General features: G+C 65.6%; 45 protein-coding genes (1 of these 45 only partly in view). 24 read left to right on the top strand and 21 right to left on the bottom strand.

The features are described from left to right. Window positions 1-282: 282 nt before the first annotated feature. A complete protein-coding gene (locus tag A0J57_RS09170; RefSeq protein WP_061935215.1) occupies window positions 283-1,095 on the bottom strand; it encodes an alpha/beta fold hydrolase in 813 nt (270 codons plus the stop codon). A 113-nt stretch (window positions 1,096-1,208) separates the two neighbouring features. Here A0J57_RS09170 and A0J57_RS09165 point away from each other — a divergent pair, with 113 nt between their 5' ends. Then, complete coding sequence (locus tag A0J57_RS09165; protein ID WP_235600828.1) at window positions 1,209-1,826, top strand: flavin reductase family protein; 618 nt, start codon at window positions 1,209-1,211, stop codon at window positions 1,824-1,826. A gap of 85 nt (window positions 1,827-1,911) precedes the next feature. Here A0J57_RS09165 and A0J57_RS09160 read toward each other — a convergent pair whose 3' ends face one another. The 7 genes from A0J57_RS09160 to A0J57_RS09130 all read right to left on the bottom strand — a co-directional run bounded on the left by A0J57_RS09160 (window position 1,912) and on the right by A0J57_RS09130 (window position 12,433). After that, entirely contained in the window at window positions 1,912-2,895 is a 984-nt protein-coding gene (locus tag A0J57_RS09160) for a GlxA family transcriptional regulator (RefSeq protein ID WP_061935213.1), read from the bottom strand. Between the two features lie 170 nt (window positions 2,896-3,065). Then, complete coding sequence (locus A0J57_RS09155; RefSeq protein WP_061935211.1) at window positions 3,066-4,139, bottom strand: acyl-CoA dehydrogenase family protein; 1,074 nt, start codon at window positions 4,137-4,139, stop codon at window positions 3,066-3,068. 10 nt (window positions 4,140-4,149) lie between these two features. Then, complete coding sequence (locus A0J57_RS09150) at window positions 4,150-5,346, bottom strand: acyl-CoA dehydrogenase family protein (RefSeq protein WP_061935209.1); 1,197 nt, start codon at window positions 5,344-5,346, stop codon at window positions 4,150-4,152. Window positions 5,347-5,356: 10 nt separating this feature from the next. Then, window positions 5,357-5,788, bottom strand: coding sequence for a thioesterase family protein (locus A0J57_RS25935; RefSeq protein WP_061935207.1), 432 nt, complete (start codon window positions 5,786-5,788; stop codon window positions 5,357-5,359). After that, the gene (locus A0J57_RS09140) at window positions 5,785-7,425 is read right to left on the bottom strand and encodes a long-chain-fatty-acid--CoA ligase (protein ID WP_061935205.1); all 1,641 of its coding nucleotides are present in this window, start codon (window positions 7,423-7,425) and stop codon (window positions 5,785-5,787) included. Before A0J57_RS09140 ends, A0J57_RS25935 begins: the two co-directional genes overlap by 4 nt. Window positions 7,426-7,479: 54 nt before the next feature. Beyond that, window positions 7,480-10,263 (bottom strand): TonB-dependent receptor, encoded by a 2,784-nt coding sequence (locus tag A0J57_RS09135; RefSeq protein WP_061935203.1) that lies wholly within the window; start codon window positions 10,261-10,263, stop codon window positions 7,480-7,482. A gap of 109 nt (window positions 10,264-10,372) precedes the next feature. Continuing rightward, the gene (locus tag A0J57_RS09130) at window positions 10,373-12,433 is read right to left on the bottom strand and encodes a 3-hydroxyacyl-CoA dehydrogenase NAD-binding domain-containing protein (protein WP_235600827.1); all 2,061 of its coding nucleotides are present in this window, start codon (window positions 12,431-12,433) and stop codon (window positions 10,373-10,375) included. Between the two features lie 264 nt (window positions 12,434-12,697). Here A0J57_RS09130 and A0J57_RS26335 point away from each other — a divergent pair, with 264 nt between their 5' ends. From A0J57_RS26335 to A0J57_RS09115, 4 genes are all read left to right on the top strand, one after another. Beyond that, window positions 12,698-12,835 (top strand): hypothetical protein, encoded by a 138-nt coding sequence (locus A0J57_RS26335; RefSeq protein WP_158298517.1) that lies wholly within the window; start codon window positions 12,698-12,700, stop codon window positions 12,833-12,835. 218 nt (window positions 12,836-13,053) lie between these two features. After that, window positions 13,054-14,289 (top strand): TetR/AcrR family transcriptional regulator, encoded by a 1,236-nt coding sequence (locus tag A0J57_RS09125; RefSeq protein ID WP_061935201.1) that lies wholly within the window; start codon window positions 13,054-13,056, stop codon window positions 14,287-14,289. A 340-nt stretch (window positions 14,290-14,629) separates the two neighbouring features. Beyond that, a complete protein-coding gene (locus tag A0J57_RS09120) occupies window positions 14,630-15,409 on the top strand; it encodes an enoyl-CoA hydratase/isomerase family protein (RefSeq protein WP_061935199.1) in 780 nt (259 codons plus the stop codon). A gap of 3 nt (window positions 15,410-15,412) precedes the next feature. Then, on the top strand, window positions 15,413-16,651 hold the full coding sequence (locus A0J57_RS09115; protein ID WP_061935197.1) for a CaiB/BaiF CoA-transferase family protein: 1,239 nt from the start codon (window positions 15,413-15,415) through the stop codon (window positions 16,649-16,651). 48 nt (window positions 16,652-16,699) lie between these two features. Here the strand turns inward: A0J57_RS09115 and A0J57_RS09110 are convergent, their stop codons facing one another. From A0J57_RS09110 to A0J57_RS09100, 3 genes are all read right to left on the bottom strand, one after another. Next, window positions 16,700-17,278, bottom strand: a complete 579-nt coding sequence (locus tag A0J57_RS09110; RefSeq protein ID WP_201030930.1) for a gamma carbonic anhydrase family protein — start codon at window positions 17,276-17,278, stop codon at window positions 16,700-16,702. A 102-nt stretch (window positions 17,279-17,380) separates the two neighbouring features. Then, complete coding sequence (locus A0J57_RS09105) at window positions 17,381-18,367, bottom strand: alpha/beta fold hydrolase (RefSeq protein ID WP_201030929.1); 987 nt, start codon at window positions 18,365-18,367, stop codon at window positions 17,381-17,383. Between the two features lie 87 nt (window positions 18,368-18,454). Next, complete coding sequence (locus A0J57_RS09100) at window positions 18,455-19,498, bottom strand: aldo/keto reductase (RefSeq protein ID WP_061935193.1); 1,044 nt, start codon at window positions 19,496-19,498, stop codon at window positions 18,455-18,457. Between the two features lie 300 nt (window positions 19,499-19,798). On the opposite strand from A0J57_RS09100, the gene A0J57_RS09095 reads away from it, so the two are divergent. Further along, window positions 19,799-21,124 (top strand): 4Fe-4S binding protein, encoded by a 1,326-nt coding sequence (locus A0J57_RS09095; protein WP_076605748.1) that lies wholly within the window; start codon window positions 19,799-19,801, stop codon window positions 21,122-21,124. A gap of 223 nt (window positions 21,125-21,347) precedes the next feature. On the opposite strand, the gene A0J57_RS09090 is transcribed toward A0J57_RS09095, so the two are convergent. After that, complete coding sequence (locus A0J57_RS09090; RefSeq protein WP_101756468.1) at window positions 21,348-22,517, bottom strand: HlyD family secretion protein; 1,170 nt, start codon at window positions 22,515-22,517, stop codon at window positions 21,348-21,350. Window positions 22,518-22,618: 101 nt separating this feature from the next. Here A0J57_RS09090 and A0J57_RS09085 point away from each other — a divergent pair, with 101 nt between their 5' ends. The 3 genes from A0J57_RS09085 to A0J57_RS09075 are packed head-to-tail and all read left to right on the top strand — an operon-like array spanning window position 22,619 to window position 26,231. After that, window positions 22,619-24,229, top strand: coding sequence for a DHA2 family efflux MFS transporter permease subunit (locus A0J57_RS09085; protein ID WP_061935189.1), 1,611 nt, complete (start codon window positions 22,619-22,621; stop codon window positions 24,227-24,229). 13 nt (window positions 24,230-24,242) lie between these two features. After that, the gene (locus A0J57_RS09080; RefSeq protein WP_064232660.1) at window positions 24,243-25,646 is read left to right on the top strand and encodes an efflux transporter outer membrane subunit; all 1,404 of its coding nucleotides are present in this window, start codon (window positions 24,243-24,245) and stop codon (window positions 25,644-25,646) included. Beyond that, the gene (locus tag A0J57_RS09075) at window positions 25,647-26,231 is read left to right on the top strand and encodes a TetR/AcrR family transcriptional regulator (protein ID WP_061935187.1); all 585 of its coding nucleotides are present in this window, start codon (window positions 25,647-25,649) and stop codon (window positions 26,229-26,231) included. Between the two features lie 21 nt (window positions 26,232-26,252). On the opposite strand, the gene A0J57_RS09070 is transcribed toward A0J57_RS09075, so the two are convergent. Together A0J57_RS09070 and A0J57_RS09065 are read right to left on the bottom strand one after the other, a co-directional pair. Continuing rightward, complete coding sequence (locus tag A0J57_RS09070; RefSeq protein ID WP_061935246.1) at window positions 26,253-27,209, bottom strand: alpha/beta fold hydrolase; 957 nt, start codon at window positions 27,207-27,209, stop codon at window positions 26,253-26,255. Window positions 27,210-27,375: 166 nt separating this feature from the next. Continuing rightward, entirely contained in the window at window positions 27,376-28,536 is a 1,161-nt protein-coding gene (locus A0J57_RS09065) for a thiolase family protein (protein WP_061935184.1), read from the bottom strand. A gap of 234 nt (window positions 28,537-28,770) precedes the next feature. Between A0J57_RS09065 and A0J57_RS09060 the strand changes: the two genes are divergently transcribed. Next, window positions 28,771-30,117 (top strand): LLM class flavin-dependent oxidoreductase, encoded by a 1,347-nt coding sequence (locus tag A0J57_RS09060; RefSeq protein ID WP_061935182.1) that lies wholly within the window; start codon window positions 28,771-28,773, stop codon window positions 30,115-30,117. Window positions 30,118-30,332: 215 nt separating this feature from the next. Here A0J57_RS09060 and A0J57_RS09055 read toward each other — a convergent pair whose 3' ends face one another. Continuing rightward, window positions 30,333-31,199: a LysR substrate-binding domain-containing protein gene (locus A0J57_RS09055; RefSeq protein ID WP_235600826.1), complete on the bottom strand. Its 867-nt coding sequence runs from the start codon at window positions 31,197-31,199 to the stop codon at window positions 30,333-30,335. A gap of 39 nt (window positions 31,200-31,238) precedes the next feature. Then, on the bottom strand, window positions 31,239-32,141 hold the full coding sequence (locus A0J57_RS09050) for an ABC transporter substrate-binding protein (protein WP_158298516.1): 903 nt from the start codon (window positions 32,139-32,141) through the stop codon (window positions 31,239-31,241). Window positions 32,142-32,672: 531 nt separating this feature from the next. On the opposite strand from A0J57_RS09050, the gene A0J57_RS09045 reads away from it, so the two are divergent. Then, entirely contained in the window at window positions 32,673-35,093 is a 2,421-nt protein-coding gene (locus A0J57_RS09045) for a TonB-dependent siderophore receptor (protein WP_235600825.1), read from the top strand. 102 nt (window positions 35,094-35,195) lie between these two features. Here A0J57_RS09045 and A0J57_RS09040 read toward each other — a convergent pair whose 3' ends face one another. From A0J57_RS09040 to A0J57_RS09030, 3 genes are read right to left on the bottom strand one after another with little or no spacing between them, the layout of a single operon-like run. Beyond that, entirely contained in the window at window positions 35,196-36,032 is an 837-nt protein-coding gene (locus A0J57_RS09040) for a class II aldolase/adducin family protein (RefSeq protein ID WP_061935180.1), read from the bottom strand. Further along, window positions 36,029-36,976 (bottom strand): NAD(P)-dependent oxidoreductase, encoded by a 948-nt coding sequence (locus A0J57_RS09035; RefSeq protein ID WP_061935178.1) that lies wholly within the window; start codon window positions 36,974-36,976, stop codon window positions 36,029-36,031. Before A0J57_RS09035 ends, A0J57_RS09040 begins: the two co-directional genes overlap by 4 nt. Continuing rightward, window positions 36,973-38,148 (bottom strand): acyl-CoA dehydrogenase family protein, encoded by a 1,176-nt coding sequence (locus tag A0J57_RS09030; protein ID WP_082718642.1) that lies wholly within the window; start codon window positions 38,146-38,148, stop codon window positions 36,973-36,975. Before A0J57_RS09030 ends, A0J57_RS09035 begins: the two co-directional genes overlap by 4 nt. 239 nt (window positions 38,149-38,387) lie before the next feature. Here A0J57_RS09030 and A0J57_RS09025 point away from each other — a divergent pair, with 239 nt between their 5' ends. The 11 genes from A0J57_RS09025 to A0J57_RS08980 all read left to right on the top strand — a co-directional run bounded on the left by A0J57_RS09025 (window position 38,388) and on the right by A0J57_RS08980 (window position 51,378). Next, window positions 38,388-39,200 (top strand): SDR family oxidoreductase, encoded by an 813-nt coding sequence (locus A0J57_RS09025; RefSeq protein WP_061935176.1) that lies wholly within the window; start codon window positions 38,388-38,390, stop codon window positions 39,198-39,200. A gap of 126 nt (window positions 39,201-39,326) precedes the next feature. After that, window positions 39,327-40,322 (top strand): LysR substrate-binding domain-containing protein, encoded by a 996-nt coding sequence (locus A0J57_RS09020; RefSeq protein ID WP_061935174.1) that lies wholly within the window; start codon window positions 39,327-39,329, stop codon window positions 40,320-40,322. A 246-nt stretch (window positions 40,323-40,568) separates the two neighbouring features. Further along, window positions 40,569-40,907 carry a hypothetical protein gene (locus A0J57_RS09015; RefSeq protein ID WP_061935172.1) on the top strand — a complete coding sequence of 113 codons (339 nt, stop codon included), beginning with the start codon at window positions 40,569-40,571 and terminating at the stop codon, window positions 40,905-40,907. A 60-nt stretch (window positions 40,908-40,967) separates the two neighbouring features. Continuing rightward, window positions 40,968-42,233, top strand: coding sequence for a TolC family protein (locus A0J57_RS09010; protein WP_061935169.1), 1,266 nt, complete (start codon window positions 40,968-40,970; stop codon window positions 42,231-42,233). Next, window positions 42,230-43,357, top strand: coding sequence for an efflux RND transporter periplasmic adaptor subunit (locus A0J57_RS09005; RefSeq protein WP_061935167.1), 1,128 nt, complete (start codon window positions 42,230-42,232; stop codon window positions 43,355-43,357). Before A0J57_RS09010 ends, A0J57_RS09005 begins: the two co-directional genes overlap by 4 nt. 3 nt (window positions 43,358-43,360) lie before the next feature. Further along, a complete protein-coding gene (locus tag A0J57_RS09000; RefSeq protein WP_061935165.1) occupies window positions 43,361-46,573 on the top strand; it encodes an efflux RND transporter permease subunit in 3,213 nt (1,070 codons plus the stop codon). A 55-nt stretch (window positions 46,574-46,628) separates the two neighbouring features. Beyond that, window positions 46,629-46,868 (top strand): hypothetical protein, encoded by a 240-nt coding sequence (locus tag A0J57_RS08995; protein ID WP_025549459.1) that lies wholly within the window; start codon window positions 46,629-46,631, stop codon window positions 46,866-46,868. After that, window positions 46,865-47,041 (top strand): hypothetical protein, encoded by a 177-nt coding sequence (locus A0J57_RS26575; RefSeq protein ID WP_173664356.1) that lies wholly within the window; start codon window positions 46,865-46,867, stop codon window positions 47,039-47,041. The genes A0J57_RS08995 and A0J57_RS26575 overlap by 4 nt, the downstream gene beginning before the upstream one ends. A 58-nt stretch (window positions 47,042-47,099) precedes the next feature. After that, window positions 47,100-47,573, top strand: coding sequence for a YaiI/YqxD family protein (locus A0J57_RS08990; RefSeq protein WP_061935163.1), 474 nt, complete (start codon window positions 47,100-47,102; stop codon window positions 47,571-47,573). A gap of 155 nt (window positions 47,574-47,728) precedes the next feature. Further along, the gene (locus tag A0J57_RS08985) at window positions 47,729-47,953 is read left to right on the top strand and encodes a hypothetical protein (RefSeq protein ID WP_235600824.1); all 225 of its coding nucleotides are present in this window, start codon (window positions 47,729-47,731) and stop codon (window positions 47,951-47,953) included. Window positions 47,954-48,048: 95 nt separating this feature from the next. Continuing rightward, window positions 48,049-51,378, top strand: coding sequence for a PAS-domain containing protein (locus A0J57_RS08980; protein WP_061935159.1), 3,330 nt, complete (start codon window positions 48,049-48,051; stop codon window positions 51,376-51,378). On the opposite strand, the gene A0J57_RS08975 is transcribed toward A0J57_RS08980, so the two are convergent. After that, entirely contained in the window at window positions 51,368-51,988 is a 621-nt protein-coding gene (locus A0J57_RS08975; protein WP_025549456.1) for a response regulator transcription factor, read from the bottom strand. The genes A0J57_RS08980 and A0J57_RS08975 overlap by 11 nt on opposite strands. After that, a complete protein-coding gene (gene acs, locus A0J57_RS08970; RefSeq protein ID WP_061935157.1) occupies window positions 51,985-53,937 on the bottom strand; it encodes an acetate--CoA ligase in 1,953 nt (650 codons plus the stop codon). The genes A0J57_RS08975 and acs overlap by 4 nt, the downstream gene beginning before the upstream one ends. Window positions 53,938-54,116: 179 nt before the next feature. Here acs and A0J57_RS08965 point away from each other — a divergent pair, with 179 nt between their 5' ends. Continuing rightward, window positions 54,117-55,559, top strand: coding sequence for a DcaP family trimeric outer membrane transporter (locus A0J57_RS08965; protein WP_061935237.1), 1,443 nt, complete (start codon window positions 54,117-54,119; stop codon window positions 55,557-55,559). A gap of 14 nt (window positions 55,560-55,573) precedes the next feature. Continuing rightward, window positions 55,574-57,254, top strand: the 5' portion of a protein-coding gene (locus tag A0J57_RS08960; RefSeq protein ID WP_061935156.1) for an MFS transporter. The gene runs 68 nt beyond the window's last position; only the first 1,681 of its 1,749 coding nucleotides appear in the window; its start codon is at window positions 55,574-55,576; its stop codon lies beyond the right edge, outside the window.

The following is a 57,254-nucleotide window of genomic DNA, read 5'->3' as shown; positions in this document are numbered from 1 at the left end:
GCTATGCGTGCCTGCAAAACCGACCAGAGCTTCTCTGCAATGATCTATCTCGCCGCAGCCATCATCAACTCACGATGAATCCCCACAAACCCTAGAGCGTTTTCCAAGCAGATGGAATCATCTTCTGACTCGGAAAATGCGACAAAACAAAAACTTAGAGCAGTCGAGCCGATGCAATCGGATCGGAATCTGCTCTAGGCGATTACGGAGGGGCCAACCGCCCCGGACTGCCACATGTGTCGTGCTTCCACGGGTGGAAGCCCGTGCAGCCGCTCCATCCGCCTAGGCCAGGAAGCGATCGATTTCAGCAACGAAATCCTCGATTTCCTGGAACAGGAAGCCATGGCCGGCATCAGGGTAAAGGACCAGCTTGGCGTTCGGCGCCTGTTGCGAGAGGACATAGGAGCGATAGGCGGGCAGCATCACGTCATGAGCGCCATTGGCCACCAATATCGGAAGCTTGAGCTCGCCCGCGCGCCCAAGCGCCCCGGGCCAGCCCATCAGCGCCTTGAGCTGCGCCATGAAGGCGCCGCCCGTCACTGGCGGACCGCGGTCGGGCTGGTTGGCGATCCTCGCAAGGGAAGCGCGGCCGGACGCAACGGCCGTCTCCGTCTCGGGATAGAAGAGGAAGAGGAGGTCGTCCTCGCCATTTTCGGGCTTTGTCATGACCTGCGGCACCTTCGGATGCTGCTGCGGGCCGCCATCGACATTGCCGGGGCTGGAGCCCGCCACGACCAGCCGCCGAACCAGAGCGGGATGGTCGAGCGCAAGCTGCTGTCCCACGATCCCGCCCAGGGACCAGCCAAGCACATCGGCCTGCTCTAGGCCCAGGCCCGCGATCACCTCCGCAGCGACGGAGGCGAAGCCTGTGACAGAATCCGGCACGTCGCCCCCGGATCGGCCGATACCCAGGCTGTCGAACCGGATCACGCGCCGGGTCTTTGCGAGGGCCGCGATGAAATCCGGGTCCCAATCGTCGGTGGTGCCGCGAAAACGTTGCAGCAGGAGGAGCGGCACGCCACCCGACGGGCCGTCTTCCCGCCATGCGATGCGACCCTGGGAGGATTCCAACCATTGGATGACCGACTGCGACATCAAGCTTTCTCCTTCGCGGCACCAAGGGGTGGCGATATGGAGGAAAGGTAGCGCAGCCAGTTCATGTCTCAAATGCCATATAAGCGTCAATTTGAGACATAGGAGACAATCGATTGAGTAACTTCCACTTCTACGAACCGTGCAACGGCCACGGCCTTGCCCATGACCCGATGAACGCCATCGTCGCGCCGCGTCCGATCGGCTGGATCAGCACCGTCAGCGGATTGGGCGTGGCGAATCTGGCGCCCTACAGCTTCTTCAACCTCTTCAACTACAGGCCGCCGATCATCGGCTTCTCCTCGCAAGGATGGAAGGACAGCGTCGCCAATGCGGAGGCGACCGGCGAATTCGTCTGGAACCTTGCCACGCGGGCGCAGGCGCAGGCGATGAACGCCTCCTCCGCCATCGTCGCCGCCGAAGTGGACGAGTTCGAACTTGCCGGGCTGGAAAAGCAACCCTCCCGCCTCGTCTCCCCGCCGGGCGTCCATGGCAGCCCCGTCCGGTTCGAGTGCAAGGTCACGCAAATCATCCAGTTGACGACGAAGGAAGGCGGGCAACTGCCCCAATGGCTCGTCATGGGCGAGGCCGTGGGCATCCACATCGACCGATCCCTGATCGAGGACGGGGTCTACCAGACCGCAAAAGCCGGGCCGATCCTGCGCGGCGGCGGACCGGCCGATTATTTCGAGGTCACGCAAGATCGGCTGTTCAGAATGCGGCGGCCCGGCTAGGGCCCTGATGCCCCGTGGGACCTTGCGTCGATCCTATCATTGGGCTCCACCATCCGGATGGCGCAAGGTCGGTCCGCACCCGTGGTCAGATCCCCGGCAGCGCTTCGCGCCGCCCACCCGGCGCAACTCCGCTGCCGGTCATCAGCCGCTGCGTGCGCCGAAGATTTTGCGGAGGCTGGCCATATGCGCGCAGAAAGGCGCGCCGCATCCGGTTGCGGTCCGAAAAGCCGGTTTCACGGGCGACCAGGTCCATCGAATAGGTGCCGCTGCCCAGCATCGCCCGTGCGGCTTCGACCCGCAATCGCTCCACCGCCTTGGCAGGGGATTGGCCCGTCTCTTCCCGGAACAGGCGGCTGAACTGGCGCGGCGAAAGGTTCGCGCTCTCCGCCAATTCCTCGACCGTCAGCGGATTGCGCAGATTTTCCTTGGCGTGGGCCAGCGCCCTTCGAACCCGGTCTGATCTCGGTTCCAGTTCCAGCATCGCGGAGAATTGCGATTGTCCGCTCGGCCGGCGGTGATAGACGACCAGCCTGCGCGCGACGCTGCGGGAGACGTCCGCGCCATGATCCTCCTCTATCAACGCCAATGTGAGGTCGATGGCGGAGCTCATCCCGGCCGACGTCCAAATCCCATTGTCCGCGATGAAGATGCGATCCTCGTCGACGGTGATGTCGGGAAAGCGGTGCCGCATCTCCCACGCATGGGCCCAATGGGTCGTGGCGGTCCTGCCGCTGAGCAGGCCGGCATCGGCAAGTGCGAACGCACCGGTGCAGACGCCCGCGACCCGGCATCCTCTTTGTCCCGCCTCGGCTATATAGTCCCGCAGCCCAGCGGAGGTGGGTTGCGGGAAGAAGCCGCCCACGACCATCAGCGTGTCGGGAAAAGCCGTCAGCTTCTCCGTCTCGATCCGCAGGCCGCAGGACGTCGGTATCGCCCCGCCCCGCTCCGACATCACAGTAATGCCGTAGGACGTGCGGCCAAGGTCGAGATTGGCGAACTCGAACGCCGGAATCGGGGCCAGCCCCATCATCTGGAAACCCTCCGCAAGGAGGAAGCCGATCTGTCTCATATCCTGACCCTAATTGCCGTTTCGATATGAATTAGGTCATGGCCTTCCATCGGGCAAGCATGAGCGTGGACAAGCGGCGCACGCGGAATAGGGCTTCGACAGCCTGTTCGCACCAAACATGGCCGGCGGGGACGGGGCGGCGGCGCGCCCCATCCCCGCCGGTCGCGCGATCAGGCCGCCCGTGCCGTCGCCACGCGCCCGATATGGAAATCGGCGCTGCCCAATTGATGGTCGATCATCGTCAACCGCTTCGCATAATGCGAAACGGGAAGTTCCCAGGTCATGCCGATGCCGCCATGCATCTGGATCGCCTCCTCGGCCACCAGGGTTCCGACACGCCCGATGGTGAATTTGGCGGCGGCTATGGCGCGGTCGCGTTCGGCGGCCGGTGCCGCGAGCGCCGCGGCGGCATTGATGGCGGCAGAGCGCGCCTGCTCGATTTCCAGCGCCACCGTCGCGATCCGATGCCGAAGCGCCTGGAACGACCCGATCGCCACGCCGAATTGCTTGCGGACGCGCAGATAATCCAGCGTCGCCTCTTTCAGCCTGTCCATGATGCCCACCGCTTCCCAGCAGAGCGCCAGCACGCCCGCCGCGGCGACATCGCGGATCAGTTCCGCGCCGCCGATCCGCGTCGCCGGTGCCGCCGCGAGCGTCAGGTCGCCGCCCCGCCCGCCGTCGATCAACGGATAGTCGCGGACGGCAACGCCCGAAGCGGCGGCATCGACAAGGTACAGCGCCACCTCCTCGCCATCGCTGGCGGGCAGGACGATATGCTGCGCCGCTGCAAGTTGCGGCACGACGCGCTTCGCGCCGGTGAGCTTGCCCCCCTCCGCCCGTACGCCCGCCGATTGCGGATCGGGGTACAAATCTTCTTCGTCGATCGCTGCGGCCAGATGCGTTCCGCCTCCGATCGCTTCGGCCAGCACCCCCTCAAATCCCTTTGCGCGCTCCAGTGCCCGCCCCGCGATCAGCGTCCCCAGCAGCGGCTCCACGACCAGGTGCCGGCCGATCTGTTCGAAGATGACGGCAATGTCGAAGGCGTCGCCGCCATAGCCGCCCGCCTCTTCCCCGAAGAGCATGCCGACGACGCCCAGATCCACCAATTGCTTCCAGATGGCGGCACTCCAGCCTGCGTCCGATCCGCTGATGCGGTTGCGGGCCTCTATCCCGTAATGATCGGCGAGATAGCGGTCGAGCGTGTCGGCCAGCATCTGCCGTTCCTGGCTGTGCGTGAAATTCATGTCCGTCCCCTCAAAGCGCCAGCGAACGGGCGATGATGTCCCGCTGCACCTCATTCGATCCGGCGAAGATCGAAAGCTTGCGATTGTTGAAATAATTGGCCGCCACGGCCGCCGCATGATCGGGAACGACCGGTTCCCCGTTCCAGTTTTCGTCCAGCGCCTCGTGGACGAACGGGCGGGCCGCGCTGCCCAGCGCCTTGCGCGTCAGGCTGGTAAGCTGCTGCCTTATTTCGGTCCCGCGAATCTTGAGCATGGCGCTCTGTTCGGCGGGCGCCGCGCCGGACTGCGCCGCCGCCAGCATGCGCAGGTTCGTCGTCTTCAGATTCTCCAGATCGATTTCCACGCGCGCTACGTCCGCCGCGAAGAAGGGATCCTCCGCCAGCGGACGGCCATTTTTCCGTTCGGTGGCGGCGATGCGCTTCAACTGCTCCAGCGCGGCCATGGACCCGCCTATGCCGGCGGTGGTGGTCCGCTCATGCAGGAGCAGATATTTGGCGATCGTCCATCCCTGATTTTCTTCCCCGACGAGATTGGCGACCGGCACGCGCACGTCGGTGAAGAATATCTCGTTCACCTCATGCTCGCCGTCCAGCAGGATGATGGGACGGACCTCCACGCCCGGACTGGTCATGTCGATCAGCAGGAAGGATATGCCCTCCTGCGGCTTTGCCGCCTGCGGGTCGGTGCGCACCAGGCAGAATATCCAGTCCGCATATTGGCCAAGCGTGGTCCAGGTCTTCTGCCCGTTCACCACATAATGGTCGCCATCCCGTATCGCGCGCGTCTTCAGCGAGGCGAGGTCGGAACCCGCGCCCGGCTCCGAATAGCCCTGGCACCACCAGTCCGTGCCGTCGAGAATGCGGGGGAGCAGGTGACGCTTCTGTTCCGGCGTGCCGAAGCGGATCAGCACGGGGCCGAGCATATGGACGCCGAAGGGCAGGATCGGCGGCGCGCCGGCCAGCGCCGTCTCGACATCGAAGATATGCCGCTGCACCGGCGACCAGCCCTGCCCGCCATGCTCGACCGGCCAATTGCCCGCCAGCCAGCCCCGGCGATGCAGGATCGCGTGCCATTCCTCCACATCGGCCTTGGTCAGCCGCTTGCCCGTCCGGACCTTGCCGGACAGGCGGGCGGGCAAATGCTGTTGCAGGAAGTCGCGGACTTCGCTGCGGAAGTCCTCCTCTTGCGGAGAATAGTTCAGGTCCATGGCATGATCCTCATGAAAGAGTGGAAAAACGGTCGCGCCATTCGGGCGACAGGGGCCGGGGGCGGCGGCTGTCGCGGTCGACATAGACATGCACGAAGCGGCCCTGCGCGGCGGCGATGTCGCTGCCCGTCGCGAAAATCCCCAGTTGATAGGTGACGCTGGACATGCCCAGCGCGGCAGCCTTGAGCCCGACCTGGACCGGTTGCGGATAGCTGAGCGGGGCGGCGTAGATGCAGCCGCTCTCCACCACCAGGCCGATCGGCCCCGGTCCCTTGAGGTCGAGCATGCCCTGCGAGATCAGCCAGTCGTTCACCACCGTATCGAACCATTGATAGTGGATGGTATTGTTGACATGGCCGTACAGGTCATTGTCGGCCCAGCGGGTGGACAGGTCCGCCCAATGCCGATAGGCGGATCGCGGGCTGAGCGGCGGCCGGCTCACAGCGCTGCCGCCAGCGTCGCGCGCAGCAGCTTCTTGTCGACCTTGCCGACGCTGGTGCGCGGCAGTTCGGCGACGATTTCCAACCGGTCGAGCCGCGCATAACGGCTGATGACGCCGCTTGCGACCGCCGCCTCGATCCTGATGTTCACACTTTCCAGCGTCGGCTGCTCGCCGGGGCGCGGCACCACCAGGGCCACCGGGCGTTCGCCCCAGCGCGCATCGGGCAGTCCGATCACCGCCACTTCGGCCACGCCCTGCACGTCGGCCACAATGTCTTCCAGGTCCAGCGACGAGACCCATTCGCCGCCGGTCTTGATGACGTCCTTGAGCCGGTCGACGATCGCCACCCGGCCTTCCGCATCGATGGTCGCGACATCCTGCGTGTGCAGCCAGCCGCCGCGCCACAATGCTGCCGAGGCCGCCTCATTCCCCATATAGCAGGGCGTCAGCCAGGGCGCCCGCACGACCAGTTCGCCACGGCTGACGCCGTCATGGGGCAGTTGGCGCATATCCTCATCGACGATCCGCACAGTGACGAGGGGAAGCGGCACGCCCGCCAGCGTGAGCGATTCGGCCGCCGCCTCCTCGCTTTCCACGATGCGGGGGCGGCGCCGGGCGACAGTGATGGATGGCCCGGTTTCGGACATGCCATAGCCCGCATGGACTAGCATGCCCATCTGCTGCGCCTGGAGCAGCAGCGCCCGGGTGAGCGCCGATCCGCCGATCGTCATGGTCCAGCCCGACAGATCGGTGCCCGTCGCCTCTGCCGCCGTCAGCACCATCTGCAGGATGGTGGGGACGCCGTGCGAATAGGAAACCCCTTCCGTTTCCCGCAGGCGGCAGATGAGCGTCGGATCGTAGCGGCCGGGATAGACCTGCTTCAGGCCCAGCAGAGTCGCCTGATAAGGCATGGACCAGGCATGGACATGGAACATGGGCGTCAGCGGCATATAGACATCGTCGCAGCCCAGGCCGATCGCCCCCGTCGTCCCGAACCCGCCCTTGGCGGTGAGCGTCAGCAGGACGAGCTGCCGGTGGGTGAAGCACACGCCCTTGGGATCGCCGGTCGTCCCGGTGGTGTGGAATGTGGTGGCGAGCGCATTCTCGTCGAAATCGACGAAGGGGAAGTCGGGATCGGCCTTTTCCAGCAGCGCTTCATATTCGCCCGCGGCATAGGGGGGCAGCGGATCTCCCACGCCGTCGTCTATGGCGATGACGGCCCTGATGCCCGGCAAGGACGGCAGGACCGCCGCGGCCAGCGGATAGAAGTCGCGATGGCACAGCAGGATTTCCGCACCCGACTGGCGCATCGAATATTCAAGCTGCGCCGTGGACATGCGGACATTCACCGTCTGCAATACCGCGCCCATCATCGGGATCGCGTAATAGCATTCAAGATAACGGTGGCTGTCCCAATCCATCACCGCGACGGTCGTACCCTGATCCGCGCCCAGGGCAGTGAGCGCGGAGGCGAGCCGGCCGATCCGGACGCGCAGGTCGCGATAGGTCATCCGCACCTGGTCGCGATAGACGATCTCCTGATCGGACGCGATCACCAGCGCGGCGTCGAGCATGCGGCCGATCGTCAGCGGATAATGATCGGTTTCCGGCGTCGGTTCGGGAAAGCGCAGCGGCATTATTCTCTCCTCTTCGATGCCGGGGCGCACCGCGACGCGCCCCGGCCCATGACATCAAAACCGCTTGCGCGCCGTCACGCCGAAGGTCCGGGGCTCGGCAAGGAAGGTTGCGAACAACTGGGTGGTGCGTTGCCCCGCCGCGAGCTGCGCTATGGAGTTGTTGGAACCCTGAAGCGTCGCGTTGAAGATGGACTGGACATATTTCTCGTTGAAGGCATTGCGCGCCCAGGCCTCCAGGCTCCAGTTTCCATCGTCCGCGCCGATGCCGACGCGGGCATTGACCACCAGGAAGCCCGGCTGTTCCTTTTCGACGAACAGGTCGGACCCGGACCTGAACTCCGACATGTAGCGGAAATCGGCGTAGAGCAGGCCCCGCAACTTGCCGACCGGCGGCGTCCATTGGGCCGATCCGGTGATCGTGTACTGGCTGGAGAGCGACAGGCGCGACCCGGGCAACAGCGAAAGCAGCGGCGGTAGGGAATTGTTTCCGCTGCGGTCGGCGCTTCCGACCAGATCCTTGGCGTAACGGGTATCCGTCAGCGTAAGTCCCGCCGAAGCGGTGAAGTCCTGAACGGGATGGATAGAAGCCTCGATCTCTATCCCCTTGGATGTCACGCCGGGCTTGGTATCCGCGCAGGCCGAATTGCCGGCGATCGCATCGCTGTCCGTCGTGCCGAGATCGTCCTTGCAACCCCGGACATTGGACACCACGAAGGCGACGCCATTGAAGGTGTTCAACTGGAAACTGTCGAAACGCTGGTAGAAGGCGGCGACATTCAGGTCGAAACCGATTCCGCGATATTTGCCGCCCAGTTCGAACGCATCCACCTTTTCCGGCTCGAACTGCAGGTTGTTGAGATTGTCGGTCGGCACCAGCGTCCGCGTCGGCGAGTCATAGAAGGGCGAACGGTCGAGGTTGAAGCCCCCCGCCTTGTACCCGCGCGAAGCGCTGGCATAGACCATCAGCCGGTCGGTCGGCTTGTAGCTGAGCACGACCGTGCCGGTCCATTCCCGCTCCCGCCGCTTGCCCGAAAATTCGCCGTTCACCGGATTGACGACGCAGGTAAGCGCGGACAGCGGAGCCAGCACCGAGTTGGCGAGCGCGGATGCGACAGGGGACGCCGCCCCCAGGGAGCCGGACGCCGCCAACGCCCGCAGGCGGGTTATGTTGTCATTATAGGTGGGACAGGGCGAATTGCTCGACAGCGCGGCATCGAGCTTCTTGTTGTCCCAGGTGTGGCGCGCGCCGAGCGTCAGCGAAAGCCTGTCGGTCACGCGGATGATGTTGTGGGTGAAGATCGCGAAATTGTCGTCGGTCTGGTCATAGCGGTCGCGCTGGCCCTTTCCTGCCAGAGCGAGGTTCTGGACCTGCCCCGCCACCGTCGCGGCGATGGCGTCGCGCTGTGCCGGCGGAAGCGCGGCAAGCTGCGCCGCGGCGAAGCCTTGCGCGAAACCGCTCAGATTGCTGAAGCCGGTCGAGGCGAACAGCGATCCCAGCGCCGGGTTGACCGCGCCAAGCCCGGCCGCGCCCACGAGCGTGCCATAGCGGTCATAGTCGGCGCCATAGGTGATGTTGTCGCCGACGCTGAGTTCCTCATGCGCGAAATAGCCGCCGACGAGCCAGTCGAGCCTGTCGTTGAAGGCCGAACCCTGAAGGCGCAGTTCCTGGGAAAAGGTCTTGAACCTGTTGAAGCGGCTGCCGTCGTCGGGCCGGTAGATGATGTCGAGATTATTGACGTCGGAGTCCTGGCCGCCAATATATTTATTGTAGCGATAGGCGGTGATGGAAGTCAGCTTCGCGCCCCCCAGATCCCAGTCGATCTGGCCTGACAGGCCCCAGTCGCGCACATCCGAACGGAAGGTGCGGCCCGGCGTCACGGCGACCTTGCGGGAAAAGGTGTCGTCGATGATGATCCCGTTTCCAGCGCCCGGAACGGCCGACACTATGCTGCGCTGGATGGCGGCGAGGGACGATGGCGTCGCGATATAGCTGCCGTCCGCCTGCTTGGTGCGGTCGACCGCCAGGCGATAATTGCCGGAACAGCATTCCTCGTTCTGCCGCGAATAGTCGCCGATCAGCATGACGGTGAGATCGTCGTTCGGCTCGTAACGCAGCTTGCCGCGCAGCAGGTAGCGGTCGCGGTCGTTGATCCGCCGTCCGGATATGACATCCTTCAGAAAGCCGTCCCGCTTCGTGTAGGCTGCGTCCAGGCGGGCATCCAGCCCTTCCGCGATGGGACCGGTGATGCCGGCGGCCAGACGGTAATAATCGTAATTGCCGTAGCTTCCCTCGACATAGCCGCCCAGGCGGCTTTCCGGTGCGGCCGTGGTGATGTTGATGAGCCCGGCCGAAGCATTGCGGCCGAACAATGTGCCCTGCGGACCGCGCAGAACCTCGATCTGCGCGATCTGCCCGAATTCATTGAGCGCGACGCCGGCGCGGCTGCGGTAAACGCCGTCGACGAACGTCGCCACCGAGGCTTCGAGGCCGGCATTGTCCCCGACCGTGCCCACGCCGCGGATGCGCGCGCCGCCGGCGCCCGCCTCCGACGCGTTGGAGGAAACCAGCAGGGAAGGCGCGACCTGGGTCAACTGGCGGATGTCCGACACGCCGCTGTTCTGAAGGGTTTGTGGCGAGATGGCCGATACCGCCACCGGAACGTCGGCCAGCCGGCTCGCTCTGCGCGTCGCGGTGACGATGATGTCGCTCGCGCCGTTGGGGGTTGCGCTGTCCTGCGCCTCCGTCGAAGCCGCAGCCTCCTGCGCCTGAGAACCGGGTGCCGCGATAAACGCTGCGCTGAGCGCAACAACGGCCGTCATCGTTCGTGTCTTGATCATATTCCTCTCCCTCGATTACGCAGCCGGCCTCTCACTTGTCCGGTCAGGCGATCCTTCAGATGATGTGGACAATCCTGCCGCCACCGGGCGCGGCAGGGGGTTGAGAATGCTATTCGGAAAGCGGCCTCCCCTCGGCGGCGCGCGCCGCGAGCAGGGGGGAAAGCACGAAGTCCGGGTCCTGCGCCATATAGCTGCGCAGGCCTTGCACGATCCGGTCCAGCCCGATCCGGTCGGCCCAATAGACCGGACCGCCTCTGGTGGGGGGCCAGCCATAGCCATGGACCCAGACCAGATCGATGTCCGACGCGCGCTGGGCTATGCCCTCCTCCAATATGCGCGCGGCTTCGTTGACCATGACATAGAGGGTGCGCGCCACAATCTCCTCCTCGCCGACGGCCCGTTGCTGGACGCCCGCTTCGCGGCGGAACCGGTCGACGATGTCGGCCGTGACGGCGGAAGGGGTCGGCCGGCGCTTCTCGTCATAGTCGTAGAAGCCCGCCAGCTTCTTCTGCCCCCACCGGTCCGCCGCGCACAGCGCATCGCGGATCGATTCGATCCGGGACGGATCGCGGTGCCAGCCAATGTCCAGACCCGCCAGGTCCCCCATCTGGAACGGCCCCATGGGCATGCCGAAACCGGTATGCACCCGGTCGATCTGCTCGGGCGAGGCGCCCTCCAGCAGCAGCGCCTCGGCCTGCAGCTGGCGCGGCATCAGCATGCGGTTGCCGATGAAGCCGTAGCAGACGCCCGCGACCACCGGCACCTTGCCGATCTTCCGGGCCAGGCCCATGGCGGTGGCAAGCGCATCGGGCGCGGTCAGCCGGCCGCGAACCACCTCCACCAGCCGCATGACGTTGGCGGGCGAAAAGAAGTGCAGACCCAGCACGTCCTGCGGCCGCGACGTCGCCGCCGCGATCTCGTCGATGGACAGATAGGATGTGTTGGACGCCAATATCGCGCCCGGTTTGGCAATGCTGTCGAGCCGGGCGAATATCCCGGTCTTGATCGCCATGTCCTCATAGACCGCCTCGATCAGCAGGTCGCATTCCCACAGGGCCGCGAAATCGAGCGTGGGCGACAGGCGGCCCATCGCCGCCTGCGCATCGGCGGCAGAAATCCTGCCTTTCCGGACGCTCGCCTCGTAATTTCCGCGGATGATCGCCGTGCCGCGCTCCAGCGCCTCCTGAGTCATGTCGACCATGATCACGGGAATGCCGGTGGACAGGAAGTTCATGGCGATCCCGCCGCCCATGGTCCCCGCACCGATGACGCCGACGCTGCGAATGGGGCGGTGGGCCAGATCGGCGGGCACTCCCTCGATCTTCGCGGCCAGCCGTTCAGCGAAGAAGACATGGCGCAGGGCCCTGGACTGGTCGCCTTCCACCAGACGGGCGAACAGGGCCTGCTCCTGCGCCAGCCCTTCGGCCAGCGGCAATCGCGTCGCGGCCTCGACCGCTTCGATGCAGGCGCGGGGCGCATCCCTTCCTGCCAGCGCGCGCTTCCGTTCCTCCGCGAAGCGCTCGAACAGGCCGGGTTCCGCGGCAACCGTCCGCTCGCCGGTGCGACAGGGCGCATCCAGCGTCCGGGCCCAGTCCAGCGCCTCCTGCGCCAGCCGATCGTCATCGGTCAGGCGATCCACCAGCCCGATCCCGGCAGCCCGCGCGGCATCGACCGGCGTGCCCGAAACGATCATCTCAAGCGCCGCCTCCGCCCCGGTCAGCCGCGGCAGACGCTGGGTGCCGCCCGCGCCGGGAAGCAGGCCCAGCTTGACCTCCGGCAGGCCCAGCCGGACCGACCGCGCGGCGATCCGGTAATGGCAGGCCAGCGCAACCTCCAGCCCGCCGCCCAGGCACGTCCCCGCAATCGCGGCCACGACCGGTTTGCCTGCCCGTTCGATGCGCTCCACCAGCGCCGGCAGCATCGGTTCCACCGGCGCCTGACCGAACTCCCTGATGTCGGCGCCGCCCGAAAACAGGCTGCCCGCGCCACGGATCACCACCGCGCGGATCGTCGGATCGGCGTCTGCCTGTTCTATCGCCGACAGCAATTCCCGGCGGACCTGCGCGCCCAGCGCATTCACCGGCGGATTGTCGATCGCCAGTTCCAGAACGCCGTCATGATCGCGGACTTCTATCATCATCTCTCCAGCATCCAGAAGATCGGCGCCCATCAGGCAGCCGTCGAAAAGGAGCGCCGTCCCCCGACATGGCAGGCCCCGTCATCTTCAGGCCGACACCCGTGCATGCCACCGCTCCCCACCATACTTAACCCTCAGAAAATGCGACCGAAGGCTGCTTCATCCTTACCCGAACCTTGCCATGTCGACCGGCGGCCATGTTCCGCATCAGGCCGATCAGCAACCGAATGTCCCCAAGCTTTCCTGAACACATCCCATCTCTCCAGCGCATGACATTTGGCGGAAACTGGAACCGCATTGGACGGCAAGGACGAAGCCATCCGGGTCGCAGCGATTGCCGCAATCAGCCGGATCAGCCGCCCCGAACCATTTTCCACGCTTCACCGGCAGGCCAGAACCCGCCGCTTCCCGCTGCTTCCGATTTTCCTGTCATGACCCGGTGGACAGCGACAAAGCTGCGCCGCCATCATGGAGCGCACCCCGCCGGCATGGTCCGCCTGTCGATCGCTGAATGCGAACTCCATATCCCCATCCCGTCATAATATTATGGTCAGAATATTACATACCGTAGTTTCGAATTCAAGAGGCTTTGCCGAGGGAGCTTCATTTTTCTCCGGATGACGGGGCGGGCAGTTTCACCTAGGGTGCGCCGCATGACAGCCGCCCTGAACGATTCTCCGGCATCGACCGAGCGCTTCGCCGCCCGGCGCAACCATATTCTGGAAGTCGGCGCGCGCATGATCAACGAACGCGGGTTGAAGGGGCTTTCGCTGGGCGCGGTGGCGGAGGAGATCGGAATCGGCGGCACCGGCGTCACCTATTATTTCAAGCGGAAGGAGATGCTGGCGGAGGCCTGCTACGACCGGTCGCTGGACGCGCTGGAAGACCAGTTGCTCGAAGCCGCGAAGCAGCCCGATCTGGCATCGCGCATTTCCCGGCTGATCCGGTCGGCCTTCGCGGAATTGCGGAGAGACGGCCACGAACGCCCCCGCACCCTTGCCCTGCTCAACGAGATGCGGGCGATGGACGATCTTTCGCGTGCGCGGCTCATCCGCCGCTATCTTGCCGTCTTCCGGGTGGCGCGTGGCTTTTTCGACATGCCGGACACGGTACCCGGCAAATTGGCGGAGATCATGCGCAGCCATATCCTGCTGGAAACCGTGCATGATCTGCCGCGATGGCTCGAACGCTATGCGGTCGAGGAATATGACCGCGTGGCCGACAGCCTCATCGACCTGCTGCTGTACGGCATTTCGCCGGATGCGGCCGCGCCCGATCCGGGCGTTTTCTCCGGCTTCGATGAAGACGCATCCCAGCGGGACCGCTTCCTGGGCGCGGCCACCATGCTCATGAACGAACGCGGCTATCGCGGCGCGTCGGTGGACCGGATCGCCGCGGCGCTGAAGGTCACGAAGGGCAGTTTCTATCACCATATCGATGCGAAGGACGATCTGGTCCTTGCCTGTTACCGGCGCAGCCTGGACGTGATCGGCCATGCGCAGAATGGCGCGCTGCTGCGGCCCGCACCCTTTCTGGGGCGACTCGCCAACGCCTTCGGCAGCCTGATCTCGCTTCAGCTTGGCGACGGCACCCCCCTGTTGCGCTCGACCGCGCTTGCGGCATTGCCCCCGGAACTGATGCAGGAGGCCGTGGACCGTTCCAGCAAGGTCGCCCGCCGCTTCGCCGGCATGGTGATCGACGGCATGGCGGACGGCAGCATCAGGCCCGTCGATCCGCTGATTGCCGGACAATATATCATGTGTTTCCTCAACGCCGCCTTCGAATTGAGGAAGGTCAGCCGGCGCGTCCGAATCGAGGAAGCCGTCAATCTCTACTCGTCGATCCTTTATTGCGGCATGGCTGGACCGACGCCACTGGCCGACAACTGAACGCCAGTCGGCTCTTGCCCTGTCGTGGAGGCCTTTAATCTTCCACAGGATCGCTTCTCCCGAGCAGGAGACTATTTCCGCGCGGGAGGCCAGCCGCCGCATCCGCTGCCTGGGCCGATAAGGCCTGGCATATTCCCGCAAGGCGCGCCCTGCCGCCGGAATGCCGTGCCCATGTCCTCCCCGTGCGATGACGACGCCTCCCTGGCTGAAGCGATAAGTGAAGCCTCGCCATAATAGTTCACTTTCTACCTCATGATCAATGTTTTTATAAAAAGTGCACTTTATGTTGACTCATCGATGGTCTTGCTACACGCTCCATCCCCACAAGAGGAGAGGGTGTATGAGTTCCGAGTGCGTAGCGATCGAGCAGATTGGCCGCGTGGCCCTGCTGACCATGCAGTTCAAGCCGCATAATCTGATCGGGTTCGAACTGATCGCGGGACTGTCGCAAGCGCTCGACTCGATCGACCGGGAAAGGACGGGCGCGCTCATCCTGCGCAGTTCGCTGCGCCATTTCTCCGCGGGCGCGGATCTGGGCATGTTCGAGGAACGCCTTGCAAGCGGCAATGCCGACGCCATACCGGACCTCACGGGCTTCATGGCGAAATGGGAGGCCTTTCCCTTGCCGATCGTGGCGGCGGTCCATGGCGTCTGCGTCGGCGGCGGCTTCGAACTGGCGCTCATGTGCGACTATATCGTGGCCGGGGCTTCGGCCAAGATCGGCGCGGTGGAAGCGTCGCTGGGGCTGCATCCGCTGATGGGCGGCGTCCAGCGCCAGGTGCAGCGCGTCGGCGCGCTCAGGGCCAAGGAAATATCGATGCTCGCCCGCCGCTACGACGCGGCGACGCTGGAGCGGTGGAACCTCATCAACCTCGTCGTCGCGGACGACCGGCTGGACCGCACGGCGTTCATGGTGGCGGAGGAGCTGGCGCACGGCCCGACAAAGGCCCATGCCGCGACCAAGAAGCTGGTCCAGCTGACGGTGGACGAGGGCGTCGCCGCCGCCGACGCCGCGATGGCGGACCTGCAGAAGGACATATGGGAATCGGAGGATCTGAAGACCGGCATTGCAGCCTTTCGCGCCTCCGGCCCCGGCGCCGCCAAGTTCGCGGGGCGCTGATCGATGAGCGGTCCCTTGCAAGGCATCAAGGTGGTGGACTTCGCGCGGGTGCTTGCAGGCCCCCTTTGCGGCCGCACCCTGCTCGACCTCGGCGCCACGGTGATCAAGATCGAACCGCCCCGGCCCGACGTGTCCCGCCTCGCTTATCCGCAGGCGCCGGGCATGTCCGGCTATTATGCCCAGCAAAATGCCGGCAAGCGCAACATCAGCATCGACCTCAACGTGCCGGGGGCGACCGAACTCGTACTCCGGCTGTGCGACGATGCCGACATCGTCGTGGAGAATTTCAGGGCCGGCACGCTGGGCTTCTTCGGCCTCGATTATGAGCGGCTCGCGGCGCGCAACCCCAAATTGATCTACGCCTCGATCACCGGCTACGGCCAGGAAGGGCCGTGGCGCGGACGAATGGCCTATGCGCCGGCGGTGCATGCCGAAGCCGGACTGACCTCGCACAGCGTCGGCCATTATGGCAGCCGCCTCTCTGAACCCCGAAGCGACAGCCTGAGCCATGCCGACGTCTATGCCGGAATGCAGGCGGTGATCGCGATCCTCGCCGCGCTCCATCGCCGGTCGGAGACGGGCGAGGGCCAACATATCGACGTCTCCATGGCGGCGACCCTGCTTTCGATCAATGAAAAGGCCCATGTCGACCTCAACGGCTTCGACCTGGGCGCCGAACCCGCGATCCTGGGGGCGACCGATACGCCCTTTTTCGTCGGTCCCGATGGAGAGACGTTCACCGTCGCCGCGAGCCTGGTGGGATCAGCGACCTTCCCCTGGTATGTGCACGCGATGCGCCGGCCCGATCTGGAGGACGATCCCCGGTTTTCGACGGCCGCCGCCAGACAGGCGAACCTCAAGGAACTATACGACATCGTTCAGGACTGGATCTTCACTTTCCCGGACATGGCGGCGCTCGACGCGCAGCTTGACGAAGGGAAGGTCGCGCTGGGCGAACTGCGCTCCATGCGCGAGCTGATCGAGACCGAATGGGCGGATTATTGGGGCGCCACCCAGGAAGTGCCGGACCGCCATGGCGGCACTTACCGCCTGCCGGGGCGGCCGTGGCGCTTTTCCCGCCACGAACTGGCTCCGTTGGGCCGCCCGGCCTTCCAGGGCGAGGACAATCGGGAGATATGCCGGGAAGCCGGTCTTAACGAGGCGGAGATCCTGGCGCTGGAAGCGAGCGGTGCGCTGGTCGCATCCCCGCAGGCAAAAGCGGCGAACGGGCAGGCGGCCTGAGCCGCCGCCTCCTTCCGTCCCGCAGGAGCCGATGGCGCCGGCGGCCGCTCAGCCGGCGATGAGGCCGAGCGTGCGGGCCAGCGCCATCGCCTCCCCTTTCATCGCTTCGGGCGTGATCCCCACCCAGGCGCGATGGTTTCCCTGCGCGAACGCAACCGCGTTCCGGTGATAGAGAAGCGCGTTCACCAGATTCTGGACCGATGCGTCGCGCTGCTTCACGACCTGGGCTGGCGATCCCATGACGATGGAATGGGGCGGGATTTCCGTTCCTTCCGGCAGAAAGCTGTGGCCCGCCACAATGGACCCCCGACCGATCACGCAACCGTCCATGATCGTGGCGCCGATGCCGATAAGACAATAGTCCTGCACTTCGCAGCCGTGGAGCGTGACGCGATGCGTGATCGAGCAATAATCGCCCACGATCGTCGGCTGGCGCGACCCGACATGGATCATCGTGAAATCCTGAATATTGCTGAACCGCCCTATCCGGATCTGCTGATGTTCCGAACGGGCCACGACATTATGCCAAATGCTGCTGCCCTCGCCCACGAACACCTGTCCATAGAGCTGCGCCGACGGCGCCACATAGGCTGCCGCCGTCACATCGATCCTTGAGTCTGCGTCCACTTCCCTCTCCCGCGACATTGCTGCGATCTCGCGGAATATTATCGATATAATTTCATAAAGTCGATATTATTTGAGTCCGCCACGACCTTGGCCCGGCGTCGGTCAGCCGGGCTTTCCCGGCTTATGCGCCGACAGGAATTCGATCAGCACCTCATTCGTTTCCTGCGGACGTTCCTGTTGCGCCCAGTGGCCGGCGCCGGGAATCAGATGCTTTCTCCACAGGTTCGGCACATTATGGGCAAGGGCCTCCAACTCTTCGGCGGCCATTTGAAGCACGCCATCACGTTCTCCTGCCAGGAAAAGCGTCGGCTGCCCGATCTTCGCGCCATCGAGAAAGGGCGTGATCTGCCAATTATGGTCGAGATTGCGGTACCAGTTCGTTGGGCCATGAAAGCCCGAATGCCTGAACTGCTCCACGAAGACATCGAGATCGGCTTCGGTCAGCCAGTCCGGCAGCGTGTCGGGTATGGCGAGATTGTCGACCATCCTCATGGATTTGTCGAATGTGACGAAGCTGGCATCCGGCCGCTTCTCGACGCCTTCGGCAGAGGCTGTATAGTAGATGCCGAGCAGGGCGCGCCTTATGTCTTCTTCCAACTCCCGCTCGACACGGCCGGGCTGCTGGAAATAATCCTGATAGAAATGCTTTTCCTGCGTCGCCAGGTGGAAGCGCGCCGCCGGGCGAACCTTGCGCCGGGGACGGTAGGGCACGCTCAGAAGTCCGATCAGGCGGAACAGGTCAGGCCGCAGCAAGGCCGCAACGGCGGTCAGCGTCGCGCCCCAGTCATGGCCGATCAGACAGGCTTCCTTCTCCCCAAGCGCATCGACCAGACCGACAAGGTCGCCGGTGAGATTGAGGATGTTGTAGCTTCCCACCTCGGTCGGCGCATCGCTATGGCCATAGCCCCGCTGATCCGGCGCGACGACGCGATAGCCCGCCGCCGCCAGCGCCGGCATCTGATGGCGCCATGAATGGCAGCTTTCCGGCCAACCGTGGAGAAGAAGGACCAGGGGCCCCTCGCCCTGCTCGACATAGTGCATCCGGATGCCGTTCGTATGAACGAAGCCATGCTTCAATCCCTGACTCAACTTCTCTCTCCTGGACAATCCGGATCGCGGCCGGGGCCGGCCTTCACCCTCCCGTGATCGGCCGGCGATATTGTGTTTCAGGCCAGCCTATCGCACCGCGCCCGCCGGGAAGTCGATGCTGGCGAGCCTTCCGCTGGTGAGCGATCCGCGCACGCCCTCGCCCGCATTCATATCGTGCGGGAAACCGAGCGGAATGGCGCTGGCCTCATCCAGACGCGCGCGCTGCTCATGCGACAGGGAGACGTCGAGCGCCCCCAGATGGTCGGCCAGTTGCTGACTGGTGCGGGGACCGATGATCGGGATGAGCGGATCGCGGCCGAGCACCCAGGAGAGCGCGACTTGTGCAGCGGGCGCAGAGAGATCGCGCGCCATGTCCAGCAGGCTGTCGAGGATCGCGGTCTTCCTGGCATCGTCCTCGCGCTGGATGACGGCGCCCAGCTTTTGCAGGCGCCCCTCTTCCCCGGCGCGATATTTGCCGGTCAGAAGGCCGCCGCCGAGCGGCGACCAGCCGAAAGCGCCCCAGCCGAAGGCGCGGGCGGCGGGCAGCAGTTCCCGCTCGGAGGTCCGCTCCACCAGGCTATATTCGAACTGGACCGCCGCGACCGGCGCCCAGCCGCGCAATTCCGCGAGCATGGCCGCGGCGGAGACCCGCCAGGCCGGAAAGTTGGAGAAACCGACATACAGCACCTTGCCCGAGCGCACGAGATCGTCCAGGCCGCGGACCAGTTCCTCGATCGGCGTCACCCCGTCCGGATAGTGGACCCAGAGGATGTCGAGACGATCCGTGGCCAGAGCGCGAAGGCTCCTCTCCACCGACTGGAACAGCGCCCGGCGGCTGTTTCCGCTGTCCTGAAGCCCGGCGGTGCGGGAATGAGGCAGGGAGAATTTCGTCGCCAGGACGACGTCGTCGCGATCCTCGCGGATGAGCCTGCCGACGATCTGTTCCGACTGGCCGCCCTGATAGCTGTTCGCCGTGTCCACCAGATTGCCGCCCGCCTCGCGATAGGCGCGGTAGATGGCCGCCGAGGTCGCTTCGTCGGCGCCATGCCCCCAGCCGGTCCCGAAATTGCCGGTGCCGAGCGCCAGTTGAGAGACGCGGAGGCCCGTCCGGCCGAGTATCCTGTATCGCATCGGTAGCTGTTCCTTTCACGCAGAAACGAGAATCGCGGGCACTGCCGCAAGGCCCGGTGCGGTTCGCGCTCCGCCATGCTCCAGCCGCCGGCCTATGCGCGACACGCGCAAGCCGTCGCCTCCAAGGCCGGCCTTTATATTGCACTTGAAATCTTATGCCAGCGCAATTCGCGCGCCATTCAAGCTTTTTAAGGCAGGGAAAGCCGATAACCGGCATGCAAATGCGGTTGCGCTCTTGCAATCATCGAGGAACGGAGATAGCCATTAGATTATATCTGTAATATTATGAGAGGTGGAGCCATGGCGTTCGAGGATCATCCTACCGTGCGTGCCCTGCGCGAGCAGGAGGGAGTCGAGACCGTCGAAAAGGTGTCCGCGGCCCTTCTGAAAGAGATCGCGCTGGAATGCGGCGCCGCGGATGTCGGCCTTGTGGAACTCAGCCGCCCGTCGCTGGCCCCGCAAATCCCCTATATCCAGAAGGTCTATGCCAAGACGAAGACGCTTCTGGCGATCGTCTGCCGGATGAACGAGTGGCCGGTGCGTTCGCAGACGCGATCGGTCGCGAACGAAGAATTCCATGCCACCTACGACCATGTGAACGAAGCATGCCGCGAGATCGTGCGCGAACTCACGCGCCGCGGCATTCCGGCCTGCAACGCCATCGCCGCCTTCCCGATGGAGCTGGACCAGCCGAAGATCATGATGGTGCAGCACAAGCCCGTGGCCGTCGAGGCGGGACTGGGGCATATGGGCGTGCATCGCAGCGTGATCCATCCGAAGTTCGGCAGCTTCGTCCTGCTGGGGACGGTCCTTCTGGGCGTGGAGGTCGACGAATATGACCAGCCGGTCGACTATAATCCTTGCCTGGGCTGCAAGCTGTGCGTCGCCGCCTGCCCGGTGGGCGCCATCAAGGCGGACGGCGCGTTCGACGCCATGACCTGCTACACCCATAATTATCACGACTTTACCGGCAATTTCCTGAACTGGGTCGAAAATGTCGTCGAGGCCAAGGACAAGGCCGACTATCGCAAGCGCATTCCGCCGAGCGAGAACCAGTTGCTCTGGCAGTCGCTGTCCTTCAAGCCGCAATATAAGGCCGCCTATTGCATTTCGGTCTGTCCGGCCGGGGAGGAAGTCATTTCCCCCTTCCTTCGGGATCGCAAGACCTATGTCGAAGACGTGGTGAAGCCTCTTCTGGACAAGGAAGAGGTGCTCTATGTCGTCAAGGGCACGGATGCCGACGAAAGCGCGCCGCGCAAATTCCCGCACAAGACGATCAAGCATGTCCGGGCCGGCCGCATCACGACCAGCCTGATGGGCCATCTCTTCGCGCTGCGGCTCAGCTTCCAGCGCGGGGCGGCGCGGAAACTCAACCTCACCAGCCATTGGACCTTCGAGGATGCAAAACCGCATCTCGTCACGGTCCGCATCGCCGGCAAGCAGCTCGACATCAGCGATCGCGGCCATATCGAGGAGGCCGACTTCAAGGTCTGGGTCAAGCTGGAACGGTGGTACGACTATCTCAACATGCTGTGCGAGCTGGACGACCTTTTCGAGGAAGGCTCCATCCGCCTGGAGGGAGAGCGCAGCCAGCTGGACGCCTATCTCGCCTGCTTCCCCTTCTAGGGCCAACCGACATTCAGAAGATGACGAGCTGCAAATGGCGGCTTTCCGCCTGAACGATGCGACGACAGAAGTGGGAGCGTGCGGCCTGCATCCGATCAAGGCAGCGCGCTCGAGGCGGCACGTGGGAAGCCGGTTCATGCTCTCATGGAGCATGAACCGGCTTCCCACGTGCCTGCTACCTGCTCAATCGGACAATGAAACCCATTATCCGGCGAATGATGCGCTACCTGTCTGCATCGAAGCGCACCGTGGCGGTCACGGAGAGGCCGGGCCGCAGATCCGCAAGGCCCTTTTGCCCCGGATCGAGGCTGATGCGGACGGGTATGCGCTGGACGATCTTGGTGAAGTTGCCAGTGCCGGGTTCGAAGGGCAACAATGAGAAGGTGGACCCGGAGCCCGGTGCCAGGCTCTCCACACGGCCCGCCAGCGTCTGGCCCAGCGCATCGACATGGACCTTCGCCCGCTGGCCGACGCGCATGTAGCGCACCTGCGTTTCCTTGAAGTTCGCGGTGACATAGATGGCTTGCAACGGCACGACGTTCAGGAGCCGCGTTCCCGCTTCCACATAGTCTCCCACGCGCACGCGGCGGTTCCCCACCACACCCTCTATGGGCGCGACGATGAGAGCGTGCCTTTGATCCTGAAGGGCAAGGTCGAGACCCGCCCGCGCCTGAAGCCTTTTCGCTTCGGCCTTCTGCAACGCCGCCAGAAGCACGGGTCGCCGTGCCGAGGTCACACTGGCTTCACTGCCCGACACCGCCAGCAGGGCCTGGGCGCGTGCGGCCCCCTGTTCGGCCGTCACCGCCGCGGTCCGATAGACTTCCGCATCATGCCGGGATACCGACCCGCTGTCGGCAAGCGCTTCATAGCGGCGCCGGTCCGCCGCGGCCTGCTGGGCCTGGGCCGATGCCGAACGAATATCCGTCCGGGCGGCGGCCATGCTGGCCCGCGCCAGCGCTTCATCGGCATCCAGGCTGCGAAGCGCGGCGCGGGCCGAGGCGACGTCCGCCTCCGCATCGGCAAGATTGGCCCGCGCGCTCGCCACCTTGGCGTCGAATTCCTCCGCATCGATGCGCACCAGGGGCGCGCCGGCACGAACCGCCTGATTGTCATGGACCAGCACCTGCGCAACCAGCCCGCGGACTCGCGGCGCGACGCTCGTCGCGTCGGCCGCCGTATAGGCATTGTCGGTGCTTTCCTTGGTGGGAGGAGACGCAATCCAATAGGCTCCGCCGGCCGCCAGCACGACCGCCGCCACCGCACCGGCGCGCGCGCTGCGCCCGAATTGACGCTTCGGCGCGGGTTCGGGCGCGGACGGCGCGGCCGCGGAAGGCGACAGCCCTATATCCTCACTCCTGTCGCGCGGCCGCTCAGCCAGATCCTGTGCGTCCATATATGTCCCTTTGTTGGCGGCCGAACGTGACCGGCGCTTGATCATATTATGATCATAATATATATGGCGGCCATCATCCGTCAAGCGGGACAGCAGCGATCATGCCCTTGATCAGGGATTTGCAGGCATTCGGGCAGGACTGGTCGGACAATCCGGCCGAAATGCCGACATCGAGAAAGTTCATGATCTTCTGGGTCATGGCCACCGGCCTGTTCATGGCGCTGTTCGACATTCAGATCGTCGCCGCGTCCCTGAACGATGTGCAGGCAGGGCTTGCCGCCGGTCCGGATGAGATCAGCTGGGTCCAGACATCCTATCTGATGGCTGAAATCGTGATGATCCCCCTGTCAGGCTATCTGACGCGCGCGATCTCCACCCGGTGGCTCTTCACCTGCTCCGCAGGCCTGTTCACGCTGTCGAGCCTGTTGTGCGGGCTGTCCTGGAACATCGAATCGATGGTGGCGTTCAGGGCGCTTCAGGGATTTACCGGCGGCGCGATGGTGCCGCTCGCCTTCGCAACCGGCTTCACGATCTTCACGGGCAAGCAGCTCACGCTGATCCCCGCGATCCTCGGCGGCGTCGGTGTCATCGCGCCCACCCTGGGACCGACGGCGGGCGGCCTGGTGACGCAGGCGCTCGACTGGCGGTGGCTTTTCTTCATCAACATCCTGCCGGGCACCGTCGTCACGATCCTGGCCGCCGCGATCATCCGGGTGGATCGCGCCGACGTCGCCATGCTCAAGCGGATCGACTGGAGCCATTTCGCGGCGATGGCGATCATGCTCGGCGGCCTGCAATTCGTGCTCGAAGAAGGGCCGCGGAAGGATTGGTTCGGTGACAGCGGGGTCAGGCTGGCGGGCTGGTTCGCGCTCGTCGCCGCGATGCTGTTTTTCCACCGGTCGGCCTTCTCCGCCAATCCCATCGTCCGCCTCTCTCCTTTCCGCCGGCCGATCTTCGCCTTCTCCTGCATCTTCAGCTTCGTCATCGGCTTCGGTTCCTATTCCTCCATCTATCTGATGCCGGTCTATCTCGGCCGGGTGCGCGGCTATGACAGTCTTCAGATCGGAACGACGGTCTTCGTGGTGGGTCTGGCGCAAATATTGGGGACGATGGTGGCGGCCCGCCTGTCCCAGAAAATCGATCCGAGGCTGATGATCGCCGCGGGAATTCTGTTGTTCGCGACGAGCCTTCGCATGACATCGGAGATGACGAGCCAGTGGGGATTCTGGGATCTGGCCTTGCCCCAGGGGCTGCGCGGCCTGTCCATGCTGCTATGCCTGGTCCCGGCGATGAACATGGCGCTGGGCGGGGTCACGCCGGAAGAACTTCCCTTCGCCTCCGGTCTCGTCAATCTGTTGCGGAATCTGGGCGGGGCGGTCGGCATTGCCGTCGTCAACACGCAGTTGCAGGACCATGCCCGCATCGCCACGCTCCGCCTGGGCGAGGCGATGGGAGGAAATCCGGCCGCGAGTACCGACGCGATCCTGCAACTGACGGCGCGGATGCGGGCGTTCACGACTGACCCGCTGGAGGCGGTGATGCTGGCGCAGGGCTATTTCGGCAGGATCGTCGGTCGGGAGGCGCTGACGATCGCCTTTGACGATGTCTTTCGGCTGATGTCCTGGGTTTTCCTGATCGCCCTGCTGCTCGTCCCGTTCTGCCGACCGCCGCGAAACGCCTCCCGCCCGCCTGCAAACGCCGCCGCCCATTAGAGGAGAGTATTTTTTGAGGACCATATCGATACTCGTCGCGGCCGGCATTCTGGGCGGCTGCACCGTTGGCCCGGACTATCGGCGCCCGGAAGTCGCGCTGACGCCATCGTTCAAAATGGGTCCGGTCGCCCCGGCGGCGGACGACAGATGGTGGATGCGCTTCAACGACCCGCTTCTGAACCGGTTGGTCGAAACGGCGCTGTCGCAGAATCTGGAGATCGCGGCGGCCGCCGCGCGCCTTGATCAGGCGCGGGCCGTCGCCAGCCGGGAGGGGGCCGCCCTGCTCCCCTCGGCGGGGCTGGACGGAAGCTTCGACCGCAACCGGCAATCGCTGCTCTCCCCGATCGGCACGATAAGGGAGAGGTTCGGCCAGCCGCGCGACTATTCGCTTTATCAACTGGGCGCACGGGCATATTGGGAGATCGACCTTTTCGGCGGCCTGCGGAGGGGACGGGAAGCCGCAAGGGCCGATTTCCATGGCGCCGCGGCAGACGCCGGAGCCGTGCGCCTCAGCATCGCGGCCGAAGTGGTGGACGCCTATCTGCAATTGCGGGGCTTGCAGGCGAGGCTCGCCATCGCGCAGCAGCAGGTGGAGACCGAGAGTCAGCTTTTCGGGCTGGTGCGGCAGCGGCTGGCCCAGGACCTGGTGTCCGATCGCGAAGTCAATCGTGTCGCGGGCGAACTGGAAGGGCTTCGGGCGGCGCTCGCACCCCTGCGCGCCGGCATCGCCGGGCAGCTCAACCGGATCGACGTGCTGACGGGGTACCAGGCCGGTACCGATCCGGCCGGCCTGTCGACGGCTGCCGCCATTCCCATCGCCCCCGATCCGGCAGGCAGTTCGGAACCGGCGCAGTTGATGCGGCGACGGCCCGATGTGGTCGCAGCCGAACGGCGTCTGGAAGCGGCCAATGCCCGGATCGGGCAGGCGCTGTCGGAATATTATCCCAAGCTCTCCCTGTCCGGACTGCTGGGCTTTGCGAGCGTCGGAACCGGCAATCTGTTCACCTCCGACGGCGTGCAGGCGATCGGGTCGGCCGGGCTACGCTGGCGGCTTTTCGACTTCGGCCGGGTCGACGCCGATGTCGCGCGGGCGCGCGGAAGCGAGGCCGAGGCGCTTGCCCGTTATCGCGGCTCCGTCCTGCGCGCAACGGAGGAGGTCGAAAGCGCGCTGGCGCAGCTTGTCGAGGGCCGCAAGGAAGCGGCGGCCCGGGAGAAGCAGGTGGCGGCCCTCGCCAAGGCGCGGGACCAGGCGCGCAACGCCTATGCGGGCGGAGCGATCTCGCTGATCGACGTGCTGGACGCGGACAGGGCCCTGCTCAGCGCGTCCGATGCGCTCGCAGACGTGCAGGCGGGCAATGCCCGCGCCAGCGTCGCGGCCATTCGCGCCCTGGGCGGCGGGTGGAAGGAGGATAGCTGAATGGGCAGGAAGGTCCTACAGAAGCAGAAAAGCCATGCGAGAATCTTGGACGAGGCGGCGGCGGTGATGCGGCAGCAGGGTTGCCAGGGCATCAGCGTCGCCGACCTCATGCAGAGGGCGGGGCTCACCCATGGCGGCTTCTACAATCACTTCAGGACGCGCGACGATCTTGTAGCCGAAACCGTCGATCGCATGTTCAGGGACAGCCTTGGCCTGCGCGAAAAGTGTCTGAGCCGCCGGGATATTGCAAAGGGCCTTTCCCTTCTCATCGACGTCTATCTGTCGGAAGGCACGAAGGATGCGCCTCAGCGCGGCTGTCCCCTTCCCGCCCTCGCCAGCGAGGCGCCGAGAATGCCGGCGGATGCCCGGACGCGGTTCAGCGCCGGGATCGAGAATTTCCTTCGGGAAATGACCCGCGCCTTCGAAGCATTGGGCAGGCCCCAGCCCGCCCGTCTCGCTGCATCCGTGCTGGGTGAGATGGTCGGCGCCATGTCCCTGGCGCGGGCAGTGGCTGATGAGGAGGCGGGCAAGGAGATCCTGCGGTCGTCGAGGCAGCTTTTGAAGGACCGCCTCGACCTCGACTGATCGCCCGCCTCTCCAATCGCCTCAAGCGATCTCCCTGAGGAAGGACAGGATGCTTTCGCTGACCGTTGCGGGCGCCTCCTGCTGTGCCCAATGACCGATGCCGGGGATGACCACCGTCTTGCGCAGGTTCGGAAGGGTGTTCGAAAGAGATTCGATAAGTCCGCGATACATGTTGTACACGCCATCCTTCTCACCGATGACGAAAAGGGCGGGCTGCTGGACGATGGCGCCCTGGAACGGGGACATCAGGGCCCAGTTGCGGTCGATGTTGCGGTACCAGTTCAGCGGTCCGGTAAAGCCGGAGGCCTTGAACGCCTCCGTATAGAAATGGAGGTCATCGGCCGTGAGCCATGGCATGTCCCCGGTCGGTTCCCAAAGCGATTCGATGGTGCCTTCCGCGCCTATGACGCCGCCCCAGGGCTGCTCCGGTCCGCCGGAAAGCGTCCAGAGGAACCGGCGCATGCTGGTTTCCGGATCTGCCGCCAATTCCGCGTCGGCCCGGCCGGGTTCCTGGAAATAGAGCTGGTAAAAGCCGGTGCGGCCGGCGCGGCGGGCGGCCTCCACCCCGCTCATCGGGCCGCGCGGCATGAACGGGACGCTCAACGCGCCCACCGCATGAAAGCGATCCGGACGGAGCAGCGCCGTATTCCAGGCGACCGGCGCGCCCCAGTCATGCCCGATGATCGTCGCGCTTTCGATTTCGAGCGCATCCAGCAGCCCCACCATGTCACCGACCAGATGGAAGATGGAATAATCCGCGACATCGTCCGGCGCCGAAGTCCGTCCATAGCCGCGCATGTCCGGCGCGATCGCCCGATAGCCGGCATCGGCCAGGTCGACGAGCTGGTGCCGCCACGAATACCAGCTCTCCGGAAAACCATGGCAGAAGATGACCGGCCGCCCCTGCCCCGCCTCAGCCACATGAATGTCTATCCCATTGGCCCTGACGCTGTGCTGCCTGATTTTCGGATCGATCATCGACATACTCCCTTTGCGGCGCCGACTCCTGCGCGCTGATTATATTATGCTCGTAATTTGAATAGAGGGGACATTCAACCGGAGATTGGCAACCGGAGATTGGCCGATGTCCTGGCGCGCGGGCGGCGGGGAAAGCTTTTCCGCCGCCGCCCGGCCATGTCCATCCTCAGACACGTTCCAATATGGTGGCGATCCCCTGACCGCCGCCGATGCACTGGGTCGCGAGCGCGTAGCGGCCGCCTTCGCGCCGCATGATCTGCCCCGCCTTCGCAGTGATGCGCGCGCCCGTGGCGCCAAGGGGATGCCCGATGGAGATGCCGCCGCCATCGATGTTCACCCGTTCGCGGGCAATGCCGAGTTCGTCGAGACACGCGACCGCCTGGCTCCCGAAAGCCTCGTTGATCTCGACCACATCGATGTCGGAGATGCTGAGGCCTGCGCGCTCCAGCGCCTTGCGCGTCGCGGGAACCGGCCCCATCCCCATATATTCCGGCTCGACCCCCGCTACGGCCACGGACCGGATGACTGCGATGGGTTCCAGGCCATGCTGCCGCGCGAAATCCTCCGAAGTGACGAGCGTCGCCACCGCTCCGTCGGTGAGCGGAGAGGCGGTCCCGGCGGTCACGGTGCCGTCCTCGCGAAATGCGGGCTTCAGGGCCGCAAGCCCTTCCAGCGTGGTGGCGGGGCGGAGGCACCCGTCCGTCTCGACCACAAGGCCGTCCGGCAGACTCACCGGCACGATCTCGTCCTTCAGGCGCCCGCCCGCCTGGGCGGCGGCGGCCTTCTGCTGCGACTGGAAGGCCAGTTCCTCCTGCCGTTCACGCGAAATCCCGTAGCGGCGGGCAACATTCTCCGCGGTCTCGCCCATCGGGATATAGGCATCGGGAAAGCCCTCCCCATCCGGCAGGCCGTGCCGTTCCAGACGCGGATTGGGCGAGGGATTGGCCCCGCCCTGCGGCACCATCGACATGCTCTCGACCCCGCCGCAAATGAATGCCTGACCCGCGCCGATGCCGATCTGCCCGGCGGCGATGTGAATGGCGTACATCGAAGATCCGCAGAACCGGTTCACCGTCGCCCCGCCCAGTTCGACCGGCAAGCCGGCGAGGACCGATGCGACCCGCGCCACATTGTTGCCCTGGGCCGCCTCGGGATAGGCGCAGCCAAGCAGCACGTCCTCGATCAGCCGGGGGTCCAGCCCGGTCCGCTCGACCAGCGCAGAGATGGCGAGCGCCGCCAGATCGTCGGGCCGCACCCCGGCAAGCGCGCCTTTCCGGGCGAAAGTGAACGGGGTCCTCGCAAAGCCCGCTATGACGACTCGTGACATGATATGTTCTCCTCTCTGCGCGCCGTCATGATCCAAGGCGCGTCACCCTCATAATATTATGTTCATAATATTACAATGGCAAGGATGGCATGGCCATGGGCTTGCATTGTTTCCACAAGCGCCTCCAACCGGACCAAAGACCCGGATCATGAGCGATCCTCAAGACCATCCCGACAAAAGCTCGGTCGAAAAGGGGCGGAGATGAAGCCATGTTCCGGCCAGAGGAGACATGGCATGGCATTGGCGGACGGCATGAAGCTCGGGTTCATTCTGCATGGCGTGGGGCGGGGCTGGAACAGTTGGCGCCACCCCGACGCGGTGATCGACGGCAGCACGAATATCGACCTCTATGTGGAGCAGGCGCAACTTGCGGAGAAGGGCAAGTTCGACTTCGTCTTCGTCGCTGACAGCCTGCAGATCGACGCCAAGTCGATGCCCCATTATCTCAGCCGTTTCGAACCGGCCACGATCCTGTCGGCACTCGCCACCGTGACGCGGGACATCGGCCTCGTCGGGACGTTCACGGTCAGCTATACCGAGCCGTTCAACCTTGCCCGGCAGCTTGCCTCGCTCGACAAGCTGAGCAAGGGGCGTGCCGGCTGGAACGTGGTGACATCCTGGCTGGACGGGACGGCCGCCAATTTCGGCCGTGACCATCATATCGACCATGCCGACCGCTACCGGCTGGCCGCGGAATATGTAGCCGTCGCAAAGGGGCTTTGGGACAGTTATGAGCCCGGGGCGCTCGTCGGGGACAAGGCCAATGGCGTCTTCCTGAAGCCCGGGGCCCTGCATGAGCTCAATCATGTCGGTGAGTTCTTCAAGGTTCGCGGGCCGCTGAACCTGGACCGCACGCCGCAGGGGCATCCCGTGATCTTCCAGGCCGGCACGTCGGACGACGGCCGCGCCTTTGCAGCCAGCCATGCCGACGCGATATTCAGCCTGCCGCGCAGCAAGGAGAAATCCATCGCCTACCGCGCCGACCTGCGGGCACGCGCCAGGGCAGCGGGCCGGGACCCCGACAAGCTGTTCGTCTTCGCCGGCATCTCGACCCTCGTGGGCGCGACGGAGGATGAAGTGCGCCGCCTCAATGAGGAACGCAATTCCTACAACTCGATCGAGAATGCGCTCTCGTCGCTCGGACAGTCGTTCAACGACTACGACTTCTCGCAACATCCTCTGGACGCGCCTTTCCCGGCGGTGAAGGAGGAATGGCTGAACAGCAGCATGGGCAATGTCCTGGAGGTGATAAAGGCGGTCCAGGAGGAGAATCTGACGCTGCGGGAAACCGCGCTTCGGTTCGGGCGTCCTCTCGACAGCTTCGACGGCACGCCGGAAGCCGTGGCGGACAAGATGGAGGAATGGCTCACCGACGGAGCGGTCGACGGGTTCATGCTGGGCCAGGCCCTGCCCGGCCAGTTGAAGGTCTTCGTGGAGACGGTCGTACCGGTCCTTCAGAAGCGCGGCCTGTTCAGGACGGAATATGAGGGTTCGCTGTTCCGCGACCGCCTCGGCCTGCCGGTTCCCGCGAACCGGTACACGGTCGAACAGGTCGATCCGGAACGCGCCTCCGCGGCCTAGAGCGATTTCCAAGCGACAGGAACCGATCGCTGGCCAAGAAAGGTCTGGAACGGCGATCGGATCCAATCAGATCGAAATCCGCCGGACAACGCATGCTTTTGGAACATGCTCCTTACGGGAGCATGTTCCGTCGATCCTGATGTTGGGTGCAGCTCTTCAAAGCGGGTGGAGCGGTCTCTTGACCGGCGACCGATCACGATCCCCTGCACATGGCTTCAAGCGGCGCGGCCGCCCACGCCGCTGTCGGTGATGATCTGGCCGATCGTGTTCGCCAGCCGCTCGACGCCGCCGTGCACGGTCCGGCGACGGCGCATGATGTACGAGACGTTCGGGAGTTGCGGCAGCGCTCCGGCGATGATCGGCAGGTCGTTGCCGGCGAAGAGGGCCGTTCTGGTCGTCAAGGCCATTCCCCGCGCGACGGCGAGCTTGAGCACCGACAGATCCTCCGTCTGCATGAGGATATGATAGGGCCGCTCCGCCGCCTGGAGCGCAGTGAGCGCGGCCTCCCGGAAACGGCATGGCGCATTGAGCAACGCCAATGGGATGACATCCTGAGCCAGAAGGGCCGGATTTCCAAGCCACAGCATCGGCGCCACGCCAAGGGAACCCGCGTCCCCCTCCTGCCCCATGCAGAACACCACATCCAGCTCGTTGCTTGCAAGCTGGGCCAGCAGTTCCATGGATTTGCCCGACCGTACTTCCAGGTCGACGTCACCATGCTCCCCGGCGATCCTGCTGAGGACGCCGCCCAGGAAAGCGTCCGCGAAATCCTGGACGAAGCCCAGTCTCACGGGGCCGAGCAACGCCTCCCCGCCGATGGCGACGACGGCCTGATCATTGGCCTCCAACACCGCGCGCGCATGGCGGAGAAACTCGCTTCCCTCAGCCGTGAGCGTCAGGCCGCGGGCGTCCCGATGGAAAAGGGACAGTTGCAGCAGGTCTTCCAGCCGCTTCATCTGGAGGCTGAGAGCCGACGCCGTCACGGGAACACGCTCGCTCGCCTTCTGCATCGAGCCGGAATCGACAATCACCGTGAAGCTGCGAACCAGATCGATGGGCAGGTTCCTGAGCAAATTCGACACCTCCGCAAGGGCCGGCAAGGCGAATGGCGGCCGGCTCCGTCAACGGGACTCCACGGCGTCGAAGCCTGCGGCCAGGTCGATGCCCTGCCCGTTCCGGCCTGTGATATGGAATCGCCGCACCGTTATCTTTTGCGTTTCGATGACCTTGTCGTCAATCGGCACCGGCGTCCAGCGCAGGCGTTCCGCCGTATAGGCCGCGACGTCCGGCGGCACATTGGTTTCCCGAACGAGTATCTGCGCCCATTCCCTGGAATGCTTGTTGGCCCATGATTGCGCCCTGCCATAACGGCGCGTGAAATCAGCGATAAGGTCGCGCTTCGCCTTCAACGAACTTTTGGTCGAAATCTGGAACATATAGGCTGTATTGCCCGTGTTCGCATAGGTCAGCACCCGCGCCTTCTGGTGGAGTACCGCCATCGCCAGATAGGGAATCCAGATCGCCAGCGCATCGAGATCGCCGTTGCGGAACGCGGTAAGACCCTCGCTGGGCGTCAGGAAGCTGATCTTGACGTCTTCGGGCTTGAGGCCGGCCTGTTCCAGCGCCTGGAGCAGGACGGAATGACCCGCCGTTCCGCGGGTCGTGCCGATCCTCTTCCCCCGCAAGTCCCTGCCCGTCCGTATCGAAGATCCGTTGGGCACGACGACGGCCGCCACTTGCTGATTGTCCCCGCCGCTCAGCGCCTGCACGGCCCTGAGTTCCGGGTTGCTGCCATAGGCGAACAGGAAGGCATTGGCGCTGGCAGCGCCGACGTCCACGGCGCCCGCGGAAATCGCCTCGATCTGCGGAGGGGCGCTGGGAAACTCCGACCACTCCACCTTATATGGCAGGTGGTCGAGTTCGCCTGCCGCCGTCATCATCGCCCGGGTGCCCCCGCGCTGACCCGCGACGCGCAGGATCTGTTGATCCCCATCCGCCCGGCCGCAGCCCGAAAGGGGGACCATGGCGAGGCATGAGAGCATAAGCGCCGCCGAAAGCCGCCACGATGCTGCTCGTTCAAAAATCGCGCCCGGCACATTCGACTCCTCGTTCGGCCTGCGACGCTTCGGATCGTCCCACCTGGCCCTGTATGGAGTCCTGCTGCCTAAACATGGGCGCAAACAGCCGCAATTGAACAAGATTTGGGCGGCGCATGAGCGATGCTCAGCATGTCTGGGAGGCTATGAGATAAATTAAACTATAGATCAGGATTTTCAATATAAACGATGATTTGCGCGCCTAATCCACCCCATGAGAATTGATCGCTAAAATCCGCGCCAATCCTGTGCCAACGGGCCACGCGGAATTGAGCTTTCTTATTCTGCAATTCTCACCGGCATCGCCTCTCTTCGATAGCGACGGGCAGAATTATTATTCGGACATGTGGGGGAAGAATGATGGAATCGACTGGACACAGAGCGCGGAACACACGCAATTTACTGGCGGGCACGGCGCTCCTTTGCCTCGTGTCTTTCGCCGCATCCGCGCAGGAGGCCTTGCCAGCGATCGACGAAGAGGCGGCCGCGGGAACATCCGACACCATCGTCGTCACCGGACTGCGCGGCCTCACGTCGCGGACGGCGGCGGAAAGCGCCGCGCCGATCGATCTTATTCCGGCCAGCCGCGTCACGGGTACGGGACGCGCAGAACTGGGCGAAGCTCTCGCGCGGGCGTTGCCGTCGATCAGCTTCGGACGGACGGGATCGGGCGTCGCTTCCATCGTCCGCCCGATCTTCAACCGCAGTCTTGGGCCAGCCTACACGCTGATCCTGGTGGACGGCAAGCGCCGGCATAACAGCGCCCTCCTCACCAATGGCGGCGGCGATTCCAGCGGGGTGACGGCGGTCGATCTCGACTTCATCCCCGTCGCGGGCATCCGGACGGTCGAGGTGCTGAGAGACGGCGCGGCGGCCCAATATGGATCGGACGCCGTGGCCGGCGTCATCAATTTCGTGCTGGAGAGCAGCCCAGCGGCGCCCCATTTCTCAGCCACCTATGGCGACCACTACAAGAGCTATGGCGATCCGTGGAGCGCGAAGCTCGAAGCCGGGGCGGGCTTCGCGCTGGGCGACGGCGGCTTCGTCAACCTGTCGGGCGACCTGCGGGGACGCGGCATGTCCTGGCGCGGCTTCCCCGCGACCAACCGCATACTCTATGCCCCGGCCTCCAATCCGAAGAACGCAAGCTGGGACGGCATCGGAGCGCATAATGGCGATCCCCGCATCCGCGCCTTCAACATCGGGCTGAACGCGGCTCTGCCGCTGGGAAGCACCACCGCCTATGTTCAGGGAACCGTGGGACGGCGGTCGTCCGCCATCGGCAATATGATCAGGCGGCCCAACAGCACGACATCCTTCTCCGCCATCTTTCCCGACGGCTATTTCCCGGTCATCAACACGACCGAAACGGACTTTCAGGTGACGGCGGGCGCGAAGGGCGAAATTTCGGGCTGGCAATGGGATCTCAGCACAAGCTTCGGCCGCGACAATGTCCGCATGTCGAGCGACCTGACCCTCAATCCTTCGCTGGGACCGACGGGACCCACGCACTTCGACGATTTCGGAACATATCGCTTCTCGCAATGGACCAACAATCTGGATGTCAGCCGGGATATAGAGATCGGCCTTGCCAAGCCGCTGCACCTGGCATGGGGGCTTGAGGCGCGCCGGGAAGTCTTCCAGACCTTCGCCGGCGATCCGGCCAGCTATACGAACGGCGGCTATGTCTTCAAGCCAGGCGATCAGGAAGGCGATCCGAATGTCGGCAAGATCGCTTCGATCGGCGCCCAGGGGGCGATAACCCTGTCGCCGGAAAACGCAGCCCATATCGCGCGGAATGTCTTTGCCGCCTATGCCGATGTCGGCCTCTATCCCACGGATCGCTGGTATGTCGATCTGGCGGGGCGCGTCGAACATTACGGCCTTGGCGCCGGGACGACCGTGGGCGGAAAGATCAACAGCCGCTACGATCTGTCGTCCCTGATCGCGGTGAGGGGCACGGTGGGCACCGGCTTCCGCGCGCCTTCGCTTTCTCAGATCGGCTATGCGCAGACCGACAACAGGACCGCGACCAATCCCGTGACGGGTTTGCTGGTGCCCGCAACGACGCGCCTGTTGCCGACCGGCTCTCCCCTGGCGCAGGCGCTTGGGGCGCAGACGCTGAAGCCTGAAAAATCATGGAATCTGGGGCTGGGCCTCGTGCTCCGCCCCGCGCGCAATCTGACGATCACCGTCGACGGCTATCAGATCAACATCGATGACCGGATCGCGCGCACCGCATCCCTGTCCGGCCCCGCGCTCAACGCCATTTTCGCGCAGAACGGCGTGCCCGCCGGAACATTCGTCCAATATTACGCCAATGCGGCGGACACCCGCACGCGGGGCGTCGACGTCGTGGTGGAATATCCGCTCGATCTCCAGCGCTTCGGCAACCTGTCCTTCACGGCCGCCTATAATTACAGCCGGACGAAGATCCGCAGGGCTTCCGCCACACCCGCCGCGCTGACGAATCTGGGGCCGAACCCCGGCGGCAGTCTGGTCGCGTTCGGCAATGTCTTCCGTGGAGAACTTGCCGACAACCAGCTCCGATCGAAGCTGGCGCTGGGATCGACCTGGAAGCTTTCGCCCGTCTCGGTGGACCTGCGGGTGACCCGCTATGGCCGCTATGGCTATTTGCGCACGGAAAACCCGGCGCAGGACCTTACCTACGGCGCGCGCTGGATCACCGATCTGGAGGTGGAGTTCCAGCTCACCGAAAAGCTCAGGGTCGCCGGCGGGGCAACCAACCTGTTCAGCATACGCCCGGAAAACAGCGGCGTGAACGAACCGACGAGCGGCGTCACTCTCTTCAATTATGGCGTGCCGCCCTTCGACTCATCGGGCGGTTTCTACTATGGCAGGGTCAGCTATCGCTTCTGAAGCGAAGGGGCCATGATCGTCACGACGGTCATGGCCCCTTCATCATATGCCGGACGATCCCGCGACCGCCCCGTCAGATATTTCCGCCCTGGCGAGAGAGCTTCAAGACAGGAAGTCGGGCTCCTCGGCGACCAGCACGTCCCATTCCGGCTGGAAGCACATCCAGGCGACCACATCGCTGCCGACATTCTGCGCCGTCGCCTGCGCCACGGCGTGCGGAATGCGGCGGGGCTCGCCCAGGCTCTCCGCCAGGATCTGCGCATGGATGGCCCGCTCCAGCGCCACATACCAGAAGGCCGTGGCCTCGACCGTGCGTCCGGCGGTCAACAGTCCGTGATTTTGCAGGATGAGGGCCTTGTTGCCCGCCAGGGCATCAGCGATCCGCGCGCCCTCGCTGAGGTCGGTGACCACGCCGGTATAGTCGTCGAAGACGGCGTGCCCGCCGTAGAACATGCACGCATCCTGGCTGATGGCGTCCAGCATCCGACCGGTCGTGGACCACGCCTTGCCATATAGCGAATGCGTGTGGGCGGCGGCGACGATGTGCGGATGCGCCTCATGGATCGCCGCATGGATGGCGAAGGCCGCGCTGTTCAAGGCGCCCCGTCCCTCCACGATCTTTCCCTCGGCATTGACCAGCAGCAGGTCGGACACCCTGATCTGCCCGAAATTGACGCCGATCGGATTGACCCAGAAATGGTCGGTCCACTCCGGGTCGCGTGCCGTGACATGACCGGCAATGCCGCTCGCCAGCCGATGGCGGGCGAACAACCGGAAGGTCGCCGCCAGGCGCTGCTTGCGGTGCAACCGTTCCGCAGCCGGATCGTCCAGTGGAGGAGGAACCGCGAAACGCAGACGATCACCGTCGCGCAGCGCGCTGTCGATGCCGCGCAACGGCGCCGGGGCGTCGGCCTGCACCAGGTTTGCGATCGGGCTCATAGCGTCGACTCCTTCGAAACAGGTTTTTTGATCACGACGCCTTCCATTCCGTCACCGGCGCGGAAACGGGCGAGGTTGGCCGTGAAGAAGCCGACCAGCCTCGCCCCAAGATCAGGCGTGAGAAACGAGATATGCGGTGAAAGCCGAACGCGCGGATGGGCATAGAATGGATGGCCGGGCGGTAGGGGTTCGGGCTCGCTGACATCCAGCGTCGCGAGCCCGACCTGCCCCGCCTCCAGCGCGCCAAGCAGGGCGTCCTGGTCGATCAGCGCTCCCCGCGCCACATTGACGATGTGGATGCCCGGCTTCGCGTTGGCCAAGGTCGCTTCGTTCAGGATATGACGGGTCGCGGGCGTAGCCGGAGCAGCCAGGACGAGATGGTCCGACCGGGCGATCAGGGTATCGATGTCGGGGACATATTCGACACCTTCGGGCGGGGACATGTCGACCGACCGGCGCGCGACCAGCAGGTCCATCCCGAACGCCCGTCCATAGGCGGCGACGCGCTTGCCGATATGGCCATATCCCAATATGCCCAGGGTCTTTCCGGCAATGCCCTGAACGTCTCGCCATGCCCATTCTCCGGCGTCACCGATCCAGCAGTCCGGCATGGCCTTGATCGCGGCGAACACCGCCGTGATCGCGAACTCAGCCACGGCCTGCGCGGTCACGCCGGCGGCGGCGGTGACGATGGGCGCTTCGAAAAGCCAGTCGGGATAGGCGTCGATGCCGGCGGAGGCGAGCTGAACCCAGCGGATATTCCACGGCCAGCCTTCCGGGCGCGCCGCCCCGCGCCATTCGAACGGCGTGGCCACCAGGATGGCTACGTCGTCTGGCAGAGAAGCGGGCGCCCCCCTCGGCAGGTCGATGACCCGGCACCCGCTGCGCCGCAATTCCTCATTGGCGCCCGCCGTAAACTGGCTGGCGATGGTGAATCCCGTCATGCCCCGTTCGTCGCCGCGAAGCGGGAGCGACCCAGCCCGGTCAGGATCAGATCGTCCTGCGGCATGTGGACCCTGCTGCAGAAGACGTTGCGCAGGTGCCGTTCCAGCGGATTGCTGCGCGTCAGGCCGGGATTGCCGATCGCCTCCACAGCCAGTTCGACGGCCTGGATCGCATTTCTGGTCACGAGATGCTTGATCGTGCCCGCCTGCGCGGGATCGGGATGTTCGATCGACCGGTCGAGCAGGAGCCGATTGCCGTAGAGGAGGGCGTCGATTCGCCCGACCAGTTCCTGAAAGCGCGGCAAGGTGGACAGCGCAGCGCCCAGCGCGGTGGGCTTGCGCTGCTGCAGCCAGCCCACCAGCCAGTCGCGCGCCGCATTGGCCACGCTGTCATAGACGATCGTGATCAGCAGCGCGTTGCGAAGCTGGAAGGTGGGATCGAGGAGGGTGTGCGCCTCCTCCGGAGCGACGAGATTGGGGGCGTGATCGAGCGGGAGATGAACATCCTCGAACAGCAGATCATGGCTGCCGGTCGCGCGCATCCCAAAATGGTTCCATGTGGGCTCGATCCTGACGCCGGGCGTGCCGGCCTCGACCAGGAAGCTGCCGACGAGCGGCCGGTCGTCGTCCGACCGGCCCCATACCGACATCCAGGTCAGGCCCGGCGCGCCCGTGGAATAGATTTTGCGGCCGTTCAATATCCAGCCGTCCGGCGTGCGCCTTCCCACCGTCGCGGGCAGGCCGCCGCGCCCCGGCGTGCCCAGATCCGGCTCGACGCGCAGGCCGTTGATCAGGGCGCCATCCTCTATCACGCTGGCGATGAACCGTTCGCGCAGATCGGGCGACCGGTTCGCGCCGCGAAGGAACTGCTCCGAAAAAAGATACTGCATGACCAGGACGAGGCCGGTCGAAGGATCTCCATAAGAGACGGCACGGATGATCGCGGCAAGCTCCTGAAGCGTCGCGCCACCCCCGCCGACTTCCTGCGGCAAGGCGGCCGCCAGAAGGCCAAGTTCATGCAGCGCCGCGAAATTCTCGAAGGGGAACGATCCATCTTCGTCATGTCCGGCGGCACGTTCCGCGAAATCGTCACGCAATTCTTCCAGCGCGCCGGAGGAAATCACCGCATGGAGATTGGAAGGGACGGTGCCGGAAAGGCGGCGGGTTGCCATGGATAACTCCTGATCGTTGCGCCCGCGCCCATGCCTGCCGCCAAAGCGACGGAAGGTCTCGTTGAACCGGAGCCTGGGCGGCTTGGCTACACTGACGTTCCTTTACCCAGTAGTTGGGATTCCTCAGGTCCCGCCTTTGCCATCCTAATTTGAGTGGGCGGCCGCATCGTGAGATCAATCCGGAAAGTGGCTTGCCATGAACATGCCCGTGCCGGGCACCTATTTCTGACGAGGTGATAATGACTCTTTCGAAGGACGTCGGCCTGGCGGTCGTCACGGGCGCATCTTCCGGTATCGGCGCGGTCTATGCGGATCGGCTTGCGGCCCGTGGTCACGATCTTCTGCTCATCGCGCGCCGCGCCGACCGCCTGGAAAGCGTGGCGGCTCGCCTCAGGGACCAATATGGGGTCGGGGTAGCGATCGAGGTCGCGGATCTCGCGGCGGCGGAAGACCTTGCAAGGGTGGCCGACAGGTTGCGCGCGTCCGACCTGTCGTTCCTGGTCAACAATGCTGGGGTCGGCGGGCTGGGCGCCACCAGCGCCGTGTCCGCGGAGCGACTGGAAAGCGTCATCCATATCAATGTGACCGCGCTCACCCGGCTGTCCCATGCCGCGCTGGAAGTCTTCCGGGCGCGCGGATCGGGCACGCTGGTCAATATCGGATCGATCATCGCGCTCACCCCCTCCGGCGGGGCGCCCGCCTATAGCGGGTCCAAGGCCTATGTCCTGAATTTCACCCGCTCGCTCCAGGTCGAATATGCCGACAGCGCCATTCGCATCCAGCTTGTCCAGCCGGGCCCGATCCGCACCGAATTCTTCGCTGCCGCCGGAACCACCGAAGATATTTTCCCCGCCGACACCTTCCTCAGCGCCGAACAGCTCGTCGACGCGGCATTTGCCGGACTGGCGGCGGGGGAAGCCGTCACCACGCCTTCCCTCCTCGAAACGGAGATTTGGGACGCACTGGAATCGCGGCGCATCGCCTTCATGGAGGCGGTCCGTTCCGGCCAGGTCGCCCGGCGATATGGTATCGTCGTGAAGGAAGACGCATAGAAAGCGGCGCTGCCGCTTCCTGCTCCGGCGTCAATTCAGGAAAGGACGGCGATCGATGAGAAAAAATCACTAAACTCAGGTTGGGATTACAAACATAATATGACTCCTGCAATATCAGGAGTTGTGTTGACCACCGATCTGCCTATCGAGCTCATCAGAAGCTTCGTCGCCATCATCGACTGCGGGTCGATGCAGAAGGCGAGCGCGTGCGTCTTCGTGACGCCCTCCGCGCTCAGCCTTCAGATGAAGCGGCTTGAGACGCTGCTCGGGGTACAGCTTTTCGAACGAACGAAGCGGGGCGTCCGGCCCACGGGTACCGGCCAGTCTTTCGTCGGCCATGCACGCGCCCTGCTGGCGGCGAACGACCGGGCGATCCTTGCCATGACCCAGACGATCCTGTCGCCATTGCGCATCGGACTGCCCCCGGAATGCGCCGAATCATTGCTTGCCGAGGTGCTGCCCGGATTTCTCGCCGCCCATCCCAGGCTGGAGTTCGAGGTCGTCACGGGCAAGCCCGCCTCCCTTTTGGAAGCGGTCGGGCGAGACGAACTCGACCTCGCTCTTTCGGCGCGTTTCACGGAATATGAGCAGGATTGCGACGGTGGTCCGGTCATGTGGTTCGGCAATCCGGAACTCGCCCGCCGCGCGATAGTGCCCCTGGTGGTTCAGGAGGAACCCTGTCTCTATCGGGAGAAGATCTTCTCCACGCTCCACAAAGCGGGTCGACGGTTCAAAGTCGTCGTTCAATCCTCCAACCTTGCCTCGCTTCGCGCGGCGGTGGCCTGCGGCATCGGGATAACGGCGCATTCGCGCTTCTTTGCGGACAATTCGACACCCGGCTTCTCCGGCTTGCTGCCGACCCTGCCAGCCATCTCCTATGAGGTTGCCCTTTCCTCCAAGCCCTCACAACGCGCCCGGCAACTGGCGGACCGCATCAGGGACATGCTCCGGCTCAGCCCGCTGCAGGAGGATGCCATGATCGCAGGCCGGCATGTCAGGAAGCCCGACCATCGCTCCCCTTCCCTGTCAGTCCTGTCGGACCTTCTGGACGATAGCAGGCGTATAGGCAGGCCAGCGGCAGATCGCCTGCAACCGCGTGCGCTGGAGGAACAACATGCCTGACGGACACCCCTGATCATAAGCCCCAGGCCGACAAGCCTCACCCCCGCACCGGTCGCCGGTGCTTCGCGTCCCGCGCTCCGCTTCAACGAGGCAGCAGCCATCAAAACATAGCCGCTTCCTCCATGAAATGAGGCGCCCGCATGGCGGAATCGTCGCTCGAATATCCATCGCCATGCCGAAAAATGCGCTGCGGGGTAGCGTTCTCCCCTTGCAACCAGCCCGAAAATGCTCGTTAAAGGCAGGCGCATGAACCGGCTGCTCGCCCTATTCGCCTGTCTCGCGCTGGCGCTGTCCTTTACGACGGCATCGGTCGCGCATGCGATGGAGGCTATCGGTTGCATCGACGCAGAAGGACCAACGGCTGCCGAAACGCATGACGGCGGCGATGCGGGACAGACGTCCGGCGATACCGACCGCGCCTATCCTCACCAACATGGGGGATGCCATGGGCATCATGTCGCGGCCGCTTTCGCCATGTCGGAAATCACGCCTGGTCCGGTCCACCGGATGGTGAAGCTGCGTTGGACGCCCACCGTCCATGGCGCCGCACCTCCGCGGAGCGAGTTGAGACCGCCGATCGCCTGACCACTGCCGCCCGGCCTGCGCATCGCGCAGGCGGTCATCCGTTGTCAGGAGTTTCCGAACATGAACCCTTTGCTGGCGGCGTTGCTTGCCGCCACCTCACCCCTATCCGCAGCGCAGGCGCAGTCCGCGCGGACGGCCGAAACGCCCCCCGGCCTGACGCTTGAGCAGGCGCTCGATCTCGCCGGCGCGACTGCCCCATCGCTGGACGCGGCCGGGGCCGGCGTCGATGCAGCCAGGGCCGCGCAAGCAGCGGCCGGTCTGCGGCCGAACCCCATCCTCACCGTCGAAGCCGAGAATGTGGCCGGCACCGGCCTCTATGCGGACACGAAAAGCCTGGAGGCCACGACTTCGCTGGCCCTCCCGCTGGAACTGGGCGGAAAGCGATCGGCCCGGCTGGCCGTCGCGGGCGCCCAGCGCGATCGCGCCTTCATCGAACAGGCGGTTGCGCGGGTCGACCTGCGGTTCGCGGTGACGCGGGCCTATGCGGAGGCCGCGGCGTCGGAGCGGCGGCTGACGAATGCGCGCGACCAGCTTCGGATTGCCGGGGAAGGCCTGCATGCCGCTCATGTCCGCCTGCGTGCCGGCCGCGCCTCGCCCATGGAGGTGCAGCGCGCCGAGCTGGCTCGGATCAATGCGCAGGCTGCTCTCGTGCGGATGGAACGGTCGGCGGAAGCGGCCCGCTTCATCCTGGCCCAGCGAATCGGGCAGGCGATCCCCGGCGCTCTCGACGCAGGCTGGTTCGACCGCATCGGCACAGCCCACGGCCCGTTGCAGCCCCTGGAGCCGATAGAGACGCTGGCGCTTGCCGCCGCCGACGCCGATCTGGCGGCCAGCAGCGCGCAGGTGCGGCTTGCCCGAACCCAGCGCATTCCCGATCTGACGGTGGGCGCGGGCGTCCGCCGACTGGAAGCGACCAACGACAGCGCAGCACTTTTCAGCCTGTCGCTGCCCCTCCCCTTCCTCAACGGCGGTAAGGCGGCGGTCGGGCAGGCGCTGGCGGAGCACCGTCGCGCCGAAGCCCAGCGGCGAGCCACCGCGCAGGAGGTCGCCCAGGCGATAGCCCAGGCGCAGGCCGAGGCCGCGAACGCCGCCATCGGCGCGGAGACGGCGACCGGACCCGCCCTTGCGGCCGCCGAGGAAGCCGCCCGCATCGCCCGCATCGGCTATCGCGAGGGCAAGTTCAGTCAGCTCGACCTGCTCGATGCCGAACGCACGCTCACCGAAACGAAGGCAGCCGCCATAGAGGCGCTGCTCGCCTATCACAATGCACGGGCGCAGCTGGAGCGATTGACCGCTCGCGCGCCGGATCAGGGAGACGATCGATGAACCTCCTCCAGCGGACCGTCATGGCCGCAATCCTGACATTCACGGTCGCCGCCTGCGGGAACCGGCCTGCCGAAGAAAGCCATGCCGAAGGGGAGGCGCATGCCGGCGAGGAAGGGCTGATCCGCCTCACCGCACAGCAGATCGCCGCCGCGGGCATCGAACTCGCCCGGCCCACCCCGGGTGGGGCCGCCGCCATCACCCTGCCCGCCACCATAGAGGGCGATCCGCAGGGGACGCAGGTGGTTTCCGCCGCGATCGGCGGGCGCATCGTGGCCCTCAGCCGCAATCTGGGCGAATGGGTGCGCAAGGGCGACATGCTGGCGGTGATCGAAAGCCGCGAGATCGCCTCGCTCAAGGCGGAGGCCGAAGCGGCGCAGGCGCGGCTGGCGCTCGCCCAATCCAATTTGCGGCGGGAACAGCGCCTGTTTGCCGAACGGGTTTCGCCCGAACAGGATCTGGTCGCGGCGCGCACCGCCGCGACGGAGGCCGGGATCGCGCTGCGCCTCGCCCGGCAGCGGATTGCGGCGTCAGGGGGCGGGGGCGGCGGGCTCAACCGGCTGGGCATCGCCGCACCGATGGGTGGCCAGGTCATCGCCCGCACCGTGACGCTGGGGCAGATGGTCGCCGAGGATGCCGAACTCTATCGCGTCGCCAATCTCTCTAAACTGGCGGTCCGCCTGTCGCTTTCCCCTGCCGATGCGAGCCGCGTCGGGCCGGGCGCGCGCGTGGACATCACCGCGCCGGGCCGCAGGACCAGCGCACGCATCGGCTTCGTCTCTCCGGTGCTCGATGAGAGCACGCGCCTCGTCCCCGTGCTGGCCCTTATCGACAATTGCGGCGGCCAGTGGCGTATCGGCGAACCCGTCACCGCCGCCATCGCGGTGACGGGCGGATCGGGCGGTATGATGGTGCCGTCCGGCGCGGTCCAGACAGTCGAAGGGCGGCCCTCGGTCTTCGTCCGCACAGCCCAGGGGTTCAGGGCCGTGCCGGTCACTACAGGCCAGCCAGGCGGCGACGCGGTCACGATCCTGTCGGGCCTGACCGGGCGCGAGCAGATCGCCGTCGCCAACAGCTTCACTCTCAAGGCCGAGCTCGGGAAGAGCGACGCCACGCATGAGGATTGAACCATGATCGGGCGTATCGTGACCTTTTCGGTCGAGCGGCGCTGGTTCGTGCTGCTCGTCACCCTCATCGCGGCCGCGATCGGCGGCTGGGCGCTCAGCCGCCTGCCCATCGACGCGGTTCCCGACATCACCAACAACCAGGTGCAGGTGAATATCCGCGCGCCCGCGCTGTCGCCCGAACTGGTCGAAAAGCAGGTCGCCTTCCCGATAGAGACCGCGCTGGCGGGGGTGCCGGGGCTGGAATATACAAGATCGCTGAGCCGCAATGGCTTCGCCCAGGTGACGGCGGTCTTCACCGATTCCACCGACATCTATTTCGCCCGCGCCCAGGTTGCCGAAAGGCTGCGCAGCGCGGAGGATAGCCTGCCGGACGGCGTCACGCCTGAAATGGGCCCGATCGCCACCGGCCTTGGCGAAGTCTATATGTGGACGGTCCATCTGGCCCATCGCAAGGATGACCGACACTCGCCCGGCGAACCCGGCATCCAGCCCGACGGCAGCTACATCACGCCGGAGGGCGAGCGGCTGGTCGGCCAGTCCGATCAGGCGACCTATCTGCGCACGGTGCAGGACTGGATCGTCGCCCCGCTGCTCAAGAACACGCCAGGCATCGCCGGCATCGATTCCATCGGCGGCCATGTGAAGCAATATCAGGTCGCGCCCGATGTCCAGCGGCTCGCGGCGCTGAACCTCAGCCTCAACGACCTGGCGACCGCATTGGAGGAGAATAACAGCGCCGTCGGCGCGGGCGTCATCGACCGCAACGGCGAAGGGCTGACGGTGCGGTCGGATGCCCGCATCCGCAACGCCGACGATCTCAGCCGAACGGTCATCGCGACGCGGGAAGGCGTTCCCATCCTGCTCCATCAGGTCGCGACGGTGCGGACCGGCCAGGCGCTGCGGATGGGGTCCGCATCCGAGAACGGACGGGAAGTCGTCGTCGGCACCGCAGTCATGCGGATCGGGGAAAACAGCCGGGCCGTTGCCTCCGCCGTCGCCGGGCGACTGGACGAGATCAATGCCTCATTGCCGACCGACGTCATCGTAGAACCCGTTCTGGATCGCACCGCGCTGGTCAACGCGACGATCGGCACGGTGGCGAAGAACCTGTCCGAAGGAGCGCTGCTCGTCATCGTCGTGCTGTTCGCCCTGCTCGGCAACTTCAGAGCCGCGCTGATCGCCGCGCTGGTCATCCCCATCACCATGCTGCTCACCAGTTTCGGCATGCTGCAAGGCGGTGTCTCGGCCAATCTCATGAGCCTGGGCGCGCTCGACTTCGGGCTCATTGTCGACGGGGCCGTCATCATCGTGGAAAATGCCCTGCGCCGGATCGCCGAGCACCAGCATGACCGTGGCCGGACGCTGAACCCTGAAGAAAGGCTGTCGGCCGTAGCCTTGGCCGCGCGCGAGATGATAGGCCCGTCCGTCTACGGCCAGGCGATCATCATCCTCGTCTATGTCCCGCTCCTCACGCTGGACGGTGTGGAGGGCAAGACCTTCACGCCGATGGCGATGACGGTCATCCTCGCGCTCGGCTTCGCCTTCATCCTCTCGCTGACCTTCGTTCCGGCCATGCTGGCCCTGCTGCTGTCGAAGCCGGTCGAGGAGAAGGAGGGGCGGATCATGTCCTGGCTGAACGCACGCTATCGGCCGCGGCTGGAAGTGGCGATGCGCCGGCCCAGCCGGACGATCGGGATCGGGGTCGCGGCATTTCTGGCGGCTATCGCCGGCTTCTCGATGCTGGGGCAGGAATTCCTGCCCCAGCTCGACGAGGGCGACATACTCGTCCAGGCGGTCCGCGTTCCGGGCACTTCGGTCGACCAGAGCCAGGCCATGCAGTTCGCGGTCGAACGCGCCGTCGCGGGCGAGCCCGAAGTCCGCTTCGTCTTTTCCAAGACGGGCACGGCCGAGCTTGCTTCCGACCCCATGCCGCCCAATGCGACCGACACCTTCGTCATCCTGAAGCCCCGCGCGCAATGGCCCGACCCCCGCCTCGCCAAGGCGGATCTGGTCGAACGGCTGGAGCAGCGGCTCGCGATGCTGCCGGGCAACGCCTATGAGATCACCCAACCGATCCAGATGCGCTTCAACGAGCTGATCGCGGGGGTGCGCGGCGACATCGCCATCAAGGTCTTCGGCGACGATGTCGACCAGATGAGCGGCACGGCGGATCGCATCGCCGCCGTGCTGCGGCGGACCCCGGGCGCCACCGACGTGCGGGTGGAACAGACCGAAGGCCTCCCCATTCTCGACGTGCAACCCAATCGCGATGCGATGGCGCGGCTGGGCATCAGCGCTCGGGTATTGCAGGACATATTGGCCGCAGCGGTGGGCGGGCGCGACGCGGGCATGATCTTCGAGGGCGACAGGCGCTTTGCCGTCACGATCCGGCTGGGCGAGGAGGCGCGAACCGATCTGGAGACGCTGGGCCAGGTGCCGGTGCCCACTCCGGCGGGTGCCTTCGTGCCGCTGGCAAGCGTCGCCCGGATCGCGCTGGTCGACGGCCCGAACCAGATCGGCCGCGAAAACGGCAAGCGCCGGATCGTCGTGCAGGCCAATGTGCGCGGGCGCGACGTGTCCGGCGTCGTCGCGGATGCGCGGGCGGGGATCGCGCGGGACGTGCGGCTGCCCGCCGGCACCTATCTCCAATGGGGCGGCCAGTTCGAAAATCTGGCATCGGCGCGGGAACGGCTGCTGCTGGTCGTACCGGCCTGCTTCGCGCTCATTCTCCTGCTGCTCTACGGGGCGCTCGGCAGCGTGCGGGACGCCGTGATCGTCTTCACCGGCATCCCTCTCGCGCTGGTCGGCGGCGTTCTGGCGCTGGCGCTGCGCGGCATGCCTTTCTCGATCTCGGCGGCGGTGGGCTTCATCGCCCTGTCCGGCATCGCCGTGCTCAACGGGCTGATCATGGTGAGGTCGATCCAGGACCTGATGGCGCGCGGCATGGATCGCGGCAAGGCAGCCTGTGAAGGCGCCAAGGTGCGGCTGAGGCCGGTGGTCATGACGGCGCTGGTCGCCTCGCTCGGCTTCGTGCCCATGGCGCTGGCGACCGGCCCCGGGGCGGAGGTGCAAAAGCCGCTCGCCACCGTGGTCATCGGCGGCCTTGTTTCCGCGACCTTGCTGACCCTGTTCCTGTTGCCCACGCTCTATGCCCGCTTCGGCCGGCGGGGCGGGGCGGCTGCGCCGGGACAGGAGGAAATGGCGGCCATCTCCTGAAAGGGGAATGGCCCCGCTCCCCCCGGCTTGCTGCCGGGGGAGCGGGAGAGATTTCATGTCGCAGGTGGAATCCTTGGCACTTGCGGGCTCCGCCGCAGTTCCCAGCGATAAGGAGGATGCCGTGCCGGACCAGATCGTTTCCATTGGCCTGCTGACAGCGAAAGACCTTGAGCTTCTCGGTCAAGGATTCCGGCGGCACTTTCCCATACAGGATGACGACCTCTTCAAGGACCTGCTCGCGAAGCTGGATGAGCTGCCGGCGCGGCCCGAGCCCCGCGCCAAAGACAGGCGATGAGCGGGCGACGCAGAAGGCTTGGCATGGGCCTGTTGCTGACGGCGATCCTGTTGAGCATTGTCGTCATCGTCGGCCTGATGATCCATTCAAGCATCGACGCGCCCGATCCGGCGTCTCGACCCCCCACGGGCGCAATGCCGCCGGAGGGCGAACCGATGCGCCCGGCGGATTAGGTCACGCATTCATCCCGCCTTGCGCGGCGCCCATCAGGCGGTGCATGGAGCGGCAGCCATGCCCCAGACCAAAACGCCCAACATCCTTATCGATGCCGACGCCTGCCCGGTGAAGGAGGAGACCTACAAGGTCGCCTGGCGCCATGGCGTGCCGGTCATCGTCGTCAGCAACAGTCCCATCAGGGTGCCGGCGCATCCGCTCGTCTCCCGCATCGTTGTGGGCGAGGGGTTCGATGCGGCGGATGATTGGATCGCCGGGCATGTGGACGCCGGCTCGATCATCATCACCGCGGACATCCTGCTGGCCGACCGATGCCTGAAGGCTGGATGCGGTGCGGTGATCGCGCCCACGGGCAAGCCCTTCACCCATGCCTCCATCGGCAATGCCGTGGCGGTACGGGCGATCAAGGCGGACTTGCGCGCCGGCATCCTGGCGGACGGCGTCGGCGGACCAGCGCCGTTCGCGAAGGCCGACCGGTCCCGCTTCCTGTCCGCACTGGACGAAGCGGTCGTCCGATTGCGGCGGCGGTAAGACCAAGACCTGGAGCAGGGCCCGAAACCCGACCGCGCCCTAACCTGCGTCATCGATGGGACAGGATCGCCCGGCGCCCGGTCGCGTTTGATGAGGCGCAGGCCGGTGATCGGCTGCGCGGGACGCTGGTGCCCATGCCAAGGGAGGAGGAAAGGATGGTCCGTATGCTTTTGATCGCAGGCAGCCTGCTTGCCGGGGCCTGTTCGGGCGAGACCCCGTCCGACCGGAATGCAGTCGACGGAGCGGCCATCAACCGCGCGGACGATGCGCCGGGCAATGGCGCCGCAGGACCGCTGCCGACCAGCGGATCTGGCGAAGTGCCGCCCAACGCGCCGGGCGCGGATAATCAGGCGACGGGCTCCAATATCAGCGACCGATAAGGCGGAATTGCCGGAACCGGGCGCTCCGCGCACCGGCGGAAATACGACGACCCCCGCGCATTGTTCCGGCGTCGTCGAGCCAGTAGAGATGGGCCATGAGTCTGCTTTCGGCGGCCCTTCTCGCGCTCGCGATCGTCCTGCTGCTGTTCGGGATCGCCACCATCGTCGAAAGGCGCGGCGGCCTTGCGCTCGGCCGTTATGACGTGCGCCACGGCGCCTATGCGCTGGCGCTGGGCGTCTATTGCTCAAGCTGGACCTTCTACGGCGCGGTCGGGAGCGCCGTGCGCGACGGCTGGCATTACCTCCCCATCTATCTCGCGCCGATCTGCCTGCTGATCGTCGCGCCCCGTTTCCTGCGCAGGCTGGCCGAGGCGGTGGCGGAGGAACAGGCAACCACCGTGTCCGACTTCATCGCCGCGCGTTTCGGTCACGATGTGGTCGTGGCCCGTCTGGTCACGGTCATCGCCTTGCTGGGAACAGTGCCCTATGTCGCGCTGCAATTCCGCTCCATCGGCAGCGCGATCTCCATCGTGACGGGCCGCCCCGTCGCGACGCTGACCATGCTGACCGCCGCCTGGCTGCTGGCGCTGTTCGCCATGCTGTTCGGCGCCCGCCGGTTCGAACTGGCGGGGCGCAGCGAAGGCCTGGTCTATGCGATCGGCATCGAATCCCTCCTCAAGATCGTCGCGCTGACCGCGGTGGCCGTCCTCGCCTTCGTCCTGCTGGGACAGGCGGACCCGACGGACCTCAGCCGCGGCGTCGCCATATTGTCCGCCAATTTCCGGCCGGAACGGTTGTCGATCGAGGTCGGCATCATCTTCCTCATCTCCGCCATGGCCGTCATCGTCCTGCCCCGGCAATTCTACATGGGCCTGGTTGAGGCGCGGGAACCGGGCGATCTTGTCGGCGCGCGCTGGGGACTGGCCGCCTATCTCGGCGCGATGGCGCTGATGGTGTTGCCCATCGCGCTGGCCGGCGCAAGCCTGCTGCGCGGCGCCCAACCCGATCTCTACATGCTGGCCCTGCCCGGAATGACCGGACAGGGCATCGTGCTTGCCCTGGCCCTGCTGGGCGGGATCGCGGCGGCGGCGTCGATGGTCGTGGTCGATTCGACCGCGCTCGCGACCATGGTCTCGAACGACCTCCTCTTCCCCACCCTGCTCGCGCGCGAGAACGGCGGGGAAGCGGGCGCCGGGGCGCTCGGCCGGCGCATGCTGCTCGTGCGGCGCCTCTCCATCCTCGCCATCATCGCGGCGGCGCTCGCCTGGGCGCTGCTGGTTTCGGCCGAACAGTCGCTCGCCTCGATCGGCCTTGTCGCCTTCGCCGCCATGGCGCAGTTCACGCCGCACCTGATCCTGGCCACCTATGCGCCGGGTCGCGATGCGCTGGCGGCGCGGGCAAGCCTTGCCGTCGGCCTTGTCATCTGGTTCTACACCCTCGCCCTGCCGCCCATATTGCCGCCCGCCTGGCTGGATGCGCTGGAGGGAAGCGCCGCCGATCCCCTGCGCCTCTTCGGCATCGGCGCCGCGTCGCCGCTGGTGCATGGCGTGGCGTGGAGCCTGGGCGCGAACCTTTTGGTCTTCGGCCTGGTCGCCGCGCGCAAGGTGAAGGCGCCCGTCCTGCCCCGCCTCGGCAGCCAGCGCCCGATCACCGACCTGGCCGAACTGGCGCAGCTCACCGCCAGCTTCATCGGTGAAGAGGAGGCTGCCCGCGAATTTCCAGCGGCCATGCGGGGCACGCCCATCGACAGGCGGTCGGCGCAGCGCGCCCGCACGCTCATCGCGCGCGTCGTCGGCGCTTCCTCCGCCCGCGCGCTGGTCGCCTCGGCACTGGCCGGGGGGCAGATGAGCCTTTCCGACGTTACCCGGCTGCTGGGCGAGCGCGGCCAGTCGCTGCGCTTCTCCCGCGAACTGCTCGCCGCGACCTTCGAGCATATCGATGCCGGCATCAGCGTGGTCGACGCCGACATGAACCTGATCGCATGGAACAGCCAATATCTCGACCTGTTCGACTTTCCTCCCGGCTTCCTGCGGGTGGGCGTGCCGATCGCGGAACTGATCCGCCATAATGGGCGGCTGGGCGATTTCGGCGACGAGGACATAGAATTCCACGTCAGGAAACGCCTGCGGCACATGCGCCGCGGCCTGCCCCACAGTTTCGAGCGGCGGCGAAAGGACGGCCGCGTCATCAAGACCATCGGCGGGCCGATGCCCGGCGGCGGCTATGTCACCAGCTTCATCGACATCACCGAGGATGCACGCATCCGCGACGAGCTGGGCCGCACATTGGGGGAACTGGAAACCCGCGTCGCCGACCGCACACGCGAACTCAGCGAGACCAATTTGCGCCTGGCCGAGGCGACGAAGGACAAGACCCGATTCCTCGCCGCCGCCAGCCACGACCTGCTTCAGCCGCTCCACGCCGCGCGGCTGTTCACCGCCGCCCTGCAACGCGAGGTGGAAGGAACGCCGCACATCCTTGCCGAACGCATCGACAGCGCGATCATGGCGGCGGAAGGGCTGCTCCGCGCTCTCCTCGACATCAGCAAGCTCGATGCCGGCGGTGTCGAGCCCAGCCCGGAGCCGATCGACCTTACGCCGTTTCTCACCAGCCTTGCTGAAGGATTCGCGCCGATGGCGAAGGAGAAGGGGCTGCGCCTGCTGACCGGTCCCCTTTCCGGCCATCTCGATACCGACCCGGGACTGCTCCGCTCGGTCCTCCAGAATTTCGTCTCCAACGCCCTGCGCTACACGCAGCAGGGCGGGATATTACTGGGCGTGCGGCGCAGGGGTTCAATGATCCGGATCGACGTCGTCGATAGCGGCGTCGGCATCGCCGCCGACCAGATCGGGACGATCTTCGGGGAATTCACCCGGCTCGGCGCGCTGGACGTCGAGGGACTCGGCCTTGGCCTCGCCCTTGCACGCCGCATCGTCCGGCTGCTCGGCGGGCGGATCGAGGTGCGGTCCGTGCCCGGAAAGGGCAGCCGGTTCAGCCTGCTGATGCCTGCCGCAACCGGGCCAGCCGCGCCGGCACCGGCACCGGGGGCGCAGGCCCCCCTTCCGGCGGCGAGGGGTCTGGCCGTGCTGGTGGTCGATGACGATCCGATGATCGTGGCCGCGACCGAGGCGCTGCTGGCCAGCCTCGGCCATCGCCCGCTGGCCGCCGCCGAAGGCAGGACCGCCCGAAAGCTCGCGTCCGCAGCCGACGCCGCGCTGGTCGACTTCCAGCTTGGGACGCAAGAGGACGGCCTTGCCCTAATCGCGGCGCTGCGGCGGGAGCATCCGGGATTGCCCGCCGCGCTGGTCACGGCGGAGGACGATGCGAGCCTCGCCACCCGCGCCGCCATGCTCGACATCGCCTTCATCGCCAAGCCTGCGGCGCCGGAGGCGATCTCGGCCTTCCTGGCCCGCGTCAGTGGTTGAGATCGAGTCCCAGCGAGCGCGCGACCAGTGCCGCCTGCGTGCGGTTCTGCACATCCAGCTTGCGCATGATCGCGGTCATATGCGCCTTCACCGTCGCTTCGGTCACCATGAGGTCGTGCGCGATCTGCTTGTTCAGCTTGCCGTTCAGCACCTCCAGCAGGACCTTCAACTGGGTCGGCGTCAGGGATGCGATCTCCTTCTGGACCGCATCCTCCGGTCGCGGCGGAGCGGGCGGGAGCCGGTGGCCGCCCAACGCCCGCGCGATCGCCGCCTCGATCGCGGGCAGGTCGCTATCCTTGGAGAGGAAGCCGACGGCGCCCAGCGCCTGGGCTTCCTCCGCCGCCTTGGCCCCGTCCGCGCTTGAAACCACCAGGATCGGCACGTCCGGCTGTTCCGCATGCAACAGCGCTATGCCCGAATAGCCGACCGCGCCCGGCATCTTCAGGTCGAGCAGGATGAGGCGCAGGCCCGTGGCCCCGCTCGCCGCCTGAACGGCGCCGGCGAGCGTTCCCGCTTCGATGATGCTGGCCCGCGGAGCGACCTTCATCACCGCCACCGCCAGCGCCTGACGGAAAAGCGGGTGGTCGTCCGCGATGAGAATCGTTTCTATTGCGCCTCTTCCAACCGTGGTCTGTTCGCCAGCAGATTATCGACCACGGTGGGATCGGCAAGCGTCGACGTGTCGCCCAGGCTGGAAACGTCGTTTTCCGCGATCTTCCGCAATATGCGCCGCATGATCTTGCCCGAACGGGTCTTGGGCAGGCCGGGGGCGAACTGTACCACGTCCGGCGATGCGATGGGGCCTATTTCGCTGCGTACCCAGCGTATCAGCTCGCCGCGCAGGGCATCGTCCGGCTCGACATCGGCATTGGTGGTGACATAGGCGTAGATGCCCTGCCCCTTGAGGTCGTGCGGCATGCCGACGACGGCGGCCTCGGCAACCTTGGGATGGGCGACGAGCGCGCTCTCGATCTCCGCCGTGCCCATGCGGTGGCCGGAAACGTTGATGACATCGTCGATGCGGCCGGTGATCCAATAATAGCCGTCCTCGTCGCGCCGGCATCCGTCGCCGGTGAAATAGCGCCCCGGAAAGGTCGTGAAATAGGTCTGGAAGAAGCGGTCATGATCGCCCCAGACGGTGCGCATCTGCCCCGGCCAGCTATCCGCGAGGACGAGGCAGCCTTCGCCCGCCCCCTCGATCAGCCGCCCGTCGCCATCGACCAGTTCGGGCCTGACCCCGAACATCGGCAGCGTCGCGGAGCCCGGCTTGAGCGCGACCGCGCCGGGCAGCGGGCTGATCATCGCGCCGCCGGTCTCCGTCTGCCACCAGGTGTCGACGATGGGACAACGCCCTTCGCCCACGACATGATGATACCATTCCCACGCCTCGGGATTGATCGGTTCACCGACGCTGCCCAGCAGCCGCAGGGACTTGCGGCTGGTCTTGCGCACCCATTCGTCGCCCTCGCGCATCAGCGCGCGCAGGGCGGTGGGGGCGCCGTAGAAAATCTCCACGCCGAACTTGTCCACCACCTGCCAGAAGCGGGATGCATCCGGGAAATTGGGCACGCCCTCGAACATCACGGTCGTCGCGCCGTTCATCAGCGGCCCATAGACGACATAGCTGTGGCCCGTGACCCAGCCGATGTCGGCGGCGCACCAGTAGATCTGGCCGGGGCGATAGTCGAACACATATTGGTGCGTCATCGCCGCCCAGACGGCATAGCCACCGGTCGTGTGCAGCACGCCCTTCGGCTTGCCCGTGGAACCGGAGGTATAGAGGATGAAGAGCGGGTCTTCCGCGCCCATCTCCTCCGGCTCGCACTCCGCGGGCTGGGCTTCCACCGCCGTGGCCCAGTCGATGTCGCGGCCCCCGGCCATCGCCACGTCGGCGCCGGTGCGGCGCAGCACGATGACGGTATCGACATCCGCGCAATGGGCTAGGGCGGCGTCGACATTCGCCTTCAGCGGAACCTTCCTGCCGCCGCGCAGGCCCTCGTCGGCGGTGACGACGATGCGGCTCGCACAATCCTCGATGCGGCCGGCAAGCGCTTCGGGCGAGAAGCCGGCGAAGACGATCGAGTGGATCGCGCCGATCCGCGCGCAAGCCAGCATCGCGACCGCCGCCTCCGGCACCATGGGAAGATAGAGGGTGACGCGGTCGCCCCGCCTGACGCCCCGTGCCTTCAGCAGATTGGCGAAGCGGCATACCGCCTCATGCAGCGCGCGATAGCTGATGCGCCGTTCGGGCTCTGCCGGATCGTCGGGCTCCCAGAGGATCGCGATGGCGTCGCCACGCTCCGCCAGATGGCGGTCGAGGCAATTGGCGGACAGGTTGAGCGTGCCGTCAGCGAACCAGCTTATGCCGAAATCCTCCGCAGAAAAGCTGGTCGCCTTCACCTGGCTGAAAGGACGCATCCAGTCCAGGCGCTGCGCCTCCTCCGCCCAGAAGCCATCCGGATCGGCGATCGAGCGCGCATACATCTGCCGGTATCGCGCGGCGTCGACCAGCGCTTCGTTCGCCCAGTGGTTGGGAACGGGGTAAATGCCCTGGTCCATAGTCTCGCACTCCTCTCCTTGATCGCTACCGATCCGTGGGGGGCATCCTAATTGCCGCAGGCGCACATCGGACCCCCGACGAAGGTCGAACATGTCCGACCATGGTTCGGCTGTCGCGCCACGGCGGCATGCGCGATCCTGACCATAGCCGGAACACAAGCCGGATCGTGGAGAGGTCGATGCCAAAGCCGAACAGGCCATTATTGCGCGTGCTGCTGGGGGCGAGCGCGCTCGCCGCGCCCCAGCTGGCCGGCGCGCAGACCATGAAGGAGGCGGATCTCGCCGCGCGTCTGGAACGGATGGAGAGCGAGATCACCCAGCTCCGGACGGAACTCGCCGCCGCGCGCAGCCAGCAGGACGAAACCCGCGCCGCCGCCGCCGACGCCGCCCGCAAGGGCGAGGAGGCTTCGGCGCAGATGAGCCGACTGGCGGACGGCACGCCCAGGCTTGGCTTCCGCTCTGGCAATAGCAATGTCGTCCTGTCCGGCTATGTGAAGCTGCTCGCGAGCAGCGCCCGCTACAGCGGCGGCGACGATCCGAGCAACACGCTGGGGCGCGACCTCTATCTGCCGCAGTCCATTCCCGTCTTCAATCCCGCCTCCCCGACTTCCTCCACCCATGTCACCGATTTCTCGGCCAAGCAGACGCGCTTCTGGGTGGATGCCACGACCAAGCTCGGCAAGCATGCGCTGAAGGCCTATATCGAATTCGACTTCCAGGCCGCGCCCGGCACGCCCCAGGCGCTGGGCCAGGGCACGCAGCGCACGACCAACGCCTATGACCTCGCCATGCGGCGCGCCTTCATCCAGCTCGATCGCTGGACCTTCGGGCAGGATTTCACCAATTTCTCCAACCCCGCGATCTTCCCGGAAAGCACCGATTATGTCGGGGGCGTCGACGGCCTGATCTTCGTGCGCCAGCCGATGGTGCGCTACAGCCTTCCGCTGGGCCACGGCCTCGCCTTCCATCTGGCGGCGGAAAATCCGGAAACGGCTTCCGCCACTGTCGGCGCACCCGCTCTCGTCGAAAATGGCGAGGACCATGCGCCCGACATCACCGGGCGGCTGGAATATGCGGGCGGGTTCGGTTTCCTCGACCTTGCGGTGCTGGGCCGCCAGTTGCGCGTCGACAATGCGAAAACGGGCGCCGCCCATATCGTCGATTCCCGCCTGGGATGGGGCATCAGCGCCGCCGGCAAGATCTTCCTGGACGACAGGCATGGCAGCGACATCCGGTTCCAGGCAAGCTATGGCGAAGGGATCGGCCGCTATCTCGGCCTGAACTTCGGCCCGGACGCGGTCCTCAAGGCCAATGGGGAACTCGCCCGCGTCCGCAACCTCGCATTGTTCGGCGCGGGCCGCTATGCGCTGGACGACCAATGGCGCGTCAACCTGATCGCCAGCTATCAGCGCATCTTCTACGCCGACGATCTCGATCCGGCGACGACTGCGGGCATAGCGATGTTCAATCGCCAGGCGTGGAGCGTCGCCGGCAACCTCTTTTATTCCCCGGTGAAGAACGTCGATCTCGGCATCGAGTACCGGCATGGCGAGCGCCGGCTCGTCAACGATCTCAACGGCCATGTCGACCGGTTCGACGTCGCGGCGAAATATAATTTCTGACAGGAGGGACGGTTATGGCTTCGACATATGACGGACTGCCAAAACATCATGAGGCGACGCGAAGCGAAAAGCTGATCATCACCGCCAGCTCGCTCGGCACCGTGTTCGAATGGTATGATTTCTACCTCTACGGGCTGCTGACCGCGATCATCGCGGCGCAGTTCCTGACGGGCCTCAACCCGACCACCTCCTTCATCATGGCGCTGCTGATCTTCGCGTCGGGGTTCATCGTCCGTCCCTTCGGCGCCCTCGTCTTCGGCCGCATCGGCGACCTGTTCGGGCGGCGCTACACCTTCATCATCACGCTGTTGGTCATGGGCCTCTCCACCTTCCTGGTCGGGTGCCTTCCCACCTACAAGTCGGTCGGCGTCGCCGCGCCGATCATGCTGGTGGTGCTGCGCATGTTCCAGGGGCTGGCGCTGGGCGGCGAATATGGCGGCGCGGCGACCTATGTCGCGGAGCATGCGCCCGACAACCGGCGGGGCTTCTACACGAGCTGGATTCAGATCACCGCGACCGCCGGGCTCGCCATGGCGCTGCTGATCGTGATCACCGTCCGATCGCCCATCACGGGCGTGGGCGAGGAAGCGTTCAAGGAATGGGGCTGGCGCATTCCCTATCTGGTCTCCGGCCTGTTCCTCGTCCTTGGCCTTTGGCTGCGCCTGAAGCTGCATGAATCGCCCGTCTTCCAGAAAATGAAGGCGGAAGGCACAGGCTCCAAGTCCCCGATCAAGGAAGCGTTCGGTGAGTGGAAGAACCTCAGGATCGTGTTCATCGCCTTTTTCGGCGCGATCGCGGGCCAGGCGGTGGTCTGGTATTGCGGCCAGCTCTACGCGCTGTTCTTCCTGGAGAAGATGCTGAAGATCGACGGCCTGACCGCCAACACGCTCATCATCATCGCGCTCCTCATGGCAGCGCCCTTCTTCCTGTTCTTCGGCTGGCTGTCCGACCGCATCGGCCGCAAGCCCATCATCCTTTCGGGCTGCGCCCTGGCCGCGCTGACGCTGTTCCCGGTCTTCCACCTGCTCACCGACGCCGCCAATCCGGCGCTGGCCCGGGCACAGGCAGCCGCCCCGGTCACGGTCACGGCCGACCCGGCGGAATGTTCTTCGCAGTTCGATCCGGTCGGCGCGAACAAGTTCGACACGACAAGCTGCGACATCGTCAAGAACGCACTGGCCAAGGCGGGCGTCAACTACACCAATGTCGTCGCCGCGCCCGGCACAGTCGCAACGGTCGCGGTCGGCGGCAGGCGCTTCACGGCGCCCGACCCGTCCCGGCTTTCGGGCGACGCGAAGAAGGCGGCCATCGCGGCCTTCACCGCCCAACTGATCGGCGCGCCCGCCAGCCCGGCCAGGGCGGCGGAGGGCGACAAGCCTGCCGTGGCGGCGCGCCCTGCCGTCGAGGGTGAACTCGCCAGGGTCGGCTATCCCGGCAAGGCCAACCCGGCCGAGATCAACAAGCCGCTCGTCGTCGCCCTGCTCTTCTACCTCGTGCTGCTGGTGACGATGGTCTATGGTCCGATCGCCGCCATGCTGGTCGAACTGTTCCCCAGCCGCATCCGCTACTCCTCCATGTCGCTGCCCTATCACATCGGCAATGGCTGGCTGGGCGGGCTGCTTCCGGCGATCGGCTTCGCGATGGTCGCGGCGACCGGGGACATCTATTACGGTCTCTGGTACCCGGTCGTGGTGG

Source organism: Sphingobium sp. 22B, assembly GCF_001580035.1.
Taxonomy (GTDB): domain Bacteria; phylum Pseudomonadota; class Alphaproteobacteria; order Sphingomonadales; family Sphingomonadaceae; genus Sphingobium; species Sphingobium fuliginis.
Note: the sequence above shows the minus strand (reverse complement) of the source record. Positions and strands in the feature narration are given on the sequence as shown.

Coding starts and splice junctions, on each gene's coding strand:
- A0J57_RS09065 (WP_061935184.1), bottom strand. CDS start 28,536: ATGTCACGAGTCGTCATAGCGGGCTTTGCGAGGACCCCGTTCACTTTC.
- A0J57_RS09015 (WP_061935172.1), top strand. CDS start 40,569: ATGAACCGGCTGCTCGCCCTATTCGCCTGTCTCGCGCTGGCGCTGTCC.
- A0J57_RS09160 (WP_061935213.1), bottom strand. CDS start 2,895: ATGAGACAGATCGGCTTCCTCCTTGCGGAGGGTTTCCAGATGATGGGG.
- A0J57_RS09130 (WP_235600827.1), bottom strand. CDS start 12,433: ATGGGCGCCGATCTTCTGGATGCTGGAGAGATGATGATAGAAGTCCGC.
- A0J57_RS09025 (WP_061935176.1), top strand. CDS start 38,388: ATGACTCTTTCGAAGGACGTCGGCCTGGCGGTCGTCACGGGCGCATCT.
- A0J57_RS09155 (WP_061935211.1), bottom strand. CDS start 4,139: ATGAATTTCACGCACAGCCAGGAACGGCAGATGCTGGCCGACACGCTC.
- A0J57_RS09135 (WP_061935203.1), bottom strand. CDS start 10,263: ATGATCAAGACACGAACGATGACGGCCGTTGTTGCGCTCAGCGCAGCG.
- A0J57_RS09125 (WP_061935201.1), top strand. CDS start 13,054: ATGACAGCCGCCCTGAACGATTCTCCGGCATCGACCGAGCGCTTCGCC.
- A0J57_RS09100 (WP_061935193.1), bottom strand. CDS start 19,498: ATGCGATACAGGATACTCGGCCGGACGGGCCTCCGCGTCTCTCAACTG.
- A0J57_RS09095 (WP_076605748.1), top strand. CDS start 19,799: ATGGCGTTCGAGGATCATCCTACCGTGCGTGCCCTGCGCGAGCAGGAG.
- A0J57_RS09000 (WP_061935165.1), top strand. CDS start 43,361: ATGATCGGGCGTATCGTGACCTTTTCGGTCGAGCGGCGCTGGTTCGTG.
- A0J57_RS09120 (WP_061935199.1), top strand. CDS start 14,630: ATGAGTTCCGAGTGCGTAGCGATCGAGCAGATTGGCCGCGTGGCCCTG.
- A0J57_RS09085 (WP_061935189.1), top strand. CDS start 22,619: ATGCCCTTGATCAGGGATTTGCAGGCATTCGGGCAGGACTGGTCGGAC.
- A0J57_RS08985 (WP_235600824.1), top strand. CDS start 47,729: ATGGTCCGTATGCTTTTGATCGCAGGCAGCCTGCTTGCCGGGGCCTGT.
- A0J57_RS08980 (WP_061935159.1), top strand. CDS start 48,049: ATGAGTCTGCTTTCGGCGGCCCTTCTCGCGCTCGCGATCGTCCTGCTG.
- A0J57_RS09030 (WP_082718642.1), bottom strand. CDS start 38,148: ATGGCAACCCGCCGCCTTTCCGGCACCGTCCCTTCCAATCTCCATGCG.
- A0J57_RS09170 (WP_061935215.1), bottom strand. CDS start 1,095: ATGTCGCAGTCGGTCATCCAATGGTTGGAATCCTCCCAGGGTCGCATC.
- A0J57_RS09010 (WP_061935169.1), top strand. CDS start 40,968: ATGAACCCTTTGCTGGCGGCGTTGCTTGCCGCCACCTCACCCCTATCC.
- A0J57_RS09140 (WP_061935205.1), bottom strand. CDS start 7,425: ATGCCGCTGCGCTTTCCCGAACCGACGCCGGAAACCGATCATTATCCG.
- A0J57_RS09050 (WP_158298516.1), bottom strand. CDS start 32,141: ATGGTCCCCCTTTCGGGCTGCGGCCGGGCGGATGGGGATCAACAGATC.
- A0J57_RS09035 (WP_061935178.1), bottom strand. CDS start 36,976: ATGACGGGATTCACCATCGCCAGCCAGTTTACGGCGGGCGCCAATGAG.
- acs (WP_061935157.1), bottom strand. CDS start 53,937: ATGGACCAGGGCATTTACCCCGTTCCCAACCACTGGGCGAACGAAGCG.
- A0J57_RS08990 (WP_061935163.1), top strand. CDS start 47,100: ATGCCCCAGACCAAAACGCCCAACATCCTTATCGATGCCGACGCCTGC.
- A0J57_RS09070 (WP_061935246.1), bottom strand. CDS start 27,209: ATGATCGATCCGAAAATCAGGCAGCACAGCGTCAGGGCCAATGGGATA.
- A0J57_RS08965 (WP_061935237.1), top strand. CDS start 54,117: ATGCCAAAGCCGAACAGGCCATTATTGCGCGTGCTGCTGGGGGCGAGC.
- A0J57_RS09075 (WP_061935187.1), top strand. CDS start 25,647: ATGGGCAGGAAGGTCCTACAGAAGCAGAAAAGCCATGCGAGAATCTTG.
- A0J57_RS09040 (WP_061935180.1), bottom strand. CDS start 36,032: ATGAGCCCGATCGCAAACCTGGTGCAGGCCGACGCCCCGGCGCCGTTG.
- A0J57_RS26575 (WP_173664356.1), top strand. CDS start 46,865: ATGAGCGGGCGACGCAGAAGGCTTGGCATGGGCCTGTTGCTGACGGCG.
- A0J57_RS09115 (WP_061935197.1), top strand. CDS start 15,413: ATGAGCGGTCCCTTGCAAGGCATCAAGGTGGTGGACTTCGCGCGGGTG.
- A0J57_RS08995 (WP_025549459.1), top strand. CDS start 46,629: ATGTCGCAGGTGGAATCCTTGGCACTTGCGGGCTCCGCCGCAGTTCCC.
- A0J57_RS09060 (WP_061935182.1), top strand. CDS start 28,771: ATGGCATTGGCGGACGGCATGAAGCTCGGGTTCATTCTGCATGGCGTG.
- A0J57_RS09090 (WP_101756468.1), bottom strand. CDS start 22,517: ATGGACGCACAGGATCTGGCTGAGCGGCCGCGCGACAGGAGTGAGGAT.
- A0J57_RS09150 (WP_061935209.1), bottom strand. CDS start 5,346: ATGGACCTGAACTATTCTCCGCAAGAGGAGGACTTCCGCAGCGAAGTC.
- A0J57_RS09005 (WP_061935167.1), top strand. CDS start 42,230: ATGAACCTCCTCCAGCGGACCGTCATGGCCGCAATCCTGACATTCACG.